Raw genomic sequence first — 57,171 nt, forward strand, 5'->3', positions numbered from 1 at the left:
ATGGAATGGCCTGTTATATATACCCTTTTTGGCTTTCCTACTTTACCATTAAAGAAAGTTCCTAACGAGTGAGTGTCTTTAACCCCTTGCGCCACATCATATCCATTCGTGCTATAACTCGAGGCTGCCCAGGCATACCCACTTTTGATTAGGTGTTCACGTAAGTTCGTTGGATTGCTTACCGTTAACTCCAACCCCTGCCCACGATACCCATGCGCATAAAGAACCAATTCACCGTTCCAATTCTTAGGAACCTCGATTCGATAGCCCGCTCCATTATGTACGCCCCAATAGCGGTCTGTCTCATAACCTGGCAAACTATCAAAAGGCAGCTTCGACTCATTCACAAAATACGGAATTCTGGCTTGGACTATTTTTTCAGGGTTAGCCTGATTTTCCGGTTTTGCTGCTTCTGTCGTTGCCATTGGGAAAGCCAGAGTGGCGGCTAGCAGGGTTACTAGAACAGATTTTTTAAGCATTTTATACCTCCTTAATAATAATAGTTTACAAGTTAAATTATCAGATAGTATGTAAACGGTTTCAAATAATATCGTTTATCAAATTCATACATATTTTTTATTTTTTCAACAATATGACTGACTCTTATTACCAAACTGACGATTGTTAACAAAAAATTCACACACTTCACCAAATATAGAGGAAGAATTTTGTAGAATTAAGGTGGAATTCTATTAAAAAGGATGGTGGACTATGATTAAGAAACCGCGGCTTATGCCGAAAGAATTATTGATGTCCCGGTCGTTGAATGCCAGAATGAATGTACTAGAAGACGAAAAGTGGAAAATAGAAAAGGGCTTTGCTGGCGAAGTGAATTTTGATTCACTGACCGACGAGATGCTTCATAAGAAATGCTGGATGATCAACGGCCTGTGGCTCAAATCCGGCGACAGCACTTTTCAAATCGATAAGAATATGATTTTTGAGAGGAAAATTTACCTCATCGATGTGAAAAACTTCGAAGGCGACTACCACTACGACACCGATGGTCGTTTTAGGAAAGCGGATAAATATCTAAACACCCGTTGGGCCAGTTAAAACGTGCAGACAGCCTATACCGCCAATTACTCCAACAATATGGAATCCATTACAATATCGAATCATACCTTGTTTTTATAAACCCCGAATTCACTTTATATGCACCTCAAAATGAATGTATAATACTCCCGTCGCAAGTAAAACGTTTTTTGAAAAAATTAAATAATGAGTATTCCAGACTTAATGAAGGCCACGAAAAGCTAGCCGATCTACTTGTTTCACTGGATTTGGTGGACTCGCCATTTGCTAGATATCCTACTTATGATATTGGGGGGATGGCAAAGGGTATGCTTTGTTGTTTGTGCCATCGACTCTCGACATTTATGAAGGGTGATAAACTGGTTTGTGCGGATTGCGGAGCTGAGGAAGCTGTAGAGGCTGCTGTCTTGAGGGGTGTTCGGGAGTTGGTGATGCTTTTTCCGGGGATGAAGATACCGACAAGTCTGGTTCATGAGTGGTGTGGCGGAATGGTGTCTCGAAAGACGATTAGAAGAATTTTATTACAAAACTGTGAATCAATCGGAAATACTAAGTATCGTTATTTTATATTAAAAGAGTAATTTTCCCTTGAGTCTCGGTATCATAATTTAATGTGATGCCGGGCTTTTTTTACCGATGACACTCCTCGAACTCCTTCTCGGGTAAAATAATCGCTTCTTTTTTACCGTTGACTCCCCTTTGACCTCCTTCTCGGGTAAAATAACCGCTTCTTTTTTACCGTTGACTCCTCTTTGACCTCCTTCTCGGGTAAAATAATCGTTTCTTTTTTACCGTTGACTCCTCTTTGACCTCCTTCTCGGGTAAAATAACCGCTTCTTTTTTACCGTTGACTCCCCTTTGACCTCCTTCTCGGGTAAAATAATCCCCTCTTTTATAATGCAGATACTTCCATTCCACCTTTACGGTCAAAAAATCAACTCTGTAATCTAACACAATGATAATAACCCAACCCCCTACCGTATAGACTGATATGCTAAACTAGAATATAAGAAGGGAGTGGGCCACAATTGGATTTAAAGGATAAAGTAAAAAATCTTCCCTCATCTCCCGGCGTTTATCTCATGAAGGATCGCCACCATACGATTATCTATGTCGGGAAAGCCAAAAATCTAAAGAAACGGGTGCAGTCGTACTTTTATCATTCAAAGGGCCACTCGCCGAAGATTAAAAAGCTGATAAACACAATACACGATATCGATATCATCAACACTGACACTGAATTTGAAGCGTTTATGCTTGAATGTCGATTAATCAAGGAAATTAAGCCTTATTTTAATCGAAAAATGAAAAACCCCAAGTCCTATACCTATATAACGGTAATAATGAATAATGGGCTGCGCACGCTCGCTCTGACAGACACGCCAATAGATGGAAATCTTCATTTCGGTCCATTTGTCAACAAATACACCGTGGAAAAAGCGATTGAAGGCATAAAGGATATCTTTAAAATCAACTGCTGCAAAAGTTCAAACAAAAACACGCCTTGTTTGAACTACGCAATTGGCCTGTGCATCGGCGTTTGCCTTGGCGGTCCTGCATTAAATGAATACAACAGAATCATGGAAAGAATCATTGCCATGTTTGAAGGCACTGATACCAGTATTCTTGAAGAAATAGAACAAAAAATGCAAACTGCCGCCCAACAATGTGATTTTGAAACGGCCGCAAAAATAAGAGATAATCTTGAGGTTCTCAACTTCCTTTTGTACAAAGAGCGGGTCATTGAATTTACCGAAGCAAACCAAAATATCGCTGTTATTGAGGACTTGGATGAAACGGCCTTTAAGTTCTTTTTAATCAAAGGGAATAAAGTTCTTTTCTCAAAAAAATACCGCCGTGAACAAGATCATTCTTCAGAAATGGCAGCCCAAATGACTCATTGGTTCAAAAATAATGAACCAGACCTACAAGTTACACGAGATGATTTGGACGAAGCGCAAATCATATACAGTTATTTAAAAAGCAGCCAATGCCAATCCATCATTATTCCAGAGGACCAGCTAGGTCAAAGTAGAGTAATTATCGAATTACTTTAAAAGCCCCTTCCAAGGGCTTTTTGTATGAAAAATTTGAATTTGCCCACTATTTTAAAATAACTTTCTTTTTTCGAAGTAATACCATAAAACATAATAACATCAAGGTTTGTCCATTATTGTGAATTGTTTTCCAGAAAAAGTTTTTGACGATTCTAAACAATAAAAGTATTATAGAATAATAAAAGGGAGGTAACTTTATGGCAAATTTGAATAAGCAGACAATTGTGGACAGTGTGCCTCAAAAGGGATTTTTCGGGCACCCAAAAGGTCTATCCACACTGTTCTTTACTGAATTCTGGGAGCGTTTCTCTTATTATGGGATGAGAGCGATCCTTGTATTCTATATGTATTATGAAGTATCCAAGGGTGGCCTTGGCATGGACAAGACCCTGGCCCTTTCCATCATGTCGATTTACGGATCACTCGTTTACATGTCGGGGATTATCGGCGGATGGCTGGCTGACCGGGTATTCGGTACATCGAAAGCGGTATTCTATGGCGGGGTTTTAATTATGCTCGGTCATATCGCCCTGGCGATTCCGGGAACCGTGGCCTTATTCTTCGTTTCAATGGTATTGATTGTCCTTGGTACAGGACTACTGAAACCAAACGTTTCCACCGTTGTTGGTGATTTGTACGCTGAAAACGACAACCGCCGTGACGCAGGTTTTAGTATTTTTTACATGGGTATCAATCTTGGTGGCTTCCTTGCGCCATTAATCGTCGGATCCCTAATGGATACAAGTTTCCATTTAGGCTTTGGCGTGGCCGCTGTCGGTATGTTTGTCGGGTTGGTTATGTTCCTTGTAACCAAGAAAAAGAACCTCGGACTTGCGGGTACCACAGTTGCCAATCCGATGTCGCCTGCTGAAAAGAAAAAGGTAATTACGATCATTGTAGGAGCAGTCATTGTACTGGCCATTCTTGCAGCGATTACGATTTCTACTGGATATTTAACTTTTGGAACATTTGTCAATCTGATAGGTATTCTTGGTATTTTAATTCCTACTGCATATTTTGTCGTGATGTACCGAAGCAAGAAAACAACATCCGTGGAACGGTCTCGGTTAATTGCCTATATTCCGCTGTTCATCGCCTCTGTAATGTTCTGGGCAATTCAAGAGCAAGGCTCAACCATCTTAGCGAGTTATGCCGATACACGGACACAATTAAATTTTGCAGGAATCAAGCTTTCTCCAGCGTGGTTCCAATCACTTAACCCGTTATTCATCATCGCGTTAGCGCCATTTTTTGCATGGCTTTGGATGAAGCTTGGGAAATATGAACCGACCATTCCGCAAAAGTTCTCATTAGCATTATTGTTCGCTGGATTATCTTTTATCGTTATTCTGCTCCCTGCATACTTTGGCGGAACAGATTCATTAGTTAACCCATTATGGTTAGTGCTAAGCTATTTAATTGTTGTGCTTGGTGAATTGTGTCTGTCACCAGTTGGACTATCTGCGACAACCAAACTTGCTCCGGCTGCTTTCTCAGCGCAAACGATGAGCTTATGGTTCTTGTCGAGTGCTGCCGCTCAAGCGATTAACGCACAGATCGTTAAATTCTATACTCCTGAAACCGAAATGGCTTACTTCGGCATTATCGGCGGTGCATCCTTAGTACTTGGAGTAATCCTATTAATGCTTGCACCAAAGATTCAGGGCTACATGAAAGGAATTCGCTAAAAATTTTCGGAAAAAGAGGCTGGTTTACAGCCTCTTTTTATTTTTCAACCATAAGATATTTTGATATAGTAAATGTTGGGTACAATACAGATGTATTCCAACTCCGCTAAGGTTAATCCCCATTCTTCTAAGTCTTCCCTTTAATTTCACACCTATTATGAATCTTTTCAATCTTGGTTCTTCTCGTAAATTTATTGACGATTTAATAATTTTTAAATTAAGATAATTATACTAAAATAATAATCTCCAACAAGGAGGAAGGAATATGGATGCAACAATAAAGTCAAATCAATCCAAAAAGCACCCACCTGGGTTGTACCTGTTATTTATGACAGAAATGTGGGAACGTTTCAGCTACTATGGAATGAGGGCGATCCTCATTCTCTATCTAACAAAATCTTTGATTAGCGGCGGATTGGGCATGAATGAAAGCAAAGCCCTGATGCTATATGGATTTTTTACTGGGGCAGTATACTTTACACCATTAATCGGCGGTTATTTGTCTGACAGATATTTGGGTCAAAGACTTGCGATCACCATTGGCGGTATTACGATGGCCCTCGGGAACATCGTCCTGTTTTCTAATCAAAGCTTTACGGCCGTCTATATCGGCCTTGGATTGCTGATTATCGGGAATGGATTCTTTAAACCAAATATTTCAACGATTGTCGGTGAGCTTTATGGTGCAAAAGACAAACGCCGTGATGCTGCATTTACAATCTTCTATATGGGGATTAACACCGGAGCATTCTTTGCCCCGTTAGTAATCGGTGCGATTACGGATAAATGGTTTGCCGTAACGACAAACGGTGTGATCCAGTATGGTTATAAATACGGCTTCCTTGCATCTGCTATCGGTATGATCATTGGACAAATTTTATTTAACGTACTTGGCAATCGGTTCTTAGGAGATATTGGCAAAAAACCAGTTGGAAAACCACAGGTTACTGGAACCGGTGCGACACAGAACCAAACACTTTCCAAAGTTGAGAAACATAGAACCACTGTTATCTTCATCTTGGCAGCATTTGTCGTCTTCTTCTGGGCAGGATTTGAACAAGCCGGCGGCGCATTAAGCATTTATACAGACAAATTTGTTGACCGTACCCTGTTTGGCTGGGAAATCCCAACCTCTTGGTTCCAATCGGTTAACCCGTTATTTATCATCTTATTGGCACCAGTTGTTTCCATGCTTTGGGTAAAACTTTCAAATACAAAGCGCGGGGACTTGCCAGTTCCGACAAAAATGGCAATCGGGATGATGCTATTAGGTGCAGGTTTTATCGTCTTATTATTTGCCATCATGCAAACAGGCAGCGATGAAAACAATATTGTCACAAAAGCAAATGTCATGTTTATCATTTTCACCTATCTGCTCCATACGATTGGTGAGCTGTTCTTGTCACCGGTGGGACTTTCATTTGTCAGTAAATATGCACCTGTAAAATTCGCTTCTTTATTAATGGCCGTTTGGATGGCAAGCTCCTTTGTAGCGAATATCCTTGCCGGACAATTAGGTGCGTTTACTTCAAGCATGGGCTACTTTGAAGTATTTTCCGTGATTGGTATCGCCGTTATCATACTCGGATTAGTACTGCTCGCACTTTCCAAGAAGCTTGTGAAAATGCTTGGTGAAGACGAAGAGAATGTAACGGAAGAACGCTTAGCTAAAGCAAACTAGAATGACAAAAGGCACTTTTCTTATGAAGTGCTTATCCTATAAAAAGGTGCTGTCTCCCGGGAGATAAGCACCTTTTTCGTTATTTAAACTTGCCGTTCAATAAATGCTTGACCGCATAGACAGGATGATAAAGCATCATCCACGGCCCCGAGTAGCGCATGACATCCTTCATTTTCTCACGGTATTTTTGTTTGTAACAATGGACTTTACAGTTGGAACAGGCTGTTTTGTTCTCGCCAAAGCGGCAGAACGTCAGTCTCATATGGGCATAGTGTTTTAAATCCTGACAGTCCTTGCATAACCCATTTGAACGGAGCCCATTTACATGCTTATGTTTTCTGCGACAAAATATCCCGATCATCTCTTTGACAATTTCTTTTTCCTTTTGAATATTTGGACCTGTATTCGGTTCAATTAAGCGGGCACCCATGTTGTAAAACCCCCTTCCGATTCTCCTACCTATCTAAACGATAGCATGAAAAACTTCATTATAATGGAAGAGTTTTTACAAATCCCGCACATTTTTAGAGTATTAATTCCGCTGCAGCATGCTGATTATTTTTTCACAAATTTCATGGGTTTCAAGGGCATCGAGTGCCGTTATTTGCGGTTTGGAATTGGTTCTGACCGCTCCAATAAAGTCTGCGACCATTTGTTGGAATCCGCGTTTCACCAAGGTTGGTTCCCAGTCACTTCCCCGGGCTGCAATCGTGTCCATCCCTTTGGAAATGACCAGTTCCGAAACATTGTAGACGGTGCGTTTCTCAAGCGGCCCCATAACTTGGGCGATTTCTTCAGTTGTCCCAATATCCCGGTTCATGATGCCGATGGCCGTCTCACCGGTCTTTGCAACAAATTGAATAACAACATGGTACAGCATGCCGTTCTCCATTCTAGCATTTACAAGGAGATTGTCCACCGGATGCGGAAACAAATATCGCATCGTGTCGACCACATGGATGAAGTCATCGAAAATAAACGTTCTTGGCTTGCCCGGGAGGTTGTGGCGGTTTTTCTGAACTAAAACAAGATTGGGGTTCGCCACCTCTTTCAATTGGTTATAGGATGGTGCATATCGGCGATTAAACCCAGCCATCAGGATAAGGCCTTTTGCTTCCGCCAATTGGACCAGGCGCTTTGCCCCTTCATAATAGTCAGTGATCGGCTTATCGACAAACACGTGAATATTATGATTTAACAATAACTCGACAATGTCCTCGTGGGAGGCGGTGGAAGAATGGACAAAGGCTGCGGTGATTCCGCTGTTAATTAACGCATCAAGACTTGAATGGATATGCTCAAACCGATATTGATCCGCTATTTCCCTCAGTTTCTCTTGATTTCTTGTATAAAAATGAAATTCCACATCTTTAATGGCCCCATATACCGGCAAATACGCCTTTTGGGCAATATCGCCGAGTCCGATTACTCCAAATTTTGTCACAGTGATCTCCTCTTTCTTATGTTCATGTTTTGTTAACCATTATGAAATACTTTGGGTTTGTTGATACCCGTTATTCAAGCAGGTCTCCAGTATTTTCAGGTTTACTCGTTCGTTCTTTCTAATCAAAGTTTGATAGTATGGCAGAAAGGCATTTACAGAAGAAATCTGGGCTTCACCGCAAATATCAATCCCCTCCACCTGCTTTTGTTTTAGCAGGACCTCTAAATATTCTGTCAGTATATCGGTCGTCATGATGCCCTGGTCCCAGTTCGTCGTGACATCTGTTCCGCAGAGTACGTCTTTATCTATACTAACATATACATTTTTGGTATGAATGGTTGAAAGAATGGATTTTATTGAGTATTGGTGTCTGCCATCAAATGGAAAGATGACCACACGAGGGCTGTTAGGGCAATGATTCATGAAGGTGGTTGGACCGATTATGACAACTCGCTGCAATAATGGCAATTGTTTCAGGGCATAAGACACCCATGTGCCGCACGAAAGCAATGATTCATCTAGGGGTTGTGTCGACCCCAGGTCGGGATGGTTGTCGAATAATACAAGTGTAAAGGGGTTGGTTAGTTCTTTTAATAACAAAAAAGAAACATAGTGGTAATTCCCGTTGCCAATGAAGGTAATTCCTTTTTGGCCGCGGTTTTTTAGACCTACTTCGATTTGGCGCAGTGATCTGTTTTCGCAATATAGGTTCACGTGGTTTATTTTTCTGAAATCAAGATTTTCATGCTCGGCCTGGAGCAGTTTATTTTGGCAAAAATACTGTTCATCAAAGTGCAGAATGCTAATGCCTTTTCTTAATAACCCCATGATCCTCATCTCCTCTTCATTTTTTTGAAAAATAAGGTTATTAGAAAAATAGATTTATAGTTCAATTATAGCATGCTTTTCCATTAACAACGGAAAAAGAGCAGCCCGTAGACGTTTGGCTGCCCGTTAAAACATACTCAACTTATATTGTTTCGATAAAAGCTCCAACAGCTTGATGCCAGCAATGCTGTTGCCTTTTTCGTCTAGCGCAGGGCCGAAAATGCCGATGCCGGCTTTTCCCGGAACCGCTCCCATAATCCCGCCGGATACACCGCTTTTTGCCGGAATGCCGACTTTAATCGCGAATTCTCCGGATGCGTTATACATCCCGCAAGTCACCATAAACGTTTTGCAAATTCTGGCCACATCCACCGGCATCATTTGCTTACCGCTTTCCGGGTCCTTGCCGTTCATCGCAAACACAAGGCCAATCCGCGCCAGCCCGAGACAGTCCATTTCAATCGCACACTGCTTTGTGTATAAATCCAACAGTTGCTCCACGTCTTCTTCAATGATATGATGCTGCTTTAAAAAATAACATAAGGACCTGTTTAAATTGGCTGTTTCCAATTCGGAACGGGCCACCTCTTCATTAAAACTAATCGCCGAGTCGCCCGCTAATCCTCGGACAAAATCAACCAGCCTTCCAAATCGCTCATCGACCGTTTCCCCTTTTATTAAATGGGTTACTACCAACGCACCGGCATTAATCATCGGATTCAGCGGTTTCGCAGGGGCCATGGTTTCCAATTTTGCAATTGAATTGAATGGGTCGCCGGTAGGCTCCATCCCAACTCGCTTAAAAACTTCGTCCCGGCCGCGGTCCATTAAAACCAACGCCAGAGCAATAACTTTGGAAATGCTTTGCAGGGTTATTTTTCCCTCAATATCACCTGCAGAAAAACACTTTCCATCAGGATAGTGCACGGCAATCGATAAATCGTCCGGATCCGCCTTTCCTAGGGCAGGTATGTAATTAGCAACCTTACCGTGTTTTGTTACTGTTCTTGCTTCATCGACAAACACTTTTAATTCATCATTTGATTGGCATCCCATTTTCATCACCCGTAGTAGTATGAGCCATTTTTGGAAAAAAACACGCAGGGATGCGCTTATCAATTATAAAAATGAGCCCTGCCAAATCAGATGGACTCTCTTAACAGCTCTTTCACTCCATCTATGATATCTAAGGGCATAACCCCGTAGTTTGACAATGTTTTGGCTTTTTCTTCACCTGCCCGGGCATGCAAGTAGCTTGCCGAGATTACTGCATTCATCGGTGATGCACCTTGAGCAAGGAAGGAAGCAATTAGCCCCGTCAGTACATCGCCGCTGCCGCCTTTGCCTAGGGCATCATGGCCGTGAGGGTTGATGTATACCTCACCATCTGGCCCGGCAATCACGGTGCGATGACCCTTTAACAGCAAGTAGATATTGTTTTCCTTTGCAAAGGTTGTTGCTATACCCAGCCTGTCGGCTTCTACTTCTTTAACCGTCTTATTAATCAATCTCGCCATTTCTCCTGGGTGCGGGGTAAAAATAACTGGGCCTTTACAGGTTCGCACCTGTTCCAAGTTGCTCCGAACCAAATATAGGGCATCAGCGTCTACTACGACCGCTTGACCAGTCAAAGTGCTCAGCAATTGTTTGAGCCACTCTTCACCGCCCGGGAACCTGCCCAGCCCCGGCCCAACCGCCACACAATCAAATTGCGGGAGTGTAGATGAAATTTGGTTGATCGCCCTTTCGGCAATATGACCGTTTTCTTCTGGCAATGGCAAAAACAACGCCTCCGAACATTGGGCCGCTGCCATAGGATAAATCCCTTCTGGTACTGCCAATGTCACCAACCCAGCACCGGAATGGAGCGCTGCTTTTACTGAATAAATAGGAGCCCCAACATAAGGACGAGAACCGCCAACGACTAGTACATGGCCGAACGTTCCTTTATGACCAGTGGCGGGTCTTTTGGGAATAGAATTTTTCACAGCATCCTCAGTAATCAATTTCGGCAGGTCGAGCCCCAAGTTTGCCGCTACGGCTGGAGGCACAGATATATCGACCGCCTTCCACTCTCCGATATAGCTTGGACCCTGGTTGAAAAAGAACCCTTTTTTCGGGAAAACAAAGGTAATCGTTTTGTCCGCTTTGATGGCGACTCCATCGACTTGCCCCGTATCACTGCTGACACCAGAAGGGATGTCGACTGAAAGGATGAGTTTATTGCCTTTGTATTCATTGACGAGCGAAATTACTTGGCTGAGAGGTTCCCGCACCGGTCCTTTTACCCCTGTCCCCAAAAGAGCATCAACAATAATATCTGCCCAATCCAGTCTTGCGTTTATTTCTTTCATCGAGGGTTCATCTAAATAAAAGATAGGCAGCTTCCGATTTATGTAAACATCGTAATGGATCTTTGCATCCCCACTGATACGCATTGGGTCTACCAGCAAAAGGATCTGTGCCTCCACCCCCAAATCAATCAGCCTGCGGGCAATAACAAATCCATCACCGCCATTATTCCCACCTCCTGCAAGCACCAGAACCCTCGGCGTTTGGTGTGGGAAACTAGCGAGAATTTCCTCCACCACCCGCGCCCCCGCATTTTCCATCAACACAATTCCCGGAAGGCCCAGATTTTCCATCGTATACCTGTCCATCAACTGCATATCCCTCTGCCCAGCAACCAGCACCGCCAATTCCCCCACAACCTTTTTTCTTTATTATATCTGAAAATAGCGGCAGCAACATATTAAGGGGAGACAAAGAAAGATGATGCTGATTGTCCACCCTGCACGGACAAATGTCTATAGCTGGTGCCTGACACCAAAAACGACACCAAAAAAAATGGCACCAAAAAAGGGCGGACTTATGCCACCCTTTATTTCTCTATGATTGATTCAAGTGATTCTGTCTTAAAGACAACATCATTCAATGCCAGCTGTAGTGTTCCTTTAAAGACAGCTCTTTTGAGTAATTGATTTCCCTGGGCAATCAGTTTTTTGACTATTTCTGCACGCATCCCCGTCAGGATGGTGGTGCAGCCCATCATGGTTAAACCATCAATGATCCGTATGAAGTTATCTGCGCCTACTTGTCCGATTGAGGCAACACCGGAAAGGTCAATGATTAATGTTTGAATTTGCCGGTTCTCAATTTCGGTAAACACCTTATCTTGGATTGTTTCAATTCGGATATCGTCAATCGCTCCAATCAGCGGCAAAATGCAAATATCTGAATTAATTGGAATAATAGGAACAGACAAGTTTTCAACAAGTTGTCTTTGCTTATCGAGCTCCTCATCCTTATATTTGGTGTAGTTGATAAAGAAATAGGTAAGAAATTGGTCTATCAATTCATTGATACTTTTTTCCATAGAGTAAAAGGCAACACGGTCGGCTTCCAGGTTCTTAAATTTGTCAAAGTTATATAAGAAATCCCATAGCGTCCTTCTAATAGCCTGAATCCACTCCAGTTTGAAGGCGAGAGTCAAGGAATGGCTTGCCCAGGCCCGTCCCTCCTGCTTCGCAAACGAGATTAATTCGTGTTCCATTCCCTCAACTACATACAATACAAGCCTATGGGCATTGCTTAATAGATTAATATTTCCGATATTTTGTATCTCTTCAATTTTGTCTCTTACATTGGTCGCCTCAGTTAGCAACCGGTCTTCAAATAATTTTTGATTTTCCAGGAAAAATTCTTTAATTGTATAGGTCTCCTCATAAAGAACATCCACGTTTCTCACTACACGTTGTGATTTATTGTGGTGCTGCGGTACTCTAATTGTAAACTCCGTTCCTTGATTTTCCCTGCTATCAATAGTAATATTTCCTCCGTGCTGGTAAATGACGGAAAAGACTTGAGCAAGCCCCATTCCTGTCCCCTCGTCCTTTGTCGTAAAAAAAGGCGTGCCCAAAAGTGAAAGTTTTTCCTCCGGTATACCCACTCCAGTATCCTTGATTGTCACCATTACCTCTTGGCCAATCACACAATGCGTCAGTGTGAGCGTTCCCACACCATTCATGGCCTCTATGGCATTTTTAATTAAATTAAAGAAAGCTTTTTTAAATTGATTTTTTCTGCCGTAGATGGCCGAGTCTGTATCCTTGAAGTTAGTTATTACTTTTATTTCATACATTTTATCTTGAAAGAGATTAATAATTGATTCAAGTTCCACTGATAAATAAATACTCTGATATTCTTCATCCTCCAAATCAGGTTTGGATACTTGAAGAAGATTGTTAAGTGTCTTCAAAGCATTGTCCAGTTCCGAATGGGCAATCTCAACGTATTCCTGTTTTTGATCATGTTGAAGAAGCTGTAAAAAACCTTTTACCGCTGTCAATGGATTTCTTACTTCATGGGCTATGCCTGCAGCAATTTGACCGATTGAGGCCAACTGGCTCACATGATGATGACTATCCAATTCATTGAGGATCCCTTCACTCGACTTCATTAGTTGAAAAACTCCTTTCCTATCATGGAAACTTACATACTATCAATATTTCAAATATTTCTACTATCTAAATATATTTTACTAGAAAATTCTTACATGTATATACGATAATCTATGGATTATTCTCCACCCCGGATAGTTCTATAAGACCATCTTGTAACTCCGTTCACCAAAAATAGGCCCTTCTAAACAGAAGGACCGATCTTTTTATGTCCGCCCGGCACGGACAAATGCCCACGAGTGGTGCCTGACACCATTTATAGACACCATTTATTAAAAATATTGCTTCTCAGCTTTTTTCAATGTCATGGTCCAATTGACGCCGGACCCGATATGGTAGGCGCTGGCAAAAGACCCTTGGTTGATGGCGATGCCGAGATTGTCTAATGAGTTGACATAAACGAGCGGTTCGCCTACTATACTGTCGGCAAATGAGCGGCCAAATGTCATAATGTTTTCATACACCTGACGCGTGCCGTTGCCAATGGTTACTTTCAGTCTGTCTCCATATTGGATGTCGGCATCTTTTAGAAGATTACGATGAATATTAGTCCATAAATTTCCAAACCGAACATCTAGGACTTCAATAATTCCAATGATTGTTTTATCTTGAATGTAAGCATGGGGTAGCGGCAGTTCGACCACTAACTGAACCTCAACCTGAGGCCCAACTTCCTCAAATGTTATAACACCAGAGGCAAGACGGGCACCTGTATACGCATAAATGTCCCGGCCATGGAATGTATACGACTCTCCGGAGTTCGGGAGCCGATTGGCGGTTTCATCCAAAATCCGTGCTTCGGCAATAAAATGCTTGATGTGCGTCAATGTGCCATTATCCGGTGTAATAATATATTTTCCCTCGATTGTTTTAACGACAATACTGCGCCGTTCGGAGCCAACACCAGGGTCGACGACTGACACAAATACAGTCCCGCTCGGCCAATAGGCAATCGTCTGTAAGAGCCGGTAGGATGCCTCCCAAATGTTATATGGAGGAATATCATGGGTTAAATCAAATATCCGGATGGAGCGGTTAACTGAATAGGCAACCCCATACATCGCGCTAACAGCCCCATCACTAATGCCAAAGTCCGATTGCAATACTAACGCCTCACTCATCCTATTCCTCCTTTTGTAAAAATTTGTCAAAAAACATAATGCCATTATTTTTTCTAACCGCTTCATTTTTGGGAGATTCAATATTCTGAAAAAAAGTTAACAATATCATACAGTAAAGCTTACCGGGTTTCAATCACAACATTGCAATTTTCGCTTATTACTCGAGTTCCGATTTGTTTACAAACGGGACAAAATCAATAATTTCATCGCCATCTGAATAGGATTGTCCGTTCACTGAATTTTCTGGGAAGGTTTCCTCATTTTCACCGTTTAAAGGTAACCAGCCGAAAAATAAGTCTCTTGCCGGGAACAGGGATTGGAACCATAAATCTGCCCTTCTTGCTGCCTCGATTTTTCCAAGAGAATCAACGACTGTAACCCAGTCCTTCGGCAGTCCCATGACTCCATATGATTTATTCTCCAGAGAAACAGCCTGTTCAAGCTGGATTTTTGGAAAATAAAAGTGTTCCCCACCTTGAAATAGGTAATTCCGATCCTTCATCAAATAAAATTTCACAGTGCTTACCCCATCATTAGGATGGATATTCCAAACCAAATGATAGCTGGAAGCATCTTTCCTGTTAATCTTCCAGAGCCTCGGCTCGCCGCTATCATCAATATAAACAGACTTCCATTTATGTTTGGACCAGACCCAATAGCTGATGCCATAGCGGTTCTCCTTGGTTATAAACGGAACTACCTTATGTCGCTCATCAATGGTAACCGTGTCCTGTATCGTTTCGGCTGCGGCTGCGGGAAATACTTCATTCATTTGTTTCATCAGCTGCTCATTTGTCGGAAACTTCGCAGGTTTTGAAAAATAAAACCAATATGCCATTAGCCCCGACAGGACGACAATAACAGCCAAAACCGCAAGAATGATTTTTTTCCTCATCCTAGCTTCCCTCCTTTAAGAGGGACTCGTCTAAGCGAAAATAATAATGTCGGTTTGGCGTTTGGATTAACAGTCCCTTGCCATCTTGTTCAACATAGATGATGGCTGATAGATTGCTGCCAAACTTCGGCTTTGCACCAATCAGCTGATAAGGGAACCGTTCACTAGTCTCTGACAACTCATACCAATCGGTGCTTCTGACTAGCTTCTCCTTCCCTTTAAGCAGAAGCTTTGGGGCGTTTTCTTTATCAAAACTGAGATTCTCTGCTGCAGGATGGGTGTTAATAATGAATCCTTGCTCAACGTTTGCCAAATAGGTTAAGAGCTGATTTTGGGGATATACAGCCTGGTTACACACGATTGCCAGCAATCCAGCAGCCAAAAAGATAAAGTTCGCAAAAAATCCCAACCAAGCATATTTCCGATAAAACGGCCACTGTGGAAGCCTTCCTCTAAGTAAAAATAATATCCAGACACCGAGCGGCAAAATCGAGATTCTGATCACCTGGTCAAATAACGGCCAATCAATCGAAAACGAAAATAGACCGATAAAAATGATAATAATAACCTTCCATATCTTAGGCTTTATTTCTTGTTTTTTATAAATCTGCCATGCAATGGTTCCCACCGCTGCCCAACCGATCACAACCAAAATAATTCCGATGATACTCCGCATCCATACCACTCCTTATAATTTAACAATAATGGATGCTGTCATTTTTGACCATTTAAAATTTCCAGTTTTTTCACGAGACGAAGGTAATTTAAGGAATAAACCAAAAAAGGCCCCCCTCTGGAGCCCTTTCTGTTACGATTCATTTTCTTCATTGATTTCGTCGATTAACTGTTTTGTCCGTTTGGCATTTCCTTCGGCAAAATTTTCAAGCCGCCGCTTCAATTCATCATCATCATGGATCCGTTCGGCAGTGATCAAATACGTCCGCATTAAGTCTTCTTCTATTTCAATTGAATTTTTAAGGATATCTTGAAGCTGCTCCTTCTCTTCGCTGTTATTGCCCTTAAATATATTCATCTCAGCTACGCACCCCTTTTTTATCATTAGAATTCTCCATTGTATGAAGGGTTATCCGTTAATGAGAAAACCTCTCTCTCCTTTTGCGAATCGCATGAATGATAAAGGTAGCAACAAAAGCCAACACCAATACAGCAATAAATACTTCATTTGGAATATGGATATCGATTAGGGTCAGTCCCATTTTTACCGCAATAAAGGTAATCAATACGTAAGCCGTTGTTTCAAGCTCTGGCACCCGGTTCATCAAACTGATAAAAAATGTAGCGATGCCCCGCATCATCAGAATTCCGATCATGCCCCCGAGCAGGATGACCCAAACTTCGTCAGAAACGGCCAGGGCGGTCAAGATACTATCGACGGAGAACGCCAAATCCATTAGCTCCACACTGATAACGGTTGCCCAAAAGAACCCGAACGTCTTCGTCAGCCAACCCTTTGGCGCTTGAATGGTTTCCTCGTCTCCTCCCTCTTTGCGGCCATATTTATCAATGAAGAATTTGACGGCAAGCCAGAGCAAATACAGAGCCCCGATTAATTTAATAAACCAAAGTTTGATTAAAAAAGTCCCTAAGCCAATGAAGATAAATCGGAATAAATAGGCGCCCCATAAACCATAAACCAGGGCTTTCTTTTGCTGTTCCTTTGGCAGAGGCTTAACAAATGCCGACAGTACGAGCGCATTGTCTGCAGATAAAATACATTCCAGTACCGCCAATGATAGAATTAATCCCCATGCTTTTGGCGAGGTAAGAACGTCTGCCCACATATGCCAGTCCAGCATCGAGGCATAGGTGGCTAAAATATCTTCCCACATGTTCATTTCTCCTTTGCTATTTACCCAATAGTATATATGCACAGTCTTATTTTACACCTTTAGGCGGATCTAACCACAAAAAATAAACCTGAAATTCAAACTTCTGCCTTTTCTGCACTCATCACCTAGTACATAATTCCATTTCATCCGATTAATACTAATGAACACGTATGTATTTTTTTACTAGGGTCTGGTGGTTTAATGTTTTTTAGAAAGCGGCCAAAGCAACTAAACAAAATAAATTATGAAACGAAAGAAAACTCTATTCTTGAGTTGCTGGAGAAGGCCAAACAATCCAGCGACTTTGAAACATTTTCACCAGTGGAAAAAAACGCCTTTCTCTCAATTAGTTATTATAAAACACTAGTGGATATGGATTTATTTAATCGTATATTTTTAGAGAATCTCAAAGAGAAGCTTGCATCAATTAAAAATCTCGCCGATTTAAAAGACATTATTCCAATCGATAGTATTCTAATTACGCAGGATGTAAAGGAAGTAGAAAAAGGGCTTTATCATGGAGCGGCGGTGATCTACCTACACAATAACCTCCAAGAATTTGCCTTAGTTGGCTTATCAGACCCACGACTAGGGAAACGGGAAATAAATGAAACTGAAAATGAATTTAGCGTTATCGGTCCGAAAATTGGCTTTATCGAGGACCTCAGTACCAACCTTCATTTGTTAAGAAATCAATTGATTACATCCGACCTTATCTTTGAGGAATTTGATGTGGGGACAAGATCCAAAACAAAAGTGGTCGTCGCCCATTTATCCGGGGTTACCAACCCTGACTATGTACAAACGGCAAGGCAGCGGATTCAAGACCTCGATATTGATGTTTTATACGATAATACACAGTTGGAAGAATTGATTTCCGATTATTCCACTACACCATTTCCATTGTTTATCAATACAGAGAGGGTAGACAGAACCATTTACTCATTAATAAGAGGAAATGTGGTTATATTGATGGACAATTCCTGTTACGCCCTAATAGGGCCAGCAGCACTTATGAACTTTTTTTCCACTCCCGAGGACTTTTATCTTCCTTGGGTGGTGGCATCTTTTTTTAGAATCATTCGGATTTTTGGTATGTTATTTTCCATCTTTGTCACTTCGTTTTATGTGGCCATCCTTACCTATCATTTTGAAATTGTCCCGAAGGACCTATTAGGGCCAATCATCTTTTCAAGAGCCAATGTTCCATTTCCCCCAGTAGTAGAGGTGCTATTTTTGGAAATCACCATCGAACTGCTCCGGGAAGCAGGGGCACGGCTTCCGACTAAAATCGGGCAAACCCTAGGTATTGTCGGTGGTATTGTCATTGGTCAGGCAACAGTGCAAGCGGCGTTAACAAGTAATATTTTATTGATTCTGGTAGCATTGGGAGCATTATCTTCCTTTACTACCCCTATCTATAAAATGTCGAATACGGTCCGACTTTTGCGTTATCCGTTTATACTGCTAGCTGCTATTTGGGGGGGATTTGGCATCTATATCGGGGTTATTTTCTTGGTTACCCACCTGCTTCGTCTTAAATCATTGGGAAGTCCTTATTTGCTTCCGTTATCACCCTACCGTAAAGGCGGATTATCCAATACTTTCATTAGAAAAAACGATTATCATAAAGAAAAACGTAATAAATTTTTAAGAGCCCTTAGCCGTAAAAGGTTTAATCCAGTGACAAACAAGGACCCGGATGAGGGATTGAATTCAGAATAAAATTCATGAGAAAGAAACGATTACAATGAAAAAAAATGGCCGTAAACAATACCTATTCCTGTTGCTACTTCTTTCTATCACTCTATCCGGATGTTCCAGAACGAATATCATCGATCAATTAAGCATTATCCATGTGTATGGATTTGACTTGGACGACGATGGGAATGTGGTTGGGACCGCATTGTATCCTATTCACTCCAAATCAAGGGGCGATGCGAGTATTCAATTCGTTGAAGAGAAAGCCCCGATAGGTCCATTGATTCCAGCAAAAATGGATCGACATACGAGCATGCCGATTAAGCTGTCCAAAATCAGGGTCCTTGTGTTTGGAAAAAAATTCGCGGAAACAGATACAAGTCAGCAAGTAAAGCGGTTTATCCTTACCCCCCAGCTTGGGACCAATATTCAAATTGTCGTATCCGAACAATCCGCCAAGGAGGCACTTAAAGCCATTAAGAAAAGGGGGGAACTCACATTAGCCGACCAATTGAAACATAATATGATCCACCAGAACATGCCGGAAATGAACTTGCACGTTTTTCTAAATCACTTTTTTGGCGAAGGAATGGATGCTTACCTACCGATGATTACTGTAAAAAAAGGCAGGATTAAGGTAGATGGTATCGGAATTTTCAAAGGTGCCAAGTTTAAACTTCAGTTAAACGAGAAACAGACATTCATATTTTCGATATTGGAAAATAAAAACACGGAAGGTATGTATAAAATTAATACCAAGGAAAAAGGGAAGCGTGGAATAATAACTGTCAGTGGTTATAAGAATAAAAACCGGTGGGAATTGGTCGGTAATCATCCACAGCACTTGAAGCTAACTTTAAACCTTAAGTGGGTAGCCAATAGCTATCCAGACTGGATTGACATTGCAAATTCAGGTGACTTAAAAAAATTGGAAACGATAATTGCAAAAGATATAAAAAAAGAGGTTAAGTCCTTATTAAGAACTTTGCAAAAAAATGAAGTCGATCCTCTAGGGATTGGGAATATTGTGAGGGCACAAGACAGGAACTGGAAGGAAAAAACATTTTATGAAACATACCCAAAACTTCCAATCCATGTAAAAGTCAATGTAGAACTTCTTCATACTGGGCTGGAATCCTAAAAGTGGACAAGGTGATAAATGTGCAAGCAGTTGTTAAAGAAAATTCAATGGTTTCACCTTATTTTCTCTTTTTCCTGATTCATGGCTCACAGGTAGGAATTAGTGTGTTAAATTTTCAATCAAGAATCAGTAAAGGAGCAGGACAGGATGCCTGGGTATCGGTATTGGCTGTCGGGCTTAGTCTGAACGTGATATTTTTCATGATGTTACACATTATGAAATATGCAAGCAACGGAGATATCATATCCTTCCATACAGATACATTTGGTAAATGGATTGGCGGGCTTCTTAATCTAGCTATGACCTTCACTTTTTTAGTTGCTGGTTTATTAGTTTCCCACTCGTTTATCGAACTTCTCCAGGTGTGGGTATTTAATGGAATTCCGAGCTGGGAGTTTGCTCTTCTCATATGTTTGCTAAGCTATTATATTGTTTCCGGAGGATTTCGAATTGTTGCAGGAATTTCCTTTTGGGGCGTGGTGATTCCTTCATTCTTGCTGCTATCTTCGCTATACCTGTTCCATTATCGGGAAATTTCATACCTGCTGCCCATTTTTAACCATGGAATAAAGGAGTACTTTATATCAGCAAAAGCATCCTCCACGATGTTTTTTGGATTTGAAACGGTCCTTGTGTATTTTCCTTTTATCAAGAATCAATCCCGGGCCTCTAAATGGGGACATCTCGGATTATTATTTACAACACTTGTGTACCTGGTCATTACATTGGTAACTTTTATGTTCTTTACTCAAGGAAAACTCAAGATTTTAACGTGGCCGACCTTGACCATGATCAAAATTATCGCTTTTCCTTTTTTGGAACGCTTTGAGTTTATCTTTATCTTTACCTGGCTATTTGTGATCCTTCCCGTTATTTGTATTTATTTATGGTCGGCTATTCGGACTGTCAAACTGACATTTCCCAAACTAAAACCTACCTATGTCTTGTTCTTTTTCATTTGCTGTTACTTTTTTTACAGCAGTATACTGGAGGATATATATTACACAAAGCTTTTGATTAAAATCGTCCGATACAACGGCTTCATCTTGCTTTTTGGCTATATTCCCCTATTATTTATTATTAGCCTGATTAAGGTCGTGATAAAAAATAGAAAGCAACAATCCATTTCGTAACGAGGGATGCTGCTTCTATTTTTTATCGTATTTTTATAAACTAACCGATTGTAACCGTAAATGATCAGAAATTAAGGCAATAAACTCTGCATTCGTTGGTTTCCCCTTTAATGGGCTGACGGTATTGCCAAAGACAAATTCTATTTGTTCGATACTTCCACGATTCCATCCGACTTCGATGGCATGTCTGATCGCTCTTTCAACTCGGCTGGCCGTTGTATGAAATTTCTCGGCAATGGCTGGATAGATTATTTTTGTGACGCCTCCCAATACCTCCATATTATGGAACACCATTTGGATGGCTTCCCGCAAAAATAAATACCCCTTTAAATTTGCCGGGATTCCCACCGACCGCAACACATCGGTTACCCTTACTTCTAGGTTTTCAAACTGCTGCTCCTGTTTCAATCCTTTTTCTTTCACACTTGGGATATAAGAGTCCTTTTTATGGCAAATAGTCCGGATCGTTTCTGATAATTGGGTAAGCTCAAACGGCTTTAACAGAAAATACGATACTCCCAATTCGCTCGCTTTTTTAATGATATCATCTTTGCCGAACGCAGTGAGCATCAATACTTTTGTATAAATATTTTCTTCATATAGTTGTTCTAGTAACGATAGACCATCGGAGTGAGGCATGACCAAATCCAGGATCACAATGCCAGGATTTTCATTTTTAATTAGTTCCATTCCATCAAAGCCATTGTGGGCAATTCCAACTATTTTCATATCGGTTTGGGTTGAGAGGTACTCGTCCAATACTTCTGTTAATTGAATGTTATCATCAATAAGTCCAATTCTTATCATTTTTCAATTTCCCCCTTAAGAATTTCGGCAACTACTATTTTTCGGTAATTGCGAAAGGATGACAAGAAGTTTATTACAACATTTTTTTCATTTGCCGCCAATTCATAGGGGAAATTTGCATGTTCTTGTCGATATTATCGCTTCATTGTCAATATTACTAGACTTTGGAACTATAAGGCTTTAGCCGAAAAAGACCGTCAACAACGGGACGGCCTTTTTGTATGTTGTTCATATTAGCACAGTTTCGACCAAAGCCTGCTGGTCATCGCTTCCGAACCTTGTTCAATAATCGAGTAGGCGGCATTCGTAATCGCTTGCGCCAATGTTTCCCCGGTTCCGGTTACATCATTAAAGCAAACCTCAGAAGCCCCTTTGTTGGTATAGGTGAAGCCATATTCCTTTAGCCTTTCGACAATAAGCATGGCATGGTCAAGATTATGCTCAGGCTGAAACTCGTGCTCGTGGATGAAGATGCCCTTTTCAAAATCAAACCATCTGTCCCACCTATTTAACTTCCAACCAAGTATTCTACGTGCGATTGCGTCTACCTTATACAAATTATGAAGCCTCCTTTTTGTTATATAACAATTAATTTTAATTAAAAGAATTATATAACAGTTTTCGAAAGATTGCTACCATTTTAAAAAAATTTTTTTAAAGTGTAAAAAAATAAGCTCTGTTCCTCTTTTCAGGAGCAGAGCTTATTTTTATCATGTACCACAAAAGGTCCTATACGGCAGGTTGGTTTGGGCAGGCAGAGTACAGTACTCATCCTGTTCCGTAGTGTAAGCATATGGAGTTGCCAGGACTTTAAGCAATCTCTCCATCACGGTTAAGTCACCTTCCTCGACAGCGGCTGTTAACGCTTCTTCCACTCGGTGGTTGCGTGGGATCACCGAAGGATTGGAATTCTGCATCAATTGCTGAACGTCATCCTTTGATTGGTTCTGCCGCTCCAACCTTGCCTGCCAGCGCTCAAACCACTTTGTGAATTCCGGAGTACCAAACATGGCTGTGTCTTCCTGTTTTGACATGGTTAGGGCGCGAAAAGTGTTGGTATAGTCAGCGCGATGGATCTTCATCATGTTGAGAAGATCTTCAATTAGCGCTCCATCCTCTGCCTCTTCATTAAAAATTCCCAACTTTGTCCGCATCCCCTCGAGCCAATTTGAGCGGTACTGCCCCATATAGTCTGAAATTTCATATTGGGCAATTTCGACAGCCTGCTCCTCATTGTCATGCAGCAGCGGCAGCAAGGTTTCCGCAAAACGCGCCAGGTTCCAGCCGCCAATAGGCGGTTGATTCCCATATGCATACCGGCCTTCCCGGTCAATTGAACTGAACACTGTCGCTGGGTCATACGTATCCATAAACGCGCAAGGTCCATAATCAATACTTTCGCCGCTAATTGCCATGTTGTCGGTATTCATCACGCCGTGAATAAACCCAACCAGTTGCCACTTGGCAATCAAGGCAGCCTGCCGCTTGATGACTTCGCGAAGCAGGGCAAGGTAGCGGTGGTCATCTTTTTCAATTTCCGGATAATGGCGGTCGATTGTATAGTCAGCCAGTGTCCGAAGGTCATCTACATTCCCCTTTCCTGCAGCATACTGGAAGGTGCCCACACGGATATGGCTGGCGGCTACCCTTGTCAAAATCGCGCCGGGTAGTGCCGTTTCTCGGTAAACCGGTTCACCGGTTGTCACCACCGCCAAACTGCGCGTGGTCGGAATCCCGAGTGTGTGCATCGCCTCGCTGATGATGTACTCACGCAGCATCGGCCCAAGCGCGGCCCGGCCGTCGCCGCCGCGGGAAAATGGCGTCCTTCCCGCCCCTTTTAGTTGAATATCTAACCGTTCGCCGGAAGGGGTCATTTGCTCGCCAAGAAGAATGGCCCGTCCGTCTCCCAGCATTGTAAAATGGCCAAACTGGTGGCCAGCATAGGCTTGCGCCAGCGGCGATGCCCCATCGGGAATAATGTTGCCGGCAAACACGGCGAGGCTGTCCTCAGTTTGCAATGCTTCTGCGTTCAGCCCCAGTGCCGCGGCTAGTGAGCCATTTAGGATGACTAGGTTCGGATCACTCACTGGACTTGGTTTCGTGTCGGTAAAAAAAGCCTTCGGCAGCCGGGCATAACTATTATCAAAATTCCAGCCAGGTTCGGTTACGTTTTTTGTCATTGCTATCCTCCACTTCGAATGCTTGCGACATATCACCCTGCCGTTTTTGGGCTCGCAGATATATTACGGATTATCGCAGATAAATTTATTTTTTCGCAGATATAATTGGATTATCGCAGATATATTTCATTTTCCGCAGATATATCCTCTTTTATCGCGGATATATTTTGAAAATTGATTTTTCAATGTAAAAATCCCACACATTTATTTCATTATATTCTATTTTTATCAAAAGAAGCCCCTTTTAGTGTCCACCCCAGCCGTTTTATTATACAGAAGGCACTACTTTTCAGAAAAATAACCCGCCACGTTACCGGCAGGTTATTGCTATACATTATTCCCCGACTATTTTTGCGCCCTTCAACATCTCGTCGGTTAACGTGATGCCTTCATCGGCTGCAGCTTTCTTGTTAATGTACAGCTCCAATTTTTCCGGGTAGCCGACTGGAATTTCAGCCGGTTTCTTTCCTTTTAAAATATCCACCGCCATTTTGCCGGTCGTGTAGCCGAGAGCATGGTAGTCCAGGCCATACGATGCAAATGCCCCGCGTTTGACGGAATCACCTTCACCGGCAAAAGTCGGGATATTCTGGGCATTGGCTACCGTTAACACGGATTCAAGCGCGGAAACAACGGTATTGTCCTTTGGAATGTAAAAAACATCGGCGCGTCCCACCAATGACTCAGCCGCCTGCTTGACTTCAGAACTTGTTGAAATTGTTGTTTCAACTGCCTCCAGCCCCTCCGCTTCCAAAGCCTTCTTGGCATTTTTTACATTCACGACAGAGTTAGGTTCACCGCTGTTATAAATGATTCCAACCTTCTTTGCTTTTGGGATGAACTTTTTTATAGCGCCAATCGTATTTTTAATCGCATCCGGATGTGTATCGGATGTACCGGTTACATTCCCGCCAGGCTTCTCTATGCTTTGAACGAGTTGCGCCCCAACTGGATCTGTAATGGCGGTGAACAGGATTGGAATCTCTTTTGTTGATTTTACCACTGACTGAGCACTTGCTGTGGCAATCGCCAAAATCAAATCATTCTTGTCGGCAACCAATTTTTGTGCAATCGATGCATTATTGTTCATGTCACCCTGGGCGTTTTGGTAATCAAGCTTTAGGTTTTTTCCCTCTTCATAGCCAGCATCCTTTAAAGCAGCAATAAATCCTTCTCTGGCGGCATCAAGCGATGGATGCTCGACAATCTGAGTAATGCCTATTTTTACCGTCTTCTCTTGCTTCTCTTCGCCGCCTGTTTCTTTACTTCCACCGCCGCATGCGGACAGCATCAATAGCACTCCGATTAGAATTAACGCCAAACTCTTTTTCATTTCAATTTTGTACCCCCTGGTTTATTTACAAAAATTTTATAATATTCAGATTTTAACACGTTTAAGCATTAAAGGACAAGTACTAATTGGAAAAAAATAAAAGGACAGTTAAAAGTTAACTATCCTTTCATCAATGGTCCCTGTGGACGATATAATTCATTAAATGTTTGAGAAACGAGGTATTGCGCGGAATCTCCTCCAACACTTCGATAGCTAGGCAATAATGTTCCCACATTGCTTTTCTCGCACCGTCTGGCCCCAACACCGATACGAATGTCGAATTGCTGTTTTCCTCATCCTTGCCAATGGCTTTTCCAAGGAGGTTGGCCTGGCCTTCCACATCAAGCAAGTCATCCTTTATTTGAAAGGCAATCCCGGCGTGGCGGGCGAATTTTTCCAAAGAGGTTTTTTCCGGCTCTGGCGCCTGAGCGAGAATTGCCGGCATGATGAGCGATGCTTCGAAGGCAATCCCGGTTTTGTAGTAACTGATTAGATCTAGCTGGTCTAAAGACAGTTGTTTTCCTTTCGAATCCAAGTCCATTGCCTGGCCCTTACACATATCCGCCGTTGCCCGGGCCGTATATTGAATCAATTTTATCACGGCCTTCGGGTCGAATTTTTCAAGAGAAGCCTGCTCCTCCACCGCCTTCTGGGTCAAAAACAGGCCGGTTAATTCCGCTATTGCTTCATTATATGATACGTGCAGCGTCGGCCGCCCCCTTCTGATGGATGCGTTATCCTGGGAAGGCAGGTCATCGAAAATCAACGATGCTGTATGCATATATTCCAAGGAGCGAAGGAGCGGCACTATGGCTGACGGGTCCAATCCATATCCATCTACGGCCATAACCCAGGCCATGATCGGCCGAAGCCGTTTGCCATCGCCGTCCAGACTGGTGTTGGCGGCAGCAACGATCGTGTCCTCTAACAGGTTGCTTTTCGAAATTTTTAGGTGATTGTTGATTTGTTCTCGGACGGTTTCAATTTTATCGAAAAAATCCTTCTGCTCCTGGCGATCGGTTTGTAAAGATGTCACCATATGATCGCGCAGCAGTTTATCGAAAAAATCCACATCATCCGCCTGCTCGACCATTTTTTGGACGAGGCGGTTGAAGTCAGCGATCCCGGCCGTCAACATTTCCATCACTTTTTTATATTTCCGTGTTCCCAACCGTTCCTTGGCGCGTTTTAATCCGTTGATAGCCCGGTCAAGTATCACTTCACAGGTCTTCGTGTCGGAGCGGTACACGTTGTGAATCAAATTGGCGATCACCGCCCAGTAAAGCTCAAATGGGTTAATCAGGTCCGGACGTTGCTTATGATATGTCATGTAATAGGTATACGGTGTGACTACACTGTCCTCCATGTCCTTGAACATATCGGCAAAATCGTCAGCCAATTGGTTGTAAATGCCATAATAAAAGGTTCGATTGTGAAAGCCCTCATCCTCTGCCGTGCCAATAACCGACCGGGCGATCAGCCTTGATGAGGCGGATTTTAAAATAATCGGTATGTATAGGTCTTCATTAGTGTAATGTTCTTGGGTGAGCTCTTTTTCACGATCAAGTTCCTGTGATTGAAAAAACACATAAGCCTGCTCAAAAAAGTGCTTTCTTGTTTCGGGATGTTGTTGTGCCTTAATGTATTCAAATGCCTCGCGAAGTTCTGCGTGAATGAACTCGATGAGGCTGGCGTTGGCTCCCGTCCACTCCCCCAATTCCGGAACGGATTCAGTAATAAGGGTGGTCCGGATTAACTGGGAGTATTTCTTTTTTTCATTTGCTGTTAGGACATCTGAATCGAGAAGGTCGTCGATATAGGGATAGGTCAGACCATAGGAATAGCCGAGCCTGATTGCCTGGTCGAGCTTTTGGCTTCGTTCCTCAGGCGAGATGGTATCGTCCATCTCATCGAGCACATGCATGATGACTCCGGCAATGATTTTGATCAGCTTTCGCTGGGCATGGTCCTGCTCCATTCCCTCTGGAATATTTTCTGATACCCTTTTTAATTTGTTGAACAGCCAGCTAACTGTGGTTTCAATGTTCTCCTCTTGGCCCCAGCGGTACAACCCGGCTATGCTAAACATGTCCGAGTTTTTTGAGTCAGTGGTGAGTTGATTTTTTAAATTGCTTACGACTCTCTCAATCTCGGTTTTTGTTTCGGGTGAGTTTAGGTCTTTGCCGAGGTCTCGCATGTAAAGATAGGAAATGCTTCGATCAAGATAATTATCCAGTTTCCCCCTGTAATCCAGCCATTGGATATAAGTGTGATACCCTCTGGATTTGCGGTTTACCCCCTTTTTGTTGTAAAAAAAGGATAAGAGGGGATGGCGTATATGATTGTGCTTCCACAATTGGATGTCCTGTGTCAATACAGGTATATAGCTTTTTTGGATGACCTGGTCATTAAGTTCTTTAAAATATTCTGCCGCGTTGGATTCGGCCTGGCGGTAGCAAGCCTCTTTCATTATGTCCCTATTCATTCGGAGCACAACCTCTGCTTAAGGTTTTATAGTTTGAGAGTATCATATATCTTCTTTTAAAAATATATAGTGCTGGAAAAATAACTTATACCTGAAATATTCGGCCAATATTAATCCCGCTGCCTAAAAAGCAGCGGGATATTATCAGCTATTTATCTTCCCTTAACAAATACTCATTTCCGTCTTGGTCCTTGAATGAAAACATCGTGCCAAAAGGCAGTCTTAACATTTCCCCTACTTGGACGCCATTTTGGTTCATTTTTTCATAGGCTGCTTCGATATCATTTGTACTGAAAAGAACAGATGGATGGGCAACCTTAGATGGCTGTTGCTGTTCCATTGCCGCCTTTGAATACAGCACTAAAGTGGTAAATTCGGCCTCGCTTGGTCCGACCTCTATCCATGAAAAATCCGGGCCCATTGGCTGGTCCATTTTTAGTACAAATCCCATTTTATTAAGCCAGAAATCCTTTGCCTCTTCTTGGTCGTTTACATACACAGTCACTTTGCTAATCTTATTAATCATCTGTGAATCTCCTTTTCATTGGTGAAATACAAAATCAGTTTATCAATCAAAAATTCCAAATGCAATTTCCATCACTTTACCCCCATCGATAATTGTCGAATATTGCCGAGGAAATAATAAAAACTCCTTGTTCACTTTTGGATGGCCGGTATTTTTATTTTCACTGTGAATTCTTGGTCTTTGTAGATAAAGTCTAAAAATCCTTGACAGGCTTTCACCGTGTCATGAATCATTTTAGTTCCCAGTCCTTGATGTTCCCCGCCTTTAGTGGTTTTTCCGTAGCTGTGGAACAACTCATCCAGGATGGCGGTTGGGATGGGAAGGCTGTTATTTTTACAGATTAACAGATACAAGCCGCTTCTTTTATAAAATTGCAGGGTAATCACGGCCTGCTCTTTCCGCTCCTTTTGCCACTCCTCACAAGCTTCAATACTGTTCGACAAAAGGTTCCCAAATAAGCCAACCATCTGCTGATCGGATACAGGCAATGACGACAGCGGCAGATCAAAATCGTAAACCATCTCAATCCCAGCTGCCTTAGCTCGCTTATACATTTGATGGAGAACGCCCGCCACACTTCCCCGCTCTCCCTTGATGGACAGGTTGGTTTCTTCGTAGTCATCGACCAAATCGTCCAAATAGGCTTTTGCCTCTGCCGCGTCTCCTTTTTCAAGCATGAAATGAACAGCGCTCACATGCTTCAAGAAATCATGCCGCTCACTGCGGACAACACGGAAGGTTTCATTTAACTGGGTTGCCTGCTCCTCCATTTGTTTTACCGATAACTGCAAAGAAGCCAACTTTCCGGCGACCATCACCCTAATAACTTCAATCACGATAAAAACGATAAACGGTACGAGATTTACCCATAAGGGCTTCATCGGTATGTATAGTAAAAGCAATAATAACTGCAACCCCCACAACAGACTATTCCACCTAAACCCTAACACGGGTAAATGGAGAATGATTATTCGATAAGAATAGAAAAGGAATGCCAGACCTCCCACATAGAAAGGTATTTTCCACGGCAGGGCCTGGATATGGATGCTCCCCAGCACCACTACCATGAACCAATATAAAATCGACTTCAAGATCTTCCCGCCTTTAAAAATAATTTTCTTGTAAAAAGTCCACTTTTTCCTTTGTAATCATCGCTTGTTCTTCAATCCCCTCAAAAGTAACAATATAGGAATTTTTTGCGTACAGGGAAAAGTTCTTTACATAATGAATGTTAATAATAAACGAACGATGCGAACGGATAAAATCACGTTCTCGCAGCTCTCCTTCTAATTCATTAAGAGTTTGATACGTTTTAATCGAACCCGACTTGGTATAAATCGTGGATGAACGACCGGATCTTTCGATAAAAATAATATCCTTCTTCTGAATAATATGGATATCGTTTTTCTGTTTTAAATATAGCCGCCCGGCAATCTCGGCCGACTTTGATTTTTCCTTCAGCCGCTCAATTGAATGAATCAACCGGTCTTTTGTATAAGGCTTCATGATGTAATCATGAACATTCAACTCAAAGGCATGAACGGCATAACCGCTGTTTCCGGTCACAAAAATCACAGATATATTGAGAGCATGTGAATGGATAATATCCGCCAGCTCGTAGCCCGATAAATTCGGCATCTCAATATCGGCTATCAGCAAATCAACACTTTCTTTCTTAATCTGCTCATACGCCTCTTCCGCCGAAGTGGTGGAAAAGACAATCTCTAAATCTGGTATTGCCGCAATAATTCCCGTTAATTTATCCAGATCAATAACCCGGTCATCAACCAGACCTACCTTCATAAGTACCCGCTCCAAATCGTAATCTTGCTTTATTTTACCATCTTTATTGAAAGATATGGCATTTTCGCGACATAAAACGAACAATTCGCGACATAACTGCAGATTTCAACAAAGTTTCTTTGTATGATAAACACAGATAAACGAACAGAAGAGGTGGAAAAAACATGATTGAAATTCAGGGAGTCACGAAACAATTTAAAGATAAAAACAAATATGTAACGGCATTAAAGCATGTATCTTTTTCGGTTAAGGAGGGGCAAGTGGTCGGATTGCTAGGTGAAAATGGCGCCGGGAAAACAACCTTGCTCCGGACAATCGCAACATTGCTTACACCTACAGATGGTGAGGTCTCAGTCGCCGGTTATGATACGATTAAAAACCCAAATGAAGTCAAGAAGCGAATCGGGGTCCTATTCGGTGGCGAAACAGGATTATACGACCGCCTAACAGCCCGTGAAAACCTCGAATATTTTTCCGGACTATACGGCTTAAGCAAGCATGAGACCAAGGTACGGATTGACGACTTATCAAAAATGTTTGGAATGAGAGATTACTTGAACCGCAAAGTCTCTGGGTTCTCAAAAGGGATGCGCCAAAAAGTAGCCATTGCCAGGACGTTGATTCATAATCCGGACATAATTTTGTTTGATGAACCGACTACAGGGCTTGATATTACCTCCTCCAATGTGTTTCGCCAGCTTGTTCATCAGCTGAAGCGCGAGGGAAAGACAATCATTTTTTCCAGCCATATCATGGAGGAAGTGTCGATGCTATGTGATTCTGTTGCGTTGATGCACAAGGGAGAGCTTGTCTATCAAGGGGATCTTGAGACCTTGTATAAATCAGAAGGAAGCCGCGATTTGAACTATATTTTCATGAGTAAACTTGTAAGGGGGAACGAACACTATGCTTCTTAAAATCTATTTAAAGGAAATAAAAGATTGCTTCCGCGACCGCAGGACACTGCTGCTGACCGTACTTTTGCCAGTAATTATGATGACTGGATTAACTTTCTTTTATGAAAAAATGGTTTCTGACGGAGAAGGAGAATCCTATAAACTTGCGGTGAATGAAGGTGCTGCTGCCGAGGTAGAAACTATTTTTGCAGGACTAAAGAATATTAAAATCGTTAAAACGGCCAATCCGGAGAAAGAGCTAGAAAAAGGCCAGGTGCAAGCGGCACTTTTACTTGACGATAATTTAGATGCTAAAATCTCGGGCGGACAAAAAGTCGATGTGTCGATTGTCGGAGATTCTTTCAGCCAGAAATCGTCCAATTTAATGGCAATCGTCCAGAACGCTTTTGCCAATTATGAAAAGTCGATTATTTCCGAGAGATTACAGACGAACGGAACAGACCCGCAATTAGTCGAACCATTTAACATTGTTCAAAAAGAGCTTTCCGGTGATAACAATAATGCCAGCCTGCTGGCAATGCTGATTCCGTTAATTATGGCAATTGCGATTGGGGTTGGTGCCAGCCCAGCGGCTGCCGATCTGTTTGCCGGCGAAAAAGAGAAAAAGACGATGGAAGCGCTATTGATGACACCTGTCAATCGCTCGACATTATTAATGGCAAAATGGTTGACCATTACTACTGTCGGTGCGGTTACAGGTATTATCACGCTGCTAGTCGTCGCCCTTGAGATTACATTCCTGACGGAAAATCTTAAAAAATCCATTTCTTTTGGCGACAACGCCTCCCTCATTGTCGCGATTGCGGTTCTTATCTCGATTGTTTATGCCATGTTTACTGCCTCGCTCCTGATGGTGACGAGCGTGATTGGCAAGACTGTCAAAGAAGCGCAAAGCTATAGTACACCGGTAATGATGCTGGCCATGTTTCCAGCGATGATTCTTTCAAGTGTCGGAATTAATGAACTTTCTTTTCAGCATTTTGCAATTCCAATCATGAATTTATTCAGCCTGTTAAAAGAATTAGTCTTTGGCGTTGTCGATTACGAGCACATCCTAATCACCATCGCTAGCAACCTGATTACCATGATGATCCTCTTCATCATCGGTAGAATTCTATTCATGAAAGACAAATGGGTGATGAACTAGGGGAAAGCAAAGGACGGCCCACTAATGCGTGGTCGTCCTTTTTATTTTTGGGCCTTTACTTTTTACTTCTTCCAAAATCTTCATTTCCCTTCTAAAATAAAAGGTATAATATCCCAACAGAGGTGCCTTCATGTCCATCAATATCTACCAAATCCACGTTCAAACAGATCAACTCGAAAAGGTAAATGATTTTTTAAATGACTGGCTGAAAGATTCGCATCGAGTACAGCCTGTCATCTATTCCAGCCAGAATTCACATTTTCCGTTTTTCCAAAAAGAACAGCCTTCACTTTTCGCAGTAAGTCCCATGCATGAGAATTGGATTACAATTCGCCATGATTCGTACGAACCGCCCTTTGAGCTTGCAGAAAAGCTGTCAAGTGCTCTTGACTGCACTGTTATTCAGGCGATGGGACAGAGTACAGTAGATACCTATTATTTAAGTGTCCATCAAGCTGGCAAGATGATTCGAAAAATTCATTGTGGTGAAGACACGATCGGAACGGAATACGAAGGCGAGCCCTTCCCTTTTGAAAAAATCAATCCTGATGAACACTACTTTTATTATGAAGAAATGGATGATTTCTGCCAGCACTTCGGATTTGATGTTTTAATCGACCCATCGGAAAACGATGGGGATTGGACCATTATCAAAATAAAGGAAAAGCCAATTGAAAGGAATGGGTTATTTTCGAAATTATTTCGAAAACACTAATCGTCCCCACCCTGTTCATTCTCCCCATAAATACCCGCAGCAGGCAGCAAGTATGCAGGTTAGGTACATGGCGGTACCGTATAGGAAGAAGCGGATGTGTTTATTACCGCGGTTTAGTCGCAGCAGTTCATAATTAAAAGTGGAGAAGGTGGTGAATGAAGCCAAGAAACCTATGGTGAGAAAGCTTAGTTGTTCGTTCGTAAAATTATTTCTTCCATAAATAAATCCTGCAGCGAGGGACCCCAGGACATTAATTATAAAAGTGGCGGTTGGAATCGAAAGGATTGTCCACTTTGAGAAAAGATTACTCAGATAATAGCGAGATATGGCTCCACAGAAACCACCCGCTCCAATAATTAGAAGAAATTTCATCATAGGTTAGCGGGTTCCTTTCTCCATTTTATTTGCCACAGCATGTCCGAGCGAAACAAACAAATAACCGCCAATAATCGTCAGCAGCAGGTAAATGGAACTAGTTTTCAAACCCCAATCGAGAAAAAGTTCCAAAACTTTCACACTAAAAGTAGAAAAGGTAGTAAACGAACCCAAGAAGCCGGCTACAAATCCAGTTCGAATCAAAGGAGAAATACTCTCAACCTTTAACGATAAAAAAAAGCCAATCATAAAACAGCCTAATAGATTGGCAAACAGGATTCCCGAGGAAGGAGGAAGATTGGAATTCAAAAGCATCTGGTCAATAAAATACCGTGACAACGTACCAAGTATTCCTCCCATACCTACTACAATATATACCATTATCATCACTTCTTTTTTCTACTACTATATTCCCTTTTTAAAAATAATTGCTTACAAATTTCAGTTCGATAAAAAGTTTATCCGCTAATCTCGGTCAATATTAAACCATTCCTCTTCCCATTCATCTTCTTCCCACTCACTGCACCATTGATAATTTCTTTTTGCAAAGGTTAGAATATAATTTCGTAACATTTGATGACGAACAAGCTTTTGCTCATCTGTTAGCGCCCCAGCCCAGGCATACGTTTCAATCAATTCATAATAATCCTGATAAATACGGTTATAAATTTGATCGAGGTGTTTCTTTTGTTCTTCTGTATACTGAATAGGCCTTGTACAGTCTAAATCATCATCCAAATTCTCTGGTTTTAGCTCTTGTTCCTCTACTTTTTTCTTTTGCTGTTTTTTTGCAGCCGCTTTTTTTTCGCTTATGATAGTGGCTTTTTCTTTAACTTCATCGCTGTCTGTAAAGGCCTTGGTCAAGGTTTCGGGAACTTCAGCAAAGCTAATTCCTTTAGGTACCATGTAGAAAAGAAACAAGAATAATATGAATCCCATTTTTTTCATCATCGGTTTTCTCCTTGTTTACAAATATGTAAAGTTGCATATCAAATGACATGCAACTTTTTCCCATCATTTAATCATCGTAGCGATCATCATCCTGGCCATCATCATCATCATCATGGCCATCTTCATCATGGTCATCATCGTGTCCACCGTCATCGCCATCCCGAGACCCTTCTCGTTCTACCTCCAGTACTTTACCGGTATTGGCGTCTATTTCCACCTCGTATGTACCGTCAGAGCTTTTGACAATAACCTCGTATTGTTTCCTTCCATCATCTTCTTCCAACTTAACTGAGACTACCGTCCCTTTCACCTTACCCAAAGCAATTTCTTTTGCTTGTTTCTCTGAGATTTGGGAATTTTGCATTAGTTGCTCAGCCTTGGCAAGTCCCCCTTGTAAGTAGGCACTAAACCCGAAAGGAATCAGAAAGGCCAGCATACAGATTACCTTTTTCAAACATTATCACTCCTTTTAGTTTTTTATATTTTGTACCATAAAAGTTATCTTATTCACGGCTCTTTTTCTCCCCAAAAAAATCTTGGTAATAAAGAGACAAACTGGGACAAAGCCGTTACATTACAGGTATCTATTGAACAATATGAAGTATGAAAGCCTTTCGAACAGGGGGGAAAAGGGGATGGGATAAGCAGATTTTTCAATCCAAAGAAAATAAAAGAATGGTATCAGAACAAAAGATTTCATCCAGTTGGACAAATGGAAGAAGAATATATTCGTTGGGGACTTGGAATTGAGGTTCCATTTTTTTTAAGCGACAAATTTTCCGTTGAAAATAACTCCGTTGCCATTGTCGGGTCACAAATCACTCATGACTCTTCGTGGGCCATTAAATATTCTATTGTAAAAATAAGCAGACTGGGGACGATGGTTAATTACTTTAACAGCGTTATCATACACGGGGATCAAATCGATGAAGAATTCCATCATATTTTTCATCTCGCTAACGGAGCCGATTATCAGTTATTAATTTCCAACGATTACCATTATCATTCCACTGGAAGGGTTCGACTCATTCAAAATTAGTAGGGAAACAACCTATATTTGAAAGTCTATTTGATTTGCCCACTACCTCTGGACGACTCCGGCATACCTTAAACTAATCGAACAAGGAGTTGAAAAGGAATGTTTAGTTTAACCAGCTTTGAAATTAGTCATTTTCTATTAGCAATGGGATGTTTGCTTGCTATGGCCCACTTATTAGGGTATCTAGCTGAACGGATTTATATTCCTCGCGTCATTGGAGAAGTGGCTGCGGGTTTAGTTCTAGGGCCAACGCTGCTGGGACACTTATTCCCTGATGTATTTAAATGGCTGTTTCTTGGATTCGAGACTGAACACAAGTTATTTGGACTTTTATACCAATTGGGCTTATTAATGTTAATGTTCTGTTCGGGTCTGAAGTTTCAAACTAAATTTAACCGGGATGATATAAAGATGACATCAGCTTTAGTAATTGGTGCCACAATTCCTGCTTTTATTGTCGGTTGGTTTGCCGCTGATGTCTTTAATATTTCCCCCTATCTGGGAACAGCTAATAATCCTTTAGCGATGAAAATAGTCATAGCCATTTCTATCGCAATCACTTCAATACCAGTAATATCCAAAATTTTCAATGATCTCGGGATTATGCATACAAGATTTGCAAAAATTGTCATCGCTTGTGCAGGAATTCATGATATTCTGCTCTGGGTTGCGCTAGGTTTTGCCACTGCCATTGCCAGTAATGGAGCTGGTTTTTCCTCAGGCATAGCCTTAAAAAGTATCGGAGTATCGTTCGGATTTATTGTAGGGACCTTTATTGTCGGGTATTTTCTATTTAAACACTTAACCATTATTAAGCAAAATATATTATTTCGCTCCTCTAACTTAGGATATTTTTTGTTTATTATGTTTATTCTTGCCTCTTTAGCAGGCAATCTTCATGTCGAAACGATTTTTGGAGCGCTTATTGCAGGAATTATTGCCAAAGTGGCTTTACCAAAAGCGGTATCTGAGCGTCTCGAGCAAGGGGTCAGCAATATTTCCTTTTCTTGGTTTATCCCAATCTATTTTGCAACAGTAGGATTGCAATTAGACCTCGTCCGGCACTTCAACCCCCTATTCTTCCTTGCCTACTTCCTGTTTGCTACCTTGACGCAGACACTGGCCGTTTACCTCACCTCCCGTGCCATGAAACAGGATACATTGACCAGTTTCAATTTGGGAGTGGCGATTAATGACCGCGGTGGTCCCGGAATTGTTCTTTCCTCTGTTGCCTATGCAGCAGGAATTATTAATCAAGAATTTTTCGCCATCCTTGTTATGTTAGCACTGATCACTTCCTGGATCCCGGGAACATGGCTTCGGTTCGTCGTAAACAAAGGATGGAGACTAATGCCCGGAGACGAAAACCTTATTCCCCAACCACGGTCAGACGGAAAAATCAAATCCTTCAACAAATCGGTGTAGATACATTCGGGACGGTTCTTGTGTCTCATACTTTGAGACACAAGAACCGTCCCGTGTTTTACTCAAGTAAATAAGCCTTCAATTTACTAATATTTCGATCTGTTAGTCCGATTGCTTCTTTAAGATAGGAATCCATGCTTCCGTATCCCTTTTCCACTTCATCGTAAAAGGCATGCAGGTATTCGAGTCGGGCCTCAAACATGGCGTCAAGCACGGCCTGGTCCACCGGCTTGCGGTTGTAAGACTCGAGTCCTGCAAAATGTGCCTTCATTCGGTCTAATGTGCTGTTTGTATATAAATAGTCCTCCTCAATGACATCGCGTGAAACCCCAAGTGCACTGAGAATGAGCGTTGCCACAGCCCCTGTCCGGTCCTTCCCGGCCATGCAATGGAACAGCATGGGTGCCTGCGGTTCCTCCAGTAAAATCTCAAATACCTTGCGAAATGTCCCCGGATAGCTCACCATTTTTCGGTTCAAGTAAATCAATAACTCCCCGGGTTCGTTTAAGTTAGGGCTATTTTCCCCCAGATCGCCAACTTGACTTACGACATTTCTATCAGGATTGACTGGGATGTGATTCCATCTGGTATCAGTAAAAATCGGATCCGGATAACGCCCAATCTCATCCTCCCTGCGAAGGTCACAGATATTTTTAATGCCGAGCCGGACGATAAGCTCCATGTCCTTTTCAGTCAATTTGCTTAAATTCCCCGAACGAAAAAGCTGACCTCTTTTCACACTGTACCCCTCAGGTGTTTGATAGCCCCCTAAGTCACGGAAGTTGAAACTTCCTTCCAAAATAATTTCACGATTGATACGATCCATGAATGCTTCCCCCCCTTAACCAGCATTTCTTTTTAAAAATAATTATACCGTTTATGGCTAAACATTGCCTAATTATACTGTAAGAATGTTACTTTCCCACCATATTATAGGCTATAGGTACAAAATGATTGACCGGGGAGCCTGCATTCTCCATGATAATAATAGAGGTGGTTTATTGTGCTGGATTTATTTATCAGATCAGACAAGCAAAAAGATTGGCTGCAAAAATTACGGAAACTAGAAGCAAAGTATAAAAATAGGGCTGCGGAAATTGACGAGTTGGCCATTTTCCCAAAGGAAAATATTCAAGAATTGGTCGATATGGGATATCCTAGTGTGACTCTCCCTGCAAATTTCGGCGGTGAAGGCCTCAAAGTCTATGACATGGTCATGCTTCAGGAAACACTGGCTAGCTTTGACGGCAGCACAGCGCTTTCAATTGGCTGGAACCTGGGGGTAGTTGGGGAAATATTTGAAACTAAATCATGGACCGTGAAGCAGTTAAACTTTTTTGCAAAAGAAATCCTAAATGGCGCCCTGGTGAATCGTGCCGCGAGCGAAGCGCAAACAGGCAGTCCTACAAGAGGCGGGCGGCCAGGGACAAACGCTGTCAGGAAGAATGGCGCATGGGTACTGACGGGCCGAAAAACATTCACTACCATGTCCCCTGTGCTAACCTACTTTCTAACGTCGGCGTGGATTGAGGAGGAGAAAATGCAGGGGCACTTTCTGCTTCATAAAGACTTAGAAGGACTATCGATTGAAGAAACATGGGATGTCATTTCGATGAGGGGCACAGGAAGCCATGACCTTGTTCTTGATGGGGTGACCGTCGATGATTCCATGCTTGTGGAACGCCTCGATGGGCCAAGAGGAGGAAAAGTCAACGGCTGGATTCTACATATCCCTGCGTGTTACCTTGGCATCGCCCAGGCTGCCCGCGATTACGCCGTCCATTTTTCCAACCATCATGCACCGAACAGCCTGAACGGGCCTATCAGCCAATTGCCAAATGTGCAGCAGCTGCTAGGAGAAATTGATCTAGAATTGATTCGGGCCCGACATCTCATCTATAGTGTCGCTGCAGCCTATGATGATGAATCCCGCCGGGGTCTTATCGAAAACGAACTTGGCGTCGTCAAGCATACCGTCACGAACTCGGCAATTAACATTGTTGATAAGGCGATGCGGATTGTTGGGGCAAAAAGTCTGCAGCGTTCGAATCCACTGCAGCGTTATTACCGCGATGCCCGCGCCGGCCTCCACAACCCGCCAATGGATGATATGACGATTAAAAAACTGGCATTATCGGCTATTGAAAAAGATATGGCAAAAAAGAGCTGAATTTTCAGCTCTTTTTTTGCGGACCTTAAAGTTTCCTATTCAACTAATCTCGCACTTTTTAACTTAGGCATCATCAATTTCATAAAGACATTTAACAAGGGGCCGAAAAGGATCATGGCGATAACCGTTCCTTCCCTAACCGTAATGCTTTCATTGAATAAAAATGAAACTGCGAGGGCAATGGCAATCGATAAAACGTCGACAAATTGTCTGATGAACCCAAAATTCTTATTAATCTTTTTTGAGATGATCATACAAACAGATTCCAACGGAAATGTAACCAAATTAATCGCCATAATAACAGATATAGACGCCGCACAAATGATGACCGATAAAATTAAGAGCAGAACATTCATCCAATAGCTATCAATGGTGAACTTGGAATAAACATCATAAATCATGAAATTCACGACGAATCCCAACAGGACCGCCACAAATATTTGAACAATATGGTTAATCTTGAATTCCTTTTTAAGGAGAATTAATTGAAGCAGGACGCAGCTAATGTTCATAATCATGGAAAAAGTCCCGACCTTCATATCAATGACCCCGGATACACTTAAACTTAAAGCATCCCACGCCCCGACACCAACAGCTGCTTTTATGCCTAAACTCGCGCCTATGCCTGTAAGCATCATGCTAATTGCCACAATGAGAAATTTTTGAATAGACTTGAACATTCCATCATGCTCCTTTTTGCGATAAAAACTCTAATGTAATAATATAAAATCAATGACGACATTAAAATACTTTACGCAAAAGTTAGAAAGCGTTTCTAATATTTCAGGGGATTTCAATAGAAATACTGAAAAACCTTTTTAAAAAGGGGCTTGGACGGATTATGATCATTTCGAATAAACTAGAATCGCTGGACACTTTATCCAAATCGGAAGAGATACTGGCGAAATATATTCTGAGTGAAAAGGAAAATATCGAAAAACTGTCGACGATCGACCTGGCAAACGCGACGTATACATCGCCTTCCACAGTGGTCCGCTTGTCCAAAAAGCTTGGTTTTAGCGGGTGGAATGAATTGAAGGAAAAATATCTTGAGGAACTGCATTACTTAAATCGACACTTTACCGAGATTGACCCGAATTATCCTTTCGAAGCGCAGGATTCTTTTTTGACGATTGCCTCCAAAATCGGGCATTTGGCAACAGAAACCATTCAAGATACCATTTCTCTTTTAAAAAATGATGATTTAAAAAAAGCAGTGGACCTCTTGGATAAGGCGCGGGTCATCAACGTATACGGGATTAGCAATTCGCTCCTGATGGCTTATGATTTTAGAAATAAAATGCTTAGAATTAATCGCCGGGTTGAAATGATGGACCTGCCGGCAGACCAGATTTATGTGGCTTCTAATTCTTCACCAACTGACACGGCCATACTAATTTCCTATTCTGGTGAATCGTCAGAAGTTTTAAGAATTGCTGAGATTCTGCGGACAAACAAAACACCAATCATCGCCATTACCAGTATCGGGGAAAATAGTCTGAAGGAATTTGCAGATTGTACGCTTTCCATATCAACCCGAGAAAAGCTGTTTTCAAAAATTGCGAGCTATTCGACGAACAATTCCATCCATTTGGTTCTGGATATACTCTATTCGTGTTTATTTAAGTTGAACTATAAAGAAAATCTGGAATATAAAACAAACATTTCGAAGAAGATTGACGATCGGACATCGCATATTACGTTACTGCGGGAAAGATAAAGCCAAGTTAGGTTGTGCTAACTTGGCTTCCGGGACGCAGATAGGGTCTACGCTACCATTAGCCCCCTTTCTAACCGCATGGGCATGTGGACAACAATCCCCTACTCAATCAAACTCTCAGCAATTTTCAGCACATCCTCTTCCGGTATGTTATATGCTTTAAGGTTGAAGGTAGTATTTTTATGAAAAAACTGTACATCTATGACAAACGGATATTCCGGATTTTCGCTCTCCAACTTCGTTTGCGATAACCACCCATTCACTCCACCAATACTCACCTGTTTCCCAGTTGACTCTAAATTTGTATCCGTTCCGGGATTCTCCGTAATCGTTAACTGTTTTCGGTCCAGTGCGCCGCTCTCAGCTTTCTCATTCCATGAATTTTCCTTGCCGTTTTCGGGTGTGACTAACCCGGAGGCATGTTCCATTCCGGCAGGCAACCATTTTGGCAGGATGAATTCAAAACTCGATGTTTGATGATTTTCGTCCAATCTGTCCATTTTCAACTGTTGGCTTCCCGTGAGGGGAACCAAACTGGTTGGAGCATCACTTGTTGATATCTTTTCATCCAGCTTTGCTTCCGGTTCAGATTTTTCCAAATGATCCTTTACCAAGGTACCTAAGGTAAAGACAAATATTAGGCAAACCAAACTTGTTAATACCTTCGGAAAAAGCATTTTAGGGTTACCGGGTCTTTTCGAGGGCTTTTGGATTTCCTCTCTAATCCTCTTTTTGTGAAATTCGGTAAAATGCTTCCCTTTCAGAGTAGTTTCATTTAATGTTTCTCTTAGATTAGTAAGTTCGTTTTCAATCTTCATCAAAATCCCTCCTCATTATACTTCGAAGCTTTTCCCGTCCTCTATTTAATCTCACTCTGACTGTAGACGCTGTGATGGATAGTAACTGACTTATTTCTTTTGTCGAAAAACTTTGATAGTAAAATAGGATGATCACCTCCCGATATTTCAATGGCAGTTTAAGCACTGCCTCGGCTAGTTCCATGCCAGATTCGTTGTTCAGTATGGTTGACTCTGCCGACTTTTCCGTATGGGTTTTAAAATCAAAAAAATTGCCCAAGACAACCTTTTTCATGGTTGCGCTTCTTAAAACATCTTTGCACGTATTGGTAAGAATCTTATAAATCCAGGTTTTAATGGAAGCGTCACCGCGAAAGGTATGTAAGTTTTTATATAATTTTATAAACGATTCCTGGACCGCATCCTCCGCTAAACTCCAATCCTTTAGATAAAGATAAGCCGTTCTGGTTAACTCCTCGCCATAATCAGACATCAGTTCTTCAAGCAAGTCATTTGGATTTAACTGATGATTCCATTCATTCCGTGTTAGTTGCATTGATGTCACCCCCAGTTCCTTTGCAACTCTGAACATACTTAAGACGGGTATCAAGAAATAATTGTTACAAAATTTTTTTCTAGCCCACAAAAGAAAACATAATAGCAAATAACAAAATAAAAAAATTGTAAAAAATTTGCAACCATTTTAGCCATCCGTCCGTCTAATTTTTAGGTCTAAGAATGGATTCTCCCCAGAAAGGAAAATGAATCGAATGCTAATTTATTTATTTAAGAGGAAACGGTTCCTCATCAGCTTTTTGTTTTTATCCACACTGGTCATTGCCAGTATGTTAAATACAGTTTTAAACGATGGGAAAATCCGGCAAACCATGGTACAAACAGATGACCAAGGTAGAATCCTAGATAAACCGCCGTATCGACCCTTTACGGAGTACATCCTTGGTTCTGATCGGTATGGGTATGATTTAGTCCATTTATTAGTTGAAGGAGCGAAATGGACAATCGGGATTGTCCTCATTGTCGCTTTATTACGGATGATTTTGTCGATTATCATTAGTTCGTTTGCTTTTTCATTAAAACCGGCAATTTTCAATAGTATGAAAAGTATTTTCGAGCCCTTTTCCGTCGTTCCGCAAACGATTATTGCCTATTTTATCTTGTTTAGTGTTTTATGGAGACCGGGTGATGGGTTTCATACATCCTTTTGGGAACGAGCGACTTTTGAAACGATTGTACTCGTATTACTTGCAGTGCCAAATTTAACGATCCATCTTGCTAATGAAATGAAAATTGTAGAAAGGGAATCTTTTATTGAGGTAGCTAAAACCCTTGGTGCCGGTAAAGCCCGAATCTTTTTTAGACACATCGTTCCACATGTCTATGAAAAATGGATCTTATTATTTGGGCAGCAGTTTATCCAGTCTTTAACGCTTCTCGCCCATCTGGGATTTATGAGTCTTTTCTTCGGCGGTACCATCCCCCCTAGCGATGATGGGACACCTCCGCGTTCCGTTTCCTATGAATGGTCGGGGGTCATAGGCGGAGATATCAGCTACCTTTATTCATACCCATGGATTGTCTTGGTTCCAATCGGCTTCTTTATCGCAACCTCTATTAGCGTCGCATTGATCAATGAATCTGTAAAATCGTATTTTCAAAGCGAAGACAGACTGCGGCTTCGGTCGATGAAGGCCGCAAAGCACGATGAATCTGTAAAAATAAAGATTCCTGCAAGCTAAAAGAAAACACGTAAAAACCCAGCTGCAATATTAGGCTGGGTTTTGTTTATAATTTGTTTATCCTTAGCTGCTGTATTTTTACTTGGATTAGGAACGTTCATGGAGATAATATATACAATGGCAAAACCAAAGCAAAAAATTGTAAAAGCGACTAGCGTTTTATAAAAAAATAAGAAGAAAAACTTCAAGGGTAGGCTCCTCGAAGTTTTTTTGATGTAAATCGGTGTTCCCTTTCCAACTGTCATTCTAAATAAACAATGCCATCCTTCCCATCTACCGTCACCAAATCCCCATCCTTCAACAGTGTAGTTGCCACCTTTGTTCCAACAACAGCAGGCAGCCTGTATTCCCTAGCGATGATACTGGCATGCGCCAGGATTCCGCCGGCATCGGTAATGAGGGCACCGGCTATCGGAAATAGAACTGTCCATGAGGGTGCAGTTGTTTTGCACACGAGAATATCTCCTTTATTTAGCTTTGAAAAATCCTCTTGCCCGGTAATGACCTTCACCTTTCCCGAATAAATACCCGCAGAAGCAGCATTTCCTTTGAATGATTTCGCCTTTTCCCCGGGAACGTTAGGTAGCAATCCAAATATTCGTTCAATCACCGGATCCGCTGGCAGGTTGGACTGGGTGCCGAAGAATGGCTCCGGCTTTCTCTTCTTATATTCTTTCATTCTATTTTTATTCTGCCCGACTAACTCATGAAGAGCCTTAGGTTCCTGTAAAACCTCCAACAAATCGTCTAAAAAAAGGTAAAAAATATCTTCTTCGGCTGTTATGACCCGATACCTTACTAAGGTACGGCCTACATTTTTAAGGAAGTAGCGGGATTTTGCAGCAATCATCGCATCGATATAAAAATGATGATCTTCATCTACACCCCAACAGGATAAAGCCCAGTTATACAATGTTTTAAAACGGTCGGTCAGTTCACTATCAGGCAGAAGTTTAAATAGTGCCCCGACCTTTTCCTGGCGTTCAGCAACCAGCTGCTGGAATTCCAAGTCAAAATGGTAATCTTTTAAAACGTATTTCTTAATGATGGATAAAGCATAAGCAGGATTTTCAAACCAGGTTTCTTCTGCGAATTCATGGGTGGCCGACTTACGATGACCATATATACTTAAGAAATCCATCAGTTCCTCTAGAAACTCCCTTCCCTCTCCTGTTTGTTCCAGTGTTTTGAAAGAGTCCAAAGAATTCGTAAGTGAAGAGCTGAGAAATTCAGAAGCTTTTACCTGATTGGCCAATAGCCATAACCCGCGGTCTGTTTCCAGAGACATATTCATTACTCCCTGGAGCAAATCGTAGACCTCCTTGGTATCCCCCTTTCCTGTCACCTGTCCATATGCTTCCTCCAAGACTACGGCCAAAGCCGTTCTTGGGATCGTGATTTCAAAGTGGCACTCCCAAGCCTTTAAATAGAAGTCTTGCAATTCTTTCACATTTTCCAAGGCCTGATTCAACGATAATTCTCCGATAGAACGTTCAGATAATAATCGATAGAACGGCATATAAAACTCGTTCACTTTGCTCTCCAAATATGACTTGACCCGAGGAAAATATTCCTCCATTTTGTTCTGATGCTTGATGATTCTTTCTTCAAATGGTTCCGGATGTGGAGGCATCGCCTGATAATAATAGCCATGATCTAACTTGACAAGGAATTGAGAGATAGGCATTTTCATATTTTCAAATGCTCGTTTGGTTCCTATAGAAACGGCGGGTAAAAGAAAAGACGCATATAAAGGCGTTAGCGGCCCGGAGAAGTGGGTATCATCAAGCATCCAAAATTCCTGCTGTTTGTCGTTTTCACTTAGGAACAAGTTTTGTTTCCAATCAGAGAAAGGAATTGCCTTGGACATAAATTGAGCACTCCTTATAATTTAATAAATCTATATTACTTGAAATCATCCCGCTCATCTATCCGGTAAATAACGTATTTTCCCAACAGAGGGAAAATATCACATAACGGAGAATATACTAAACAATGAATTTTAGGAAGGACTGTTCTCCAAAGATGACATTAAAGAAATCTCAAATAGTTGAAAGGGAGAAATATTTAAACCAAATTCCAGCCATCCTATCAAACCTTTTGGAAGGAAATGGCACGGTTATTGCGATTATGGGCGAACCTGGAATCGGCAAAACCCGGGTGGCAAAGGAAATCATGAATATTGCCAGTGGGCACCAATGTAAAATCTTGCTGGGACGCTCCTATTCTGTCGGCGGAGACACGGCCTATACGCCTATTATCGAAATGTTCAATCAGGGTTTCCGGGGGATTAGTCCTGAAAAAATTACTAATTGGACAAGGGATTTGCCAGACTTGGGCAAACTGTTTCGCCGATTGTCTTTCCCTGAACCCCCAAAAGTGGCCGATCAGGCCTTAGAAAAAACTCGTTTATTTGAGTCATTGGTTTGTCTGGTGGAACGGATGGCTGAAGGGCGGCCACTTATCATTGTACAAGAGGATATACATTATACCGATCCGGCTTCCTTAGAATTTCTCCATTACTTAAGCCGCGGCACAAACATCTCTCCTCTGATATTGGTTTTAACGATTGATACGCTTGGGCTAGCGAATAATCCAAATGTGAACGGCCTTGTTCAGTCGTTACGAAAAGAGGATTACTTCATGGAATTCCACCTCAATCGCCTGAGTGTTATAGGCGTGACCCAACTGCTGTCAGACCGGCTGGGTACAGCCTTACCAGATGGCTTTATTCCTTTTATCATGAAACATTCCGAGGGAGTGCCTCTGTTTATCGATGAACTGGTGCATTCTTTACTTGAAACAAATGCATTAACAAAGCAGGATGGGGTTTGGGTCCTTTCAGGCCGTTCAATTGAAACCATTCCTTATCGAATTAAAGAGCTGATAAAAGAGCGAATCCAACGAATTGATTCCTTGGAACAAAAAGTCCTCCTATATGCGGCGATATCAAAAGGAACTGTATCCCACTCGATCCTGCATCGTCTCACACAAATGAATGAAGACGACTTTTTGTCCGCAATCCAACGGCTTCAATCCTCAGGACTAATTTTTGAAGAGATCCAGGAGATGGAGGTCCATTACGGCATCTACCATACCTTAGTGAAGGAAGTCATCTACGAGGAGCTTCCCATTATGGCACGCAGACGCGCCTATCAGTATTTCATCGATGTCCTTGAAGATAGCGGCTATGATAATGTCGAGTATTTGGCTCATTTATATGAGGGCGCCGGACCTGAAACGGACCCTGTGAGAACGCTCAGCGTTTTCCTTAAAGAAGCGGAACGGGCCCTAAGTCTGCATGCATACGTATCGGCAGCTAAGTATTATAAATCCGTCTTGCAGCTAATACAAACAGGCAAGATGGCTGATGAAAAAGGCCGCATTCCCTGGCTCTTACAACGCTTGGGGGAAACTCACAAACTGCTGGGAGAACGTACTGAAGCCCAGCGGTATTGCCTAGAAGCGATTCGGACCTATGTTCCATCCAACAATCAAATCGAAATCGCACGTTTACATGGGTTATTAGCGAATATTTTTTGGGAATCAGGTGAAATCGAACAAAGTTTGCAATACCTTGAGGATGGTTTGGCAATAGCCCGAAACCAACATGATTCCCATGACGTACATTACCAACTTTTGCATACAAGTCTTGTTTTCTTGAGCAGGATGAAACGACCGGAAGAATATCGCCGAGTATATGAAGAAATTCAACAGGTCCAAAAGTTAATGAGAACGCCTCAGGCTGCAGCACGAGCGAAAGTAGCGGAAATCGATTATTGGACAAGCCACGTCACGATGGAAAATTATAGTCCCAGTAAGGTTAGGATCTTAGTTGAAGAGCTTAGTAAAATGGAGGCAGATGATGAGACTCTTTTCCGAGGCTATTTCGTTAGCTCCGTTAATTTTGTATTCTGCGGAAAATATGAACTTAGCAGAAAATATTCGGGGAAGGCTTTAGAGGTCGCCCTCCGAATGCGTATTTTGGAATATGAGATTCGCAGTTACTGGATGCAGGTGCAAACCCATCTCTTAAGCGGTCAATGGAAACTTGCTTTACCAATCATTGATTTATGTTTTTCAAAAGCTAGAAAAATGGACGTCGGCAGGCCATTAACCTATGCCCAGATTATAAAAGGAACGGTTTATGCCTGGATGGGACGACACAAAGATGCGCAAGTATGCTTAGACGATATGAAACGTCTCATCCCAGCCTTCCTAACGAAAGATGGACACATAATCGATATGATGTCTCCCATTGAAATGATGATTGCCTTGGGGACAGAAAAAGCTAAGGATTACTACAACTCCATGAATCGAACTCGGCCATATTACGTCGCGAATCCTTTTTTAAATCTTGCCCTATGGGGGGAAATTCAATTAGTCGCAGGCGATCCAACAGGGGCCCAGAAAACAGTGACGGAGCTTCTTTCAGGACACATCGAAGAAAATAGTTACGCTTGGGCGCTGGGAAAACGCCTGGAAAGTAAAATTGATTTTTCACTAGGAAATAATGCATCTGCTCTACACCACATTAACGAAGCCATTGATCATTTTAACGAGTTAAGAATGCCATTGGAACAGGCCCGCTCATTGTTAATTTATGCTGACATTCATCTGGACAAAAACCCGGGAGAAGCAAAAAAATCTTTGCTTCAATGTATGGAAATGTTTGAACAGCTGGATGCGGACCAGGATTTGCAGTTGGCCCAAGCAAAGATGAAAAAACTTGGGGTGAGTTTTCCTAAACACACCACAAAACAAAAAGAAACCATTTTAAGTAAACGAGAAATGGAAGTTGCCCGGTTGGTTGCTGAAGGTCTAACAAACATAGAAATCGCGGATAACCTAATCATCAGCCCGCGCACCGTAAGTACGCATCTCGAAAAAATCTACAGGAAACTTGGCATCAACTCCAGAGCCTCACTTGTAAAATATCTGATTTCAATTGAAAACCAATAAACTTAGAAAGCCGCCATTGCCTCATTTTATCGGGTATAGCGGCTTTTTACGTATGTGTTTTTTTGTAAAAATACGTAATCTGCATTTCTCAAAATACGTTATTTACTCGATATGCCCCATCTTACAGCGATGATAAATTGGTAATGTGAACAACGGGTTCATAAAAACCAAAAACCAAAGGAGAGTTGAGCATGTATCATCGATTTGATTTGTATGGTCCAGTCCATAAGGGGATTCGCTTGGCATTAAGCGGTTTATCCTATCAAACAGGGTCAGTTGACAGTTCTGACTACGACAAGGTGCAAGCATTTATCGAGGAATTTAGAAGTGTTGTGATCATTCTCGAATCCCATTCGAGAGATGAGGATGACAATATCAATGAATCGTATGAAAAATTTGCTCCTGAAACATTACAAGAGTTGGAGCAAGAGCACGAAGGATTGGAACACAAGCTCGAGCAACTGGCTGAATTAGTGAATCAGTTGGAAGCGAATCGGGCGAATCCAGTGGAGTTTCCGAAACTTTGGTACCAAGTGGGCAAAGAGTTAAACCGCTTCACAGCTGATTACTTAATCCATCTTCAGCGTGAAGAGGGCCCTGGGATGAAGGCATTATGGGATAATCTGAATGATGACGAATTAAGAGTGATTTCAAAAAATATCAGATCCTCGATTCCGCCACACGCGATGGCCATTTTTATGCATTATATGATACCAGCGATCAGCCACACAGAACGAGTTGAAATGTTTAGCGAAATGAAAAAATTTGCACCGAAAGAAGCATTGAACGGAATGTTGGGCATCGCCGAAACCCGCTTGGACCAAAAAAGCTGGGGTCAGCTGCAATCGGCACTTACAAAAATCAAAACGGAAGGGGTTCAGAATCAGGTATGAAAATTCTTGTCATCGGAGGTACAGGAACGGTAGGCAGCCGTCTTGTTTCAGAGCTTTTACTCCGTAAGGCATCCGTCCGCGTTCTTACCAGAAATCCAGGCAGCAATCAGAACGTGGAATGGTTTCAAGGAGATTTAGAGGCTCCCGGTAGCTTCGAATCAGCTTGCATCGGTGTAGATGCGGTATTTCTGTTAACCAGCATGTCATTAACAGAAACGAGCCAAGGAATTGCAGCTGTTGAGTCCGCCAAAAAAGCAGGTGTTCCCAAAATAGTCTTCTTGTCGACACCAATGGCAAAGGAGATGCTCCACATTCCTCATATAAAAAGCAAGATTGGGATTGAAGATACGATAAAGCAATCAGGTATGGAGTATACCATTTTACGGCCGAACAACTTTTTCCAGAATGATTACTGGTTTCGTGAGGCGATTCTTCAATACGGGGTCTATCCTCAACCGCTGGGTTCGGTCGGATTGCACCGCGTCGATGTCGGCGATATTGCCTATGCAGCGGCAAATGCACTCTTGCTCAGCGGCTATGAAGGAAGGGAATATCCACTTAACGGACCTGAAGCATTAACTGGAGAAGCAATCGCTGAAACGTATAGTCGACTTACAGGCACAACCGTCCGGTATATTGGAGATAACCTCGATGAATGGTATCAACAAGCAATTACGTCGATGCCAGAGTGGCTTGCTCAAGATTACAAAGTGATGTATGCCTGCTTTCAAAAATTTGGCTGCCTAGGCTCTGAAGAAGACTTCAAACTTCAGAAGCAATTGCTAATGCGTGAGCCCAGTTCATTTGAGGATTTCGCGGCGAAAAACGTGAATCACTGGAAAAATGAAACGATAAGGAGAGTTTAAACAATGAAAAAAATATGGGCGGTGTTATTATGTGCAATTATCGCAACAACAACCAGTGTGGTCTTTGCCCACTCGGGAGACCTTGCACAGCAAAAGCAGCAGACTTTATCCAGTCAGCATCAGAAGAGTTCAGGGGCACAAGAGACTGCAAATCCGGGAAGCATCCCGACGGTTCTCGTGAACGGGATCGTGATAAAGTCAGAGTTGAATCATTTCAAGGATGAGGTCCTATATGTGTCGGTAGAAGAATTCGCCTCATTGTTGGATAAAAGCTATGATTTCTCAATGCAAGAAAAGCAAGTGACCTTTAATGGCAAAATTATTAACAGTATTCGAATCAAATCCGGGGAACCAACTGCAAATATCACTGATTTGGCAACAGCAGTTGGTGCGCAAAAGATCACTTGGGACGCAGCAAATAACGAATGCTATGTTCTAGTCCTTCCGGAGGGGACAATTCAATTGGATCCTCATGTTGTCCCTAAAATGGGCGAACACTGGGCCAATCCGGGAGCGGGAGACCTTCCAATCGGACCAATTTACGGGGTATATGATGGTAAACTAGTATTCTTGGAATACATGATTGCCCAGGAAGATTTCATCCAGGGAAAAAATCATGTGAACCTGGCAGGAATGAAAGGAGTACCTATGCCACAGGTGGTTCAAGTGGATGTGGAGTACCAAGCACACGGACACTCGGGCTTTGAAGTCCCTCATTACGACATTCACAATTACTTTATTAGTGATGAAGAACAACAGGAAATTGAATGATTTTAAGAGAAAGGCTGCCTCTTCAATAGAGACAGCCTTTCATCGTTTTAATCATATTTTTGTAAAAATAATCCCAAGAATCGCTGAGAGGATTCCTACAAGCTGATATCGTTTTAATTTTTCCTTAAAAATCCAACACCCGGCCAGAATGACAACTAGGCAATTCAAGCTGACGATTGGGAAGATGATGCTGGCAATCCCCTTCTGCAGTGCGTAGAAATAGCTGCTGTAACCAATAACGCTGACCAAACCGACTAGTGAACCGATATTGATTTCCGACCGTTGCCAACTTTCCTTTTCCCGCAAACTGATCATTCCGAGATAGACGCTTCCCACTCCGTACATAGAAATTAATGTACTAAGCGAACTAATATGTAAATAAGAGGTTGTTTTCATTAAAATACCGAGGATACCAAAGGACACGATGGCCAAAAGCACCCGGTACATCCAACGTCCGTAATTGGATCCACGGTTTGCTCCCGGCGAATATTGAATCATGATGGCAGAGCCAAGGATCACCACAATCCCAATCCAATGAATAAAGTCTATTCGTTCATGAAATATAAGCGCCGCCCCGAGAATCGGCAGTATGGTATTTGCACCGATTAACGGTGAAGTTAAACTCGCCGGCCCGTTTTCAAATGCCCGAGACATCTGAATATTGCCATTGGCATTTAAGATTCCAATCAAACCTCCTAGAATGAGGGCATAGATGTTGAATTGCATTTCCCCTACTGAAATCCCATATCCGAGCGTCAGGATAAATGCCACAAAATAAAAGAAAAACTGTAAATGTACCTTTGACAAGCCACGGCTTGTACTCCATTTAAAAATGGTATTATTCGTCCCGAAGCTCAAGGTTGTGACCAATGCTGCCGCAATCCACATGCTGAAACCTTCTCCCCTATCATTTTACTATCTCATTTTAGTACCATTTAGAAAGTATTGGCAATATATTTTTTCGAGTTGCGAATAAAATGTCGGTACAAAAAAACTAACCGGATGATATCCGGTTAGCTCAATTACTTAGCCTCTTATACCATACTGCGGCAGCCTCTACTTCATCCAATGTCAATTGATGCCCACGATTCTCCCAATGCAGCTCTACCTTTGCATTGGCATTTTCCAACAACGACTGTAACTCAGTCGATTCTGCTGGCGAGCAGATCGGATCATTTGTCCCGGCAGCAATGAACACTGATTTACCTGACAAATCAGGCAGCTCCACGCCCCTCCTCGGTACCATTGGATGATGGAGTATCGCACCTTTTAACGCATTTTGATAATGGAACAATAAACTTGCAGCGATATTCGCCCCATTTGAGTAACCAATGGCAATAATATTGTCCCGGTCAAAACCGTACTTCTCGGCTGCTTCATTAAGAAAATCATTTAATTCTTTCGTGCGAAAAATAAGATCCTCTTCATCAAAGACTCCTTCAGCCAATCTACGAAAGAACCGCGGCATGCCATTTTCCAATACATTCCCGCGCACGCTTAATACATTCGCTTCATCGTCAATTCTTCCTGCAAGAGGCAACAAGTCCAGCTCATTGCCACCAGTACCATGAAGCAGCAGTAAAGTTGGCCGAGTAGCGTCTTTTCCCTTATTAAAAATGTGTTTCATTAACGAGCACCTTCCTTATTTTAAGTCTAATGGGCGTAATTTTTCCTCAATCTCTTTTCTACGTGGCTCCAGGAAATCCGGTAAAGCCAATTTCTGCCCCATCGTTTCCATCGGTTCATCTGTTGCAAAACCTGGCGTATCTGTTGATAATTCAAACAAAATCCCATTTGGCTCTCTGAAATATAAAGCCTTAAAATAATAACGTTCCACCTTGCCTGAATTTGGCAAATGATTGTCCTTTAATACTTCAGCCCATTGATTATATTCTTCTTCATTCGGGACACGGAAAGCAACATGGTGTACCCCACCGCGTCCTAATCGCGCTCTTGGCAAGTCCGGTCTTGTTTCAATATGAACTTCCGCTCCACTTCCTCCTTCACCCGTTGCATAAACCGCGATATCGGGAAAATCCCCTTCAAGTGATGGATATGAGCCAACATAGCGAAATCCCATGACTTCAGTCAGTACGCCAACTGTCGGTTCCGCAATTCCAACTGTAAGTGTGACGGGTCCCAAACCAATGATGGCATGCTCGGAAGGAATATCTTCCCACTGCCAAGGAATCCCGCCTCTTACACCATGTTCTCCATTATCAGCAACAAGAATCAAACGAGTCCCATCGAAATCTTGGAACGCCAAGGAATCACGGTTTGCCCGCTTCTCTATTTCCCCATGCTGAATTCCAAATTGTTCAAAACGATCTTTCCAAAAATTCAAAGAGTCTGTACTCTTCACACGCAAGGAGACAGTAGAAATATCCGAAGTTCCTCTGTAGGAATGCCCAAGTCCCGGGATATCAAAAAATGTTACCTCTGTCCCTGGTGTCCCTTCCGCGTCTGCATAGAAAAGATGGTAAGATTCTGTGTTATCTTGATTAACCGTTTTTTTCACCAAGCGCATGCCGAGAATTTTCGTAAAGAATTGATAGTTTCGTTCCGCTTTACCTGTTAAGATCGACACATGATGCAAGCCCAACAGTTCCATTTCTATTCACCCCTATTTAGGTCGTTCGATTTCAAACATCTCTCCAATTTTGGCGTAATAATTTCCGGCCAATCGGCTTACCGCGGCCAATCCCCTTGGGTCAATTCTCCCCTTTTCATACATGTCCTTTTCAATATGAAATTGGATCACTTTCCCTATTAATAGATCACACCCAGGAGACTCTAGCCCCCCCAATTCCAAGGAGTGCTCCAATACACACTCCATACGAATTTTCGCTTCCATTATCCCCGGAACAGCAACCTTCACGCTCTCAACAGGAGTTAAGTTGGCCCATTCTATTTCACTTTGGTCCGCAGGAAGACTGGCAGCCGTTTTATTTATTTTTTCAACATTCTGCTCATCTACGATGTGGATAACAAATTCCTTGGACTCTATGATGTTTCTTGCTGTATCCTTTTGTTTGCCGCCTGATCGTTGGACTGATAATGAAATCATCGGGGGATTTGATGAAACGATATTAAAATAACTAAATGGTGCACCGTTCAAAACGCCTGCTTCCGACATGGTTGTCACGAAAGCAATAGGTCTTGGGATAATACTCCCAATAAGAAATTTGTAATTTTCTCTTTCCGATAACGAGGCAGGGTCAATGGATAGCATTGAATTCATCCCCCTTTAGTCTAATTCTCTTACGTCAAACGGCAGCAATCTTCGTTCGATTTGACCGCGATATTGTTCGTACTGTTCCGGAAGCATTAATTTTTCTCCCATCGTTTCATGGGATTCATCATGAGCAAACCCTGGAGGATCGGTGGCGATCTCAAATAAAATTTCCCCATGCTCCCTAAAGTATATAGCATTAAAATAGTTTCTGTCCCGAACCGGCGTGACGCCGTAACCATTAGAGGCAACATATTGTTGCCAATCCAATTGGTCTTGATCATCAATGGCCCGCCATGCAATGTGATGGACGGTTCCTACTCCCATTGCCCCGCGTCCGGTTGGCGTAAGTTTAAGATCGATCACATTTCCGATGTCTCCGGAAGAACGGAAACGAGCGAGATCTCCTTCTTTACCTACTAATTCAAGCCCCATTACTTTTTCCAGCAACTCCGCCGTTTTTTCTGGCTGGGATGATAATAGCGTTGCCCCACCAAAACCTTTGATGGCAACCTCAGGGGTTACATCTCCAAAGGTCCAGGTATTGGTTTCCCCTTCTTCTCTTTCAACAATTTCCAAGTGAAGGCCGTGTGTATCATCAAATTCCAGATAATCTTCTCCAAAGCGTTCTATTTTTGTAAAAGGAACTTTGAATTTTTCTAATCTTTTTTCCCAAAAGCCCAAAGCACCTTTCGGAACAACATAAGATGTGATTCCTACTTGACCGTCTCCAATGATTCCTTGCTGAGCACCTGGCCATGGGAAGAAGGTAATGATTGTTCCCGGTTTTCCTCCTTCATTACCGAAATAAAGATGATAAGTACCCGGATCATCAAAGTTGACCGTTTGTTTAACTAAGCGCAACCCCAGAACTCCCGCGTAAAAGTCGACATTCTCCTGTGGATGACCAACGATTGCTGTGATATGGTGAATACCCATTGTTTTTTTACTCATCATTCGCACTCCTTTTTTACCTTATTCTTTACCAATTATCTAGAATATTTTATCTCGAATTCGAGATATCATTCAAAAAAAATTAGACGTTTTTCCTTACTTTTTTCAAAAGCTGTACCAATGCCTCCGCATCTTCTGAGGTTAGGGCACTAAATATTTCATCCACTAACTCATGATGTTTCGGCATCAATTTGTTCATTAATTCGATACCAGCGTCCGTCAAGGTAATATGAATGACTCGTCGGTCTTCAAGACAAGCATTACGCAATAACAGGCCTTTTTGTTCTAACTTGTCGATCACATACGTCATCGAGCCGCTTGAAATCAAGATGCTGTTTCCAATTTGTTGTATCGTTTGTTTCCCTTTATGATAAAGTACCTCTAAAACGGAAAAGTCTGTAATACTCAAATTGTTTTTAGCAATCTCTTCCTTTATTCGCTCATGAATCGCTTTTGATGTTTGCATTAATGTAAGGAATGGCAAATTGGTGCATTTATTTTTCATTTTATCTCACCTCCACCAATTCATTTGAATTTAAATATCTTGAATATGAGATAATATTACAGCCAATCCTCTATTTTGTCAAATAAAATTTGACATGAAAGGCGTTTCATAATTTACACTTAGATAACAGGTTGCAAGGAGATACTAACAATATCAGGGATGTAACCACCAATATTAAATCTGAAAGGCAGGTATGGAGATGACAAACCAAAGCGTGATTTTTTTTGATATAGATGGAACCTTGCTTGACCATGATAAAAAATTGCCCACCTCCACTAAAGAATCCATTTTTAAATTGAAGGAAATGGGACATATCGTTGCAATCGCTACAGGCCGAGCCCCATTTATGTATGAGGATTTGCGAAAGGAACTGGAAATCAATACTTTTGTCAGCTATAACGGCCAGTATGTCGTGTTAAACGGCGAGGTGCTATATACTAATCCACTAAACATCTCTTCTCTTGAAAAACTAACCGAAGCAGCCCTAAAAAATAATCATCCGGTGGTATTTATGGACCATGAGGATATGAAGGCAAATATTCCGGAGCATGCGTACATAAATGAAAGTATTGCGACATTAAAAATTAAGCAATTTCCGACCCACGACCCAAATTATTACAAAGGACGCGAATTGTATCAAACGCTCCTCTTCTGTCCGGAAGGCGAAGAAACACAGTATGAGCGGGCGTTTGATGACTTTGATTTTGTACGATGGCACCCAGTTTCAGTGGATGTTGTTCCAAAGGGCGGCACGAAGGCGAAGGGAATTGCCAAGTTAGTCGAAAAGCTCGGATTTCCTGCAGAACGCCAATTTGCCTTTGGCGACGGTCTAAACGATTTGGATATGCTGTCAACCATCCATAATAGTGTGGCAATGGGAAATGGCGAGGAAGAAGTGAAAAGAGTGGCCAAATATGTTACAAAGTCTGTTGATGAAGATGGGATTCTTCATGGCCTGCAAATGGTGGGGCTATTATAAATGAATGCTCGCCGATTGGCGGGTCCGTTGAATAAAAATGAGCGACTGCTACATGCAGCCGCTCGTTTTTATTATTTATTATTTATTATTATCTAACTGTTTTTAAAGCACCGCTCCATGCAATCACTTCATCAAGCATTGCATTGACGTTTGCATTATGCAATTCTTGAGGCGTAAATACAGACATGTTTTCAAAATCAGTAAACAGGCTTAAAGTTGGATGTGTGCGAACGTCAGCAATTTTTAATTCGCCGCAGATTCCACGTAAATGTTCAGCTGCACGCGCTCCGCCAGTTGAACCATAGCTTACAATGCCGGCAGCTTTGTTGTACCAAGCTTCGCGGGCAAAATCAAGTGCATTTTTCAATGCTCCAGAAATACTGTGGTTGTATTCTTGAACAATGAATACGAATCCATCGAGATTTGCCAATTTTTCGTTCCATGCAGCGATTCCAGGCTCTGTTCCATCTGTTGTGCCTAAGAAAGGAAGATTGAAATCTGCAATATCCACGATCTCATAGTTTGCATCGCCGCGTTGATCGGCAATCCCTTTCACCCATTCTGCAACTTGTGGGCTAACACGTCCTTGACGAGTGCTTCCTAAAATAATCCCGATATTTAACTTTTCAGTTGCCATTGTTACATCCTCCTTTGGTTCTTTTCCAAATAATCTATCTAGTAAACCCATGATGCACACCACCTCAACATATTTACATTGGAGCAAAATGCTCTGTCACCAACTATTATTCAGTTGGTTACTTTATGTAAGTTAGTATATTATCATAAATAATTATAGTCAAGTAATTAATATATAAAAAGTAATTTATT

The 57,171-nt window shown here is 41.9% G+C and carries 58 protein-coding genes (1 of these 58 cut by a window edge); 21 read left to right on the forward strand and 37 right to left on the reverse strand.

All coding sequences use genetic code 11. From position 1 onward, the window contains the following. Positions 1-479 carry the 5' end (the start) of a prolyl oligopeptidase family serine peptidase gene (locus AR334_RS04195; RefSeq protein ID WP_066305466.1) on the reverse strand. It extends 853 nt beyond the left edge of the window, so the window shows 479 of its 1,332 coding nt (coding positions 1-479); it begins with the start codon at positions 477-479; its stop codon lies beyond the left edge, outside the window. Between the two features lie 232 nt (positions 480-711). Here AR334_RS04195 and AR334_RS04200 point away from each other — a divergent pair, with 232 nt between their 5' ends. From AR334_RS04200 to AR334_RS04225, 5 genes are all read left to right on the forward strand, one after another. Continuing rightward, a complete protein-coding gene (locus AR334_RS04200) occupies positions 712-1,056 on the forward strand; it encodes a nuclease-related domain-containing protein (protein ID WP_066305467.1) in 345 nt (114 codons plus the stop codon). Positions 1,057-1,331: 275 nt separating this feature from the next. Beyond that, the gene (locus tag AR334_RS29840; protein ID WP_172799152.1) at positions 1,332-1,616 is read left to right on the forward strand and encodes a hypothetical protein; all 285 of its coding nucleotides are present in this window, start codon (positions 1,332-1,334) and stop codon (positions 1,614-1,616) included. Between the two features lie 447 nt (positions 1,617-2,063). Next, positions 2,064-3,092, forward strand: a complete 1,029-nt coding sequence (locus tag AR334_RS04215) for a UvrB/UvrC motif-containing protein (protein ID WP_066305477.1) — start codon at positions 2,064-2,066, stop codon at positions 3,090-3,092. 197 nt (positions 3,093-3,289) lie between these two features. Next, positions 3,290-4,780, forward strand: a complete 1,491-nt coding sequence (locus AR334_RS04220; RefSeq protein ID WP_066305479.1) for a peptide MFS transporter — start codon at positions 3,290-3,292, stop codon at positions 4,778-4,780. A 265-nt stretch (positions 4,781-5,045) separates the two neighbouring features. Next, a complete protein-coding gene (locus AR334_RS04225; protein ID WP_066305481.1) occupies positions 5,046-6,461 on the forward strand; it encodes a peptide MFS transporter in 1,416 nt (471 codons plus the stop codon). A 79-nt stretch (positions 6,462-6,540) separates the two neighbouring features. Here the strand turns inward: AR334_RS04225 and AR334_RS04230 are convergent, their stop codons facing one another. The 11 genes from AR334_RS04230 to AR334_RS04280 all read right to left on the reverse strand — a co-directional run bounded on the left by AR334_RS04230 (position 6,541) and on the right by AR334_RS04280 (position 17,065). Continuing rightward, a complete protein-coding gene (locus AR334_RS04230; protein WP_066305484.1) occupies positions 6,541-6,891 on the reverse strand; it encodes a nitrous oxide-stimulated promoter family protein in 351 nt (116 codons plus the stop codon). A gap of 102 nt (positions 6,892-6,993) precedes the next feature. Continuing rightward, the gene (locus AR334_RS04235) at positions 6,994-7,905 is read right to left on the reverse strand and encodes a Gfo/Idh/MocA family protein (RefSeq protein ID WP_066305490.1); all 912 of its coding nucleotides are present in this window, start codon (positions 7,903-7,905) and stop codon (positions 6,994-6,996) included. Between the two features lie 39 nt (positions 7,906-7,944). Next, on the reverse strand, positions 7,945-8,733 hold the full coding sequence (locus AR334_RS04240) for an arginase family protein (RefSeq protein WP_066305493.1): 789 nt from the start codon (positions 8,731-8,733) through the stop codon (positions 7,945-7,947). A 126-nt stretch (positions 8,734-8,859) separates the two neighbouring features. Next, positions 8,860-9,789: a glutaminase A gene (gene glsA, locus AR334_RS04245; RefSeq protein WP_066305496.1), complete on the reverse strand. Its 930-nt coding sequence runs from the start codon at positions 9,787-9,789 to the stop codon at positions 8,860-8,862. Positions 9,790-9,875: 86 nt separating this feature from the next. Further along, positions 9,876-11,426: a bifunctional ADP-dependent NAD(P)H-hydrate dehydratase/NAD(P)H-hydrate epimerase gene (locus tag AR334_RS04250; RefSeq protein ID WP_066305504.1), complete on the reverse strand. Its 1,551-nt coding sequence runs from the start codon at positions 11,424-11,426 to the stop codon at positions 9,876-9,878. A gap of 188 nt (positions 11,427-11,614) precedes the next feature. Then, positions 11,615-13,192, reverse strand: coding sequence for an ATP-binding protein (locus AR334_RS04255; protein WP_066305510.1), 1,578 nt, complete (start codon positions 13,190-13,192; stop codon positions 11,615-11,617). Positions 13,193-13,465: 273 nt separating this feature from the next. Then, positions 13,466-14,314 (reverse strand): S-adenosyl-l-methionine hydroxide adenosyltransferase family protein, encoded by an 849-nt coding sequence (locus AR334_RS04260; RefSeq protein WP_066305512.1) that lies wholly within the window; start codon positions 14,312-14,314, stop codon positions 13,466-13,468. A 157-nt stretch (positions 14,315-14,471) separates the two neighbouring features. Beyond that, positions 14,472-15,209, reverse strand: a complete 738-nt coding sequence (locus AR334_RS04265) for a hypothetical protein (protein WP_066305514.1) — start codon at positions 15,207-15,209, stop codon at positions 14,472-14,474. Position 15,210: 1 nt separating this feature from the next. Continuing rightward, complete coding sequence (locus AR334_RS04270) at positions 15,211-15,885, reverse strand: hypothetical protein (protein WP_066305518.1); 675 nt, start codon at positions 15,883-15,885, stop codon at positions 15,211-15,213. Positions 15,886-16,017: 132 nt separating this feature from the next. Then, the gene (locus tag AR334_RS04275; protein ID WP_066307649.1) at positions 16,018-16,242 is read right to left on the reverse strand and encodes a hypothetical protein; all 225 of its coding nucleotides are present in this window, start codon (positions 16,240-16,242) and stop codon (positions 16,018-16,020) included. A 58-nt stretch (positions 16,243-16,300) separates the two neighbouring features. Beyond that, the gene (locus AR334_RS04280) at positions 16,301-17,065 is read right to left on the reverse strand and encodes a TerC family protein (RefSeq protein ID WP_066305521.1); all 765 of its coding nucleotides are present in this window, start codon (positions 17,063-17,065) and stop codon (positions 16,301-16,303) included. A gap of 195 nt (positions 17,066-17,260) precedes the next feature. Between AR334_RS04280 and AR334_RS04285 the strand changes: the two genes are divergently transcribed. Genes AR334_RS04285 through AR334_RS04295 form a run of 3 tightly spaced genes read left to right on the forward strand, consistent with a single transcriptional unit; the run spans position 17,261 to position 21,034 of the window. Further along, positions 17,261-18,784 carry a spore germination protein gene (locus AR334_RS04285; RefSeq protein ID WP_066305524.1) on the forward strand — a complete coding sequence of 508 codons (1,524 nt, stop codon included), beginning with the start codon at positions 17,261-17,263 and terminating at the stop codon, positions 18,782-18,784. A gap of 25 nt (positions 18,785-18,809) precedes the next feature. After that, positions 18,810-19,901 carry a Ger(x)C family spore germination protein gene (locus AR334_RS04290; RefSeq protein WP_066305531.1) on the forward strand — a complete coding sequence of 364 codons (1,092 nt, stop codon included), beginning with the start codon at positions 18,810-18,812 and terminating at the stop codon, positions 19,899-19,901. Positions 19,902-19,903: 2 nt separating this feature from the next. Then, complete coding sequence (locus tag AR334_RS04295; RefSeq protein WP_066305535.1) at positions 19,904-21,034, forward strand: GerAB/ArcD/ProY family transporter; 1,131 nt, start codon at positions 19,904-19,906, stop codon at positions 21,032-21,034. A gap of 33 nt (positions 21,035-21,067) precedes the next feature. Here AR334_RS04295 and spo0A read toward each other — a convergent pair whose 3' ends face one another. The 8 genes from spo0A to AR334_RS04335 form a co-directional block, all read right to left on the reverse strand. Then, positions 21,068-21,841 carry a sporulation transcription factor Spo0A gene (spo0A, locus tag AR334_RS04300; protein ID WP_066305543.1) on the reverse strand — a complete coding sequence of 258 codons (774 nt, stop codon included), beginning with the start codon at positions 21,839-21,841 and terminating at the stop codon, positions 21,068-21,070. A 233-nt stretch (positions 21,842-22,074) separates the two neighbouring features. Next, positions 22,075-22,398, reverse strand: a complete 324-nt coding sequence (locus tag AR334_RS04305) for a hypothetical protein (RefSeq protein ID WP_066305546.1) — start codon at positions 22,396-22,398, stop codon at positions 22,075-22,077. Positions 22,399-22,551: 153 nt separating this feature from the next. Further along, positions 22,552-24,021, reverse strand: a complete 1,470-nt coding sequence (locus tag AR334_RS04310; protein ID WP_066305550.1) for a YdiU family protein — start codon at positions 24,019-24,021, stop codon at positions 22,552-22,554. A 334-nt stretch (positions 24,022-24,355) separates the two neighbouring features. Further along, on the reverse strand, positions 24,356-25,354 hold the full coding sequence (locus AR334_RS04315; RefSeq protein ID WP_066305553.1) for an ABC transporter substrate-binding protein: 999 nt from the start codon (positions 25,352-25,354) through the stop codon (positions 24,356-24,358). A 130-nt stretch (positions 25,355-25,484) separates the two neighbouring features. Then, positions 25,485-27,839, reverse strand: a complete 2,355-nt coding sequence (locus AR334_RS04320) for a polyprenyl synthetase family protein (RefSeq protein WP_066305556.1) — start codon at positions 27,837-27,839, stop codon at positions 25,485-25,487. A gap of 148 nt (positions 27,840-27,987) precedes the next feature. Continuing rightward, complete coding sequence (locus AR334_RS04325) at positions 27,988-28,365, reverse strand: VOC family protein (protein ID WP_066305559.1); 378 nt, start codon at positions 28,363-28,365, stop codon at positions 27,988-27,990. A 131-nt stretch (positions 28,366-28,496) separates the two neighbouring features. Beyond that, positions 28,497-29,456 carry a sensor histidine kinase gene (locus AR334_RS04330; protein ID WP_253701181.1) on the reverse strand — a complete coding sequence of 320 codons (960 nt, stop codon included), beginning with the start codon at positions 29,454-29,456 and terminating at the stop codon, positions 28,497-28,499. Between the two features lie 13 nt (positions 29,457-29,469). Next, positions 29,470-30,168, reverse strand: coding sequence for a LytTR family DNA-binding domain-containing protein (locus AR334_RS04335; RefSeq protein ID WP_066305562.1), 699 nt, complete (start codon positions 30,166-30,168; stop codon positions 29,470-29,472). Between the two features lie 164 nt (positions 30,169-30,332). On the opposite strand from AR334_RS04335, the gene AR334_RS04340 reads away from it, so the two are divergent. The 3 genes from AR334_RS04340 to AR334_RS04350 all read left to right on the forward strand — a co-directional run bounded on the left by AR334_RS04340 (position 30,333) and on the right by AR334_RS04350 (position 32,947). Beyond that, on the forward strand, positions 30,333-31,085 hold the full coding sequence (locus tag AR334_RS04340; protein WP_066305565.1) for an ATP-binding cassette domain-containing protein: 753 nt from the start codon (positions 30,333-30,335) through the stop codon (positions 31,083-31,085). Next, the gene (locus AR334_RS04345) at positions 31,075-32,232 is read left to right on the forward strand and encodes an ABC transporter permease (RefSeq protein ID WP_066305567.1); all 1,158 of its coding nucleotides are present in this window, start codon (positions 31,075-31,077) and stop codon (positions 32,230-32,232) included. Before AR334_RS04340 ends, AR334_RS04345 begins: the two co-directional genes overlap by 11 nt. Before the next feature lie 130 nt (positions 32,233-32,362). Further along, positions 32,363-32,947: a hypothetical protein gene (locus tag AR334_RS04350; protein ID WP_066305569.1), complete on the forward strand. Its 585-nt coding sequence runs from the start codon at positions 32,363-32,365 to the stop codon at positions 32,945-32,947. 15 nt (positions 32,948-32,962) lie between these two features. On the opposite strand, the gene AR334_RS04355 is transcribed toward AR334_RS04350, so the two are convergent. From AR334_RS04355 to AR334_RS04370, 4 genes are all read right to left on the reverse strand, one after another. Continuing rightward, entirely contained in the window at positions 32,963-33,322 is a 360-nt protein-coding gene (locus tag AR334_RS04355; RefSeq protein ID WP_066305571.1) for a CrcB family protein, read from the reverse strand. Between the two features lie 3 nt (positions 33,323-33,325). Continuing rightward, a complete protein-coding gene (locus tag AR334_RS04360; protein ID WP_172799153.1) occupies positions 33,326-33,703 on the reverse strand; it encodes a CrcB family protein in 378 nt (125 codons plus the stop codon). 84 nt (positions 33,704-33,787) lie between these two features. Beyond that, positions 33,788-34,273, reverse strand: a complete 486-nt coding sequence (locus AR334_RS30110) for a hypothetical protein (RefSeq protein ID WP_066305576.1) — start codon at positions 34,271-34,273, stop codon at positions 33,788-33,790. A 67-nt stretch (positions 34,274-34,340) separates the two neighbouring features. Beyond that, complete coding sequence (locus AR334_RS04370; RefSeq protein ID WP_066305581.1) at positions 34,341-34,727, reverse strand: PepSY domain-containing protein; 387 nt, start codon at positions 34,725-34,727, stop codon at positions 34,341-34,343. Positions 34,728-34,985: 258 nt separating this feature from the next. On the opposite strand from AR334_RS04370, the gene AR334_RS04375 reads away from it, so the two are divergent. Next, entirely contained in the window at positions 34,986-35,312 is a 327-nt protein-coding gene (locus AR334_RS04375; protein ID WP_066305587.1) for a hypothetical protein, read from the forward strand. Between the two features lie 99 nt (positions 35,313-35,411). Further along, positions 35,412-36,737: a cation:proton antiporter gene (locus tag AR334_RS04380; protein ID WP_066305591.1), complete on the forward strand. Its 1,326-nt coding sequence runs from the start codon at positions 35,412-35,414 to the stop codon at positions 36,735-36,737. Between the two features lie 58 nt (positions 36,738-36,795). On the opposite strand, the gene AR334_RS04385 is transcribed toward AR334_RS04380, so the two are convergent. Beyond that, the gene (locus AR334_RS04385; protein WP_066305597.1) at positions 36,796-37,563 is read right to left on the reverse strand and encodes a tyrosine-protein phosphatase; all 768 of its coding nucleotides are present in this window, start codon (positions 37,561-37,563) and stop codon (positions 36,796-36,798) included. 177 nt (positions 37,564-37,740) lie between these two features. On the opposite strand from AR334_RS04385, the gene AR334_RS04390 reads away from it, so the two are divergent. After that, positions 37,741-38,907 (forward strand): acyl-CoA dehydrogenase family protein, encoded by a 1,167-nt coding sequence (locus AR334_RS04390; RefSeq protein ID WP_066305603.1) that lies wholly within the window; start codon positions 37,741-37,743, stop codon positions 38,905-38,907. Between the two features lie 35 nt (positions 38,908-38,942). Here AR334_RS04390 and AR334_RS04395 read toward each other — a convergent pair whose 3' ends face one another. Next, positions 38,943-39,587, reverse strand: coding sequence for a YitT family protein (locus AR334_RS04395; RefSeq protein ID WP_066305607.1), 645 nt, complete (start codon positions 39,585-39,587; stop codon positions 38,943-38,945). A 161-nt stretch (positions 39,588-39,748) separates the two neighbouring features. Here AR334_RS04395 and AR334_RS04400 point away from each other — a divergent pair, with 161 nt between their 5' ends. After that, on the forward strand, positions 39,749-40,627 hold the full coding sequence (locus AR334_RS04400) for a MurR/RpiR family transcriptional regulator (protein WP_066305612.1): 879 nt from the start codon (positions 39,749-39,751) through the stop codon (positions 40,625-40,627). 101 nt (positions 40,628-40,728) lie between these two features. On the opposite strand, the gene AR334_RS04405 is transcribed toward AR334_RS04400, so the two are convergent. Together AR334_RS04405 and AR334_RS04410 are read right to left on the reverse strand one after the other, a co-directional pair. Further along, positions 40,729-41,445: a DUF4367 domain-containing protein gene (locus AR334_RS04405; RefSeq protein WP_066305616.1), complete on the reverse strand. Its 717-nt coding sequence runs from the start codon at positions 41,443-41,445 to the stop codon at positions 40,729-40,731. Continuing rightward, a complete protein-coding gene (locus AR334_RS04410; protein ID WP_066305624.1) occupies positions 41,435-41,980 on the reverse strand; it encodes a sigma-70 family RNA polymerase sigma factor in 546 nt (181 codons plus the stop codon). The genes AR334_RS04405 and AR334_RS04410 overlap by 11 nt, the downstream gene beginning before the upstream one ends. Positions 41,981-42,194: 214 nt before the next feature. Between AR334_RS04410 and AR334_RS04415 the strand changes: the two genes are divergently transcribed. Continuing rightward, entirely contained in the window at positions 42,195-43,181 is a 987-nt protein-coding gene (locus AR334_RS04415) for an ABC transporter permease subunit (protein ID WP_066305633.1), read from the forward strand. On the opposite strand, the gene AR334_RS04420 is transcribed toward AR334_RS04415, so the two are convergent. Beyond that, entirely contained in the window at positions 43,178-43,369 is a 192-nt protein-coding gene (locus AR334_RS04420) for a hypothetical protein (protein WP_172799154.1), read from the reverse strand. The two genes, AR334_RS04415 and AR334_RS04420, sit on opposite strands and share 4 nt — an antisense overlap. 53 nt (positions 43,370-43,422) lie before the next feature. Continuing rightward, positions 43,423-45,051 (reverse strand): PEP-utilizing enzyme, encoded by a 1,629-nt coding sequence (locus AR334_RS04425; RefSeq protein WP_066305638.1) that lies wholly within the window; start codon positions 45,049-45,051, stop codon positions 43,423-43,425. A gap of 155 nt (positions 45,052-45,206) precedes the next feature. Here AR334_RS04425 and AR334_RS04430 point away from each other — a divergent pair, with 155 nt between their 5' ends. The 4 genes from AR334_RS04430 to AR334_RS30115 all read left to right on the forward strand — a co-directional run bounded on the left by AR334_RS04430 (position 45,207) and on the right by AR334_RS30115 (position 50,673). Then, a complete protein-coding gene (locus AR334_RS04430) occupies positions 45,207-48,143 on the forward strand; it encodes a LuxR C-terminal-related transcriptional regulator (RefSeq protein ID WP_066305641.1) in 2,937 nt (978 codons plus the stop codon). Positions 48,144-48,334: 191 nt separating this feature from the next. Then, positions 48,335-49,036, forward strand: coding sequence for a hemerythrin domain-containing protein (locus AR334_RS04435; RefSeq protein WP_066305650.1), 702 nt, complete (start codon positions 48,335-48,337; stop codon positions 49,034-49,036). Continuing rightward, a complete protein-coding gene (locus AR334_RS04440) occupies positions 49,033-49,902 on the forward strand; it encodes an SDR family oxidoreductase (RefSeq protein WP_066305658.1) in 870 nt (289 codons plus the stop codon). The genes AR334_RS04435 and AR334_RS04440 overlap by 4 nt, the downstream gene beginning before the upstream one ends. Positions 49,903-49,905: 3 nt before the next feature. Beyond that, positions 49,906-50,673, forward strand: coding sequence for a hypothetical protein (locus AR334_RS30115; protein ID WP_216638007.1), 768 nt, complete (start codon positions 49,906-49,908; stop codon positions 50,671-50,673). Between the two features lie 51 nt (positions 50,674-50,724). On the opposite strand, the gene AR334_RS04450 is transcribed toward AR334_RS30115, so the two are convergent. From AR334_RS04450 to AR334_RS04475, 6 genes are all read right to left on the reverse strand, one after another. After that, positions 50,725-51,561 (reverse strand): DMT family transporter, encoded by an 837-nt coding sequence (locus AR334_RS04450; protein ID WP_066305663.1) that lies wholly within the window; start codon positions 51,559-51,561, stop codon positions 50,725-50,727. A 130-nt stretch (positions 51,562-51,691) separates the two neighbouring features. Continuing rightward, positions 51,692-52,300: an alpha/beta hydrolase gene (locus AR334_RS04455; protein WP_066305668.1), complete on the reverse strand. Its 609-nt coding sequence runs from the start codon at positions 52,298-52,300 to the stop codon at positions 51,692-51,694. 15 nt (positions 52,301-52,315) lie between these two features. Then, positions 52,316-53,284, reverse strand: a complete 969-nt coding sequence (locus AR334_RS04460; RefSeq protein WP_066305680.1) for a ring-cleaving dioxygenase — start codon at positions 53,282-53,284, stop codon at positions 52,316-52,318. Between the two features lie 12 nt (positions 53,285-53,296). After that, positions 53,297-53,905 (reverse strand): flavin reductase family protein, encoded by a 609-nt coding sequence (locus tag AR334_RS04465; protein ID WP_066305686.1) that lies wholly within the window; start codon positions 53,903-53,905, stop codon positions 53,297-53,299. A 15-nt stretch (positions 53,906-53,920) separates the two neighbouring features. Beyond that, complete coding sequence (locus tag AR334_RS04470) at positions 53,921-54,859, reverse strand: ring-cleaving dioxygenase (protein WP_066305692.1); 939 nt, start codon at positions 54,857-54,859, stop codon at positions 53,921-53,923. Between the two features lie 82 nt (positions 54,860-54,941). After that, on the reverse strand, positions 54,942-55,364 hold the full coding sequence (locus tag AR334_RS04475) for a MarR family winged helix-turn-helix transcriptional regulator (protein ID WP_066305699.1): 423 nt from the start codon (positions 55,362-55,364) through the stop codon (positions 54,942-54,944). A gap of 199 nt (positions 55,365-55,563) precedes the next feature. On the opposite strand from AR334_RS04475, the gene AR334_RS04480 reads away from it, so the two are divergent. After that, the gene (locus AR334_RS04480) at positions 55,564-56,343 is read left to right on the forward strand and encodes a Cof-type HAD-IIB family hydrolase (RefSeq protein ID WP_066305704.1); all 780 of its coding nucleotides are present in this window, start codon (positions 55,564-55,566) and stop codon (positions 56,341-56,343) included. Positions 56,344-56,431: 88 nt separating this feature from the next. Here AR334_RS04480 and AR334_RS04485 read toward each other — a convergent pair whose 3' ends face one another. Further along, the gene (locus tag AR334_RS04485) at positions 56,432-57,031 is read right to left on the reverse strand and encodes an NADPH-dependent FMN reductase (RefSeq protein ID WP_066305710.1); all 600 of its coding nucleotides are present in this window, start codon (positions 57,029-57,031) and stop codon (positions 56,432-56,434) included. Between the last annotated feature and the right edge of the window lie 140 nt (positions 57,032-57,171).

It is taken from the genome of Bacillus sp. FJAT-29814 (assembly GCF_001510715.1).
GTDB lineage: Bacteria > Bacillota > Bacilli > Bacillales > Cytobacillaceae > Neobacillus.

What these genes read in the sequence shown, in the direction of transcription:
- glsA (WP_066305496.1), bottom strand. Translation starts at nt 9,789, where the DNA reads ATGGGATGCCAATCAAATGATGAATTAAAAGTGTTTGTCGATGAAGCA.
- AR334_RS04345 (WP_066305567.1), top strand. Translation starts at nt 31,075, where the DNA reads ATGCTTCTTAAAATCTATTTAAAGGAAATAAAAGATTGCTTCCGCGAC.
- AR334_RS04280 (WP_066305521.1), bottom strand. Translation starts at nt 17,065, where the DNA reads ATGAACATGTGGGAAGATATTTTAGCCACCTATGCCTCGATGCTGGAC.
- AR334_RS04325 (WP_066305559.1), bottom strand. Translation starts at nt 28,365, where the DNA reads ATGATTAATAAGATTAGCAAAGTGACTGTGTATGTAAACGACCAAGAA.
- AR334_RS30110 (WP_066305576.1), bottom strand. Translation starts at nt 34,273, where the DNA reads ATGATGAAAAAAATGGGATTCATATTATTCTTGTTTCTTTTCTACATG.
- AR334_RS04285 (WP_066305524.1), top strand. Translation starts at nt 17,261, where the DNA reads ATGTTTTTTAGAAAGCGGCCAAAGCAACTAAACAAAATAAATTATGAA.
- spo0A (WP_066305543.1), bottom strand. Translation starts at nt 21,841, where the DNA reads ATGATAAGAATTGGACTTATTGATGATAACATTCAATTAACAGAAGTA.
- AR334_RS04200 (WP_066305467.1), top strand. Translation starts at nt 712, where the DNA reads ATGATTAAGAAACCGCGGCTTATGCCGAAAGAATTATTGATGTCCCGG.
- AR334_RS04315 (WP_066305553.1), bottom strand. Translation starts at nt 25,354, where the DNA reads ATGAAAAAGAGTTTGGCGTTAATTCTAATCGGAGTGCTATTGATGCTG.
- AR334_RS04310 (WP_066305550.1), bottom strand. Translation starts at nt 24,021, where the DNA reads ATGACAAAAAACGTAACCGAACCTGGCTGGAATTTTGATAATAGTTAT.
- AR334_RS04240 (WP_066305493.1), bottom strand. Translation starts at nt 8,733, where the DNA reads ATGGGGTTATTAAGAAAAGGCATTAGCATTCTGCACTTTGATGAACAG.
- AR334_RS04340 (WP_066305565.1), top strand. Translation starts at nt 30,333, where the DNA reads ATGATTGAAATTCAGGGAGTCACGAAACAATTTAAAGATAAAAACAAA.
- AR334_RS04260 (WP_066305512.1), bottom strand. Translation starts at nt 14,314, where the DNA reads ATGAGTGAGGCGTTAGTATTGCAATCGGACTTTGGCATTAGTGATGGG.
- AR334_RS04360 (WP_172799153.1), bottom strand. Translation starts at nt 33,703, where the DNA reads ATGGTATATATTGTAGTAGGTATGGGAGGAATACTTGGTACGTTGTCA.
- AR334_RS04230 (WP_066305484.1), bottom strand. Translation starts at nt 6,891, where the DNA reads ATGGGTGCCCGCTTAATTGAACCGAATACAGGTCCAAATATTCAAAAG.
- AR334_RS04335 (WP_066305562.1), bottom strand. Translation starts at nt 30,168, where the DNA reads ATGAAGGTAGGTCTGGTTGATGACCGGGTTATTGATCTGGATAAATTA.
- AR334_RS04225 (WP_066305481.1), top strand. Translation starts at nt 5,046, where the DNA reads ATGGATGCAACAATAAAGTCAAATCAATCCAAAAAGCACCCACCTGGG.
- AR334_RS04350 (WP_066305569.1), top strand. Translation starts at nt 32,363, where the DNA reads ATGTCCATCAATATCTACCAAATCCACGTTCAAACAGATCAACTCGAA.
- AR334_RS04475 (WP_066305699.1), bottom strand. Translation starts at nt 55,364, where the DNA reads ATGAAAAATAAATGCACCAATTTGCCATTCCTTACATTAATGCAAACA.
- AR334_RS04265 (WP_066305514.1), bottom strand. Translation starts at nt 15,209, where the DNA reads ATGAGGAAAAAAATCATTCTTGCGGTTTTGGCTGTTATTGTCGTCCTG.
- AR334_RS04385 (WP_066305597.1), bottom strand. Translation starts at nt 37,563, where the DNA reads ATGGATCGTATCAATCGTGAAATTATTTTGGAAGGAAGTTTCAACTTC.
- AR334_RS04405 (WP_066305616.1), bottom strand. Translation starts at nt 41,445, where the DNA reads ATGAAGATTGAAAACGAACTTACTAATCTAAGAGAAACATTAAATGAA.
- AR334_RS04435 (WP_066305650.1), top strand. Translation starts at nt 48,335, where the DNA reads ATGTATCATCGATTTGATTTGTATGGTCCAGTCCATAAGGGGATTCGC.
- AR334_RS04375 (WP_066305587.1), top strand. Translation starts at nt 34,986, where the DNA reads ATGGAAGAAGAATATATTCGTTGGGGACTTGGAATTGAGGTTCCATTT.
- AR334_RS04410 (WP_066305624.1), bottom strand. Translation starts at nt 41,980, where the DNA reads ATGCAACTAACACGGAATGAATGGAATCATCAGTTAAATCCAAATGAC.
- AR334_RS04270 (WP_066305518.1), bottom strand. Translation starts at nt 15,885, where the DNA reads ATGCGGAGTATCATCGGAATTATTTTGGTTGTGATCGGTTGGGCAGCG.
- AR334_RS04450 (WP_066305663.1), bottom strand. Translation starts at nt 51,561, where the DNA reads ATGTGGATTGCGGCAGCATTGGTCACAACCTTGAGCTTCGGGACGAAT.
- AR334_RS04460 (WP_066305680.1), bottom strand. Translation starts at nt 53,284, where the DNA reads ATGGAACTGTTGGGCTTGCATCATGTGTCGATCTTAACAGGTAAAGCG.
- AR334_RS04455 (WP_066305668.1), bottom strand. Translation starts at nt 52,300, where the DNA reads ATGAAACACATTTTTAATAAGGGAAAAGACGCTACTCGGCCAACTTTA.
- AR334_RS04400 (WP_066305612.1), top strand. Translation starts at nt 39,749, where the DNA reads ATGATCATTTCGAATAAACTAGAATCGCTGGACACTTTATCCAAATCG.
- AR334_RS04290 (WP_066305531.1), top strand. Translation starts at nt 18,810, where the DNA reads ATGAAAAAAAATGGCCGTAAACAATACCTATTCCTGTTGCTACTTCTT.
- AR334_RS04220 (WP_066305479.1), top strand. Translation starts at nt 3,290, where the DNA reads ATGGCAAATTTGAATAAGCAGACAATTGTGGACAGTGTGCCTCAAAAG.
- AR334_RS29840 (WP_172799152.1), top strand. Translation starts at nt 1,332, where the DNA reads ATGGCAAAGGGTATGCTTTGTTGTTTGTGCCATCGACTCTCGACATTT.
- AR334_RS30115 (WP_216638007.1), top strand. Translation starts at nt 49,906, where the DNA reads ATGAAAAAAATATGGGCGGTGTTATTATGTGCAATTATCGCAACAACA.
- AR334_RS04320 (WP_066305556.1), bottom strand. Translation starts at nt 27,839, where the DNA reads ATGAATAGGGACATAATGAAAGAGGCTTGCTACCGCCAGGCCGAATCC.
- AR334_RS04395 (WP_066305607.1), bottom strand. Translation starts at nt 39,587, where the DNA reads ATGTTCAAGTCTATTCAAAAATTTCTCATTGTGGCAATTAGCATGATG.
- AR334_RS04380 (WP_066305591.1), top strand. Translation starts at nt 35,412, where the DNA reads ATGTTTAGTTTAACCAGCTTTGAAATTAGTCATTTTCTATTAGCAATG.
- AR334_RS04470 (WP_066305692.1), bottom strand. Translation starts at nt 54,859, where the DNA reads ATGAGTAAAAAAACAATGGGTATTCACCATATCACAGCAATCGTTGGT.
- AR334_RS04425 (WP_066305638.1), bottom strand. Translation starts at nt 45,051, where the DNA reads ATGTCCAAGGCAATTCCTTTCTCTGATTGGAAACAAAACTTGTTCCTA.
- AR334_RS04275 (WP_066307649.1), bottom strand. Translation starts at nt 16,242, where the DNA reads ATGAATATATTTAAGGGCAATAACAGCGAAGAGAAGGAGCAGCTTCAA.
- AR334_RS04430 (WP_066305641.1), top strand. Translation starts at nt 45,207, where the DNA reads ATGACATTAAAGAAATCTCAAATAGTTGAAAGGGAGAAATATTTAAAC.
- AR334_RS04415 (WP_066305633.1), top strand. Translation starts at nt 42,195, where the DNA reads ATGCTAATTTATTTATTTAAGAGGAAACGGTTCCTCATCAGCTTTTTG.
- AR334_RS04440 (WP_066305658.1), top strand. Translation starts at nt 49,033, where the DNA reads ATGAAAATTCTTGTCATCGGAGGTACAGGAACGGTAGGCAGCCGTCTT.
- AR334_RS04255 (WP_066305510.1), bottom strand. Translation starts at nt 13,192, where the DNA reads ATGAAGTCGAGTGAAGGGATCCTCAATGAATTGGATAGTCATCATCAT.
- AR334_RS04465 (WP_066305686.1), bottom strand. Translation starts at nt 53,905, where the DNA reads ATGCTATCCATTGACCCTGCCTCGTTATCGGAAAGAGAAAATTACAAA.
- AR334_RS04485 (WP_066305710.1), bottom strand. Translation starts at nt 57,031, where the DNA reads ATGGGTTTACTAGATAGATTATTTGGAAAAGAACCAAAGGAGGATGTA.
- AR334_RS04480 (WP_066305704.1), top strand. Translation starts at nt 55,564, where the DNA reads ATGACAAACCAAAGCGTGATTTTTTTTGATATAGATGGAACCTTGCTT.
- AR334_RS04355 (WP_066305571.1), bottom strand. Translation starts at nt 33,322, where the DNA reads ATGATGAAATTTCTTCTAATTATTGGAGCGGGTGGTTTCTGTGGAGCC.